Source organism: Pseudomonas sp. Eth.TT006 (assembly GCF_054456575.1).
Map to the genome: position 1 here is coordinate 115,343 of NZ_JBTJEN010000013.1, position 54,392 is coordinate 169,734.

The window sequence follows — 54,392 nt, forward strand, 5'->3', positions numbered from 1 at the left end:
GCTGCCCAAGTCGACCCCCGGCAATTGCTCCGGCGTGCATTCCAAATAGGTCGCCAGCGGGCGGTTGCCGAAGGTCAGGGTCAGGTCCGGGCGATAGCGGCAGATCATCGCGGGCGAGTCTTCCACCAGAATCCGGTAGCGCTCTTCGCTGTTTTTGACCTGTTCGGCGGCGAGAGTCGCTTCAGTGACGTCCAGCCACAGGCCGACCGCCTCGACCGGCAGGCCAAGGTCATTGCGCAGCAGTTTGGCTTCGTCGAGCAGCCAGTGGTAGTCGCCGCGTGCGTCACGCAGGCGGAAACGTGCGCGCGCCGAGCCTTCACGCAACAATTGGCGGGTGCGGGCGAAATACAGCTCGCGGTCTTCGGGATGAATCAATTGCACCCAGTCGGCGGCGCTGCAGGTATCCGCTGTCCAGCCCAGCAGGGGCTGCAGGCTGGCGCTGAAGAACGCCGGAATCAATGCGCCTTCGGCATAGTGCTGGACATAAATCACCGCCGGCGAACTGGCGATCAGATTGTCCAGGCGCGCATGCGCGGCTTCGGCGCGTTGCTGCTGATTGTGAATGTCGCTGATGTCGAGCATGAACCCCACCAGCCGCCGCTGCTCGCCACTGCCGGCGACTTGCCCCTGCAGGCGATACCACAGCGGTGTTTGCCCCGGCCCGTTGCGGTGCAGACGAACGCTGAGGTTCAGTGCTTCACCGTGCAGTTGCAGGGCGTGCAGGCGGCTGCGCAGTTCTTCGCGGTCGGCCGGATGGATCAGCGCCAGCCAGTCCTGCCGGGAGATCCGCGGACCGTCCGCCGGCAGCACCGCTGATAGCGAAGGCGCCAGTAGCACGTCATCCCCGATTATTTCCCACCAACCGGTCCCGAGCAGGGTTTGCAGGGATTCAAGGCGTTCGCTGTAGTGCTGATGTTGCTGCTCCCGCAGACGGCTTAACAACGGGCCGGCGAGGGCGCCGGTCAGGGCCATCCAGTCACGGTCGTTCAGGTGCGGTGCGGCCAGATCCACGCTGTAAAAACCGCAAAGCAGCCATGCCGCCACGCCGCGATCATCGCTGTAGGGCACGGCGAAGCCGTCGGCGTTGCCGAACACGCTTTCCACCCGTGAATGTTCGTACAAGCCATGATGCGCGCCGAGCCGCTGCGGGGCGCTGCCGTTGAGGCTGTCGAGCGGTGTGCCCAGACGTTGGCCGTTTTGCCACAGGTTCGGCGCATCGTGGGCGCGATACTGCGCAAAAATCTGCCAGCCCTGTTCCTGTTCGTCGAGCAGGGCGATGGCCAGACACGGGATACGCCAGCGCTGGGCGATGGCTTGCAATTGCTCACTGAGCACCGTCGGCAGACGCGTCAGACTGCACGTACGCAAGTGGTCGCTGATCTGCCCGGCGAGCGCCTGACAGGATTCGCGCTGGCGCGATTGCTGACGCTCCAGCAGCAGATCGCCAATGTCCATCAGTTGCAGCGCCCAGCCCTCGGCCAACGGCTGCACCCAGCCGCGCAGGTGCAGGGTCTGATCGCTAAGACCCGGGAAATCCAGGTCGAGCATGTGCCCTTGCCAGTCCTGCGGGCGGCCTTCAATCGCCAGGGTGCTGTGCGCCAGTAAATAATCCGACAGCGGCAACGGTGAACCGTGGGGCGGCTGTTGCGCCAGCCGATGACGCAGCGGCCCGGCGATCTGCAACACACAGCCGTCGTGATCCAGATGCAGATGCAAGCCAAGCGGCGGCGTGCCGAGATGATCGGGCAGTTCGCTGGCGGCGGCAGGCGTACGTTTGAGCAGGCGCCCGAACAGGTGGTCACCGGCGGTCAAAATTTCAGGCTCGATGTGGCGGTCAGGTTGGCGGGCAGGCTCGGTACCGTGCCCACCCCCGGCAACACCAGAAACGGGATGACCTGATTGAGCTTGCTGGTGGGGTAATTGACGCTGACCGTCAGTGTGCCGGCGCTGGCGTCATACACCGCCGAGGTGTCGACACCGACCACCAGGTTCAGTGTCGATGGCACCCACTGCAATTGTTGGGTCAACGCGGCGTTGGCGGTGCTCACCAGCACGCTGGCGTAACCGGGTGTGTTGGGATCGACCGCGACGCCACGGCGTACGGCTTCGGCGGTTGCCTGGTTGAAGGTCTGCATCAACACAAACGGCAGGCTGTAACTGACCAGCGCGTAGAACACCGCAAAAAAAATCACGAATACCAGAGCGAATTCAATCGCCACTGCGCCTGCCTGTGATTTTGCAAAGCCGGTTTTCATGACTGCGTCTACCCTGACGTTCACTGCTTGGTATCAGCATAGAATCATTCAGCAAAATCGGACGGGATTTAACCGGATGCAGAGCTTCGTTCTCCTGATCTGGCTGGCGGTGTGCGCCGCCCAGGATGCCCGGCAACGGCGTATCGCCAATGGGCTGACGTTCGGTGCGGGCGCCCTGGCGCTGATCTATCTGCTGGCGACCGGTACGACCTGGATGGGCGCCGATGCGCAGCAGGGACTCTGGGCTGGCGCGCTGGCTTTGGCGTTGACGTTGCCGGGGTATTTCATGGGCCGCATGGGCGCCGGCGATGTGAAACTAATGACAGCCATGGGCCTTGCGACGAACGGTTTATTCCTTCTTTGCGCGTTTATCGGCGCGGCTATCGCCAGTTTGCTCTGGCTGCTGATTGCGCCAAGAGTCTGGCTGCATATGAGTCAAGGACTTAGAGAACATCTTCGCCATCTGCAGCCAGGAGCGTCAAAGAAGCTGCCATTTGCACCGTTCGTGCTGGTCGGCGTCCTAGGGTTTATTCATTGGATCCACTAATTGCCAGTTGCCACCCGTTCTATGTACATAGTCGGAAAGTGCGTCTACTTTCAAATGAAGCCGTTACACCGCCAGAGTGCAGAAACAGCCAGCTTTGGCCCGAGCAATGGAGTGGTTCGTGAACAAGCTTACCTCGGCGGTAAAAGTGCTCGTGGTCGACGATCAACCGTTGATCGTTGAAGAGTTGTGCGAGTTTCTCGAGAGCAGCGGCTACCGCTGTGTACCGTGTGCATCCAGTCAGCAGGCGATCGAGCGTTTCAGCGAAGACACGGAGATCGGTCTGGTGCTGAGCGACCTGCACATGCCGGACATGGATGGCATCCAGCTGGTGCAGGAACTGCAGCGCATCAGCGGCAAACACCGGGCGTTCGAAGCGATCATGCTCACCGGTCGCGCCGACAAGCAGGACGTGATCAAGGCCCTGCGCGCCGGGATTGCCGACTACTATCAGAAGCCGATCGACATGGATGAACTGCTCGAAGGGGTGAGACGTCAGGAGGCGGCGCTGCACGAGCGGCAGAAAAATCTGCAATTGGGGCATCTGAACCAGAAGCTGCAATTTCTTTCCGAATCCATCGACGACCTCTACCACGATCTGGACAAGGTCCGGCGCCATCCGACGGCGGTGGTCAGCGACTCGCTCGGCGGTGAAAGCACTGAGGCAGATCAGGATATTCCGCAGATCTTCAATCAGCTGTCGCCACGGCAACTGGATGTGGCGCGTCTGGTGGGCAAAGGGCAGACCAACTATCAGATCGCCTGCGAGCTGGGCATCACCGAAAACACCGTGAAGTTGTACGTGTCGCAGGTGTTGCGCCTGACCCACATGCATAACCGTACGCAGTTGGCATTGGCGTTATCGCCCAGTGCTTCGGCGGCCCGTCAGCGTCAGACCGCACACTGATTCCCGATAGCCTGCTCCTTGCGCGCAGGCAGTCAATTCTGCCAAAAACCTCGCGCCTGAATCAGCCGGTCTGTGTCTTCGCTTTGGGGAACAGATTGTCCAGAGTTTCCAGCAGGCGCACGTGATAGATCGGCTTGCGAAACAGGTCCAGCACCTGCAGGCGCAGCATGTCGCTGACGTCCTCCATGTCGGCATGTCCGGAGGTGACGATCACCGGCAAATGCTCGCGGGAGGTGTGTTCGCGCAGGCGTTTGATCAGCGACATGCCGGACTCCTCCGGCATGCGCAGATCGGTAATCACCAAGGCGATATCCGGATGGCGGGTGAGGTGGTGCAGGGCGAGTTTCACCGAGGTCGCGGTGTGGCAGACAAAGCCCTCGCCCTCCAGCAGCTCGGCCAGCTCAAGCAGCGCGTCCTCTTCATCGTCAACCAGAAGCAACTGTTGGCGGGGGAGTGAGGAGGCAGTCATGGGCAGTCCCTGAAAAACTGGAGATGAGGTCGAGTGTAGCGCGACATTCGCCGGGCGCGACTCACATCAGGGCGTCTGCACCGGGGCTGTTTGCGCAGTGCCGCCGAGGGACACCAGGACGCTGTTGAAAATGGCCAGTACCTTGGCGCCAACCGGGGTCACGAACACCACGACCACCACCGCCACCATGGCCACCACGATCGCGTACTCAATGGCCGAGGCGCCTTCACTGCTCGCCAGGAATGCCCGTGCACGCATCAGCAGATATTCAAGAACCATAACCGCTCTCCTTTGCCCCGGCCGGTGGCCGGGCGCTGGAAAATCAGGAGCTTTCGTCAATGGCCTGGCGCGCTGTTGCTCTTTCGCGCGCAGGCACTGAACGCAATGGGAACAATCAAGGCACAGGTCGCACTTGTGCTGTTCCGCCGAGGCTGGTCAGTACGGTGTTGAAAATCGCCAGTACCTTGTTGCCGACAGGTGTCACGAACACCACGACAACCACGGCGACCATTGCCACCACGATTGCATACTCGATGGCCGATGCCCCTTCCTCGCTTTTAAAAAAAAGACGGGCTCTGGCCAGCAGATATTCGAGAATCATAAGGTCCACTCCTTTGCGCCTATGGCGCCGATCCAACGCTACAGCGGCATGCCTTCACCGTGCTATCAGAGCATTGTCAACAAACCCCCGGTCAACAACTGTAAGAACGGATTAATCACAAAGGATTAACCGGATCGTTGGTTGCGCCTTCCCTACAGTTAATTGGCCATAACTCATACTTTAGTAAGATATTTTCCTGTCACTAATGGCGTTTTGGCCCGTATCAGCTAGCGTGGAAATAGCGAAATCGTTGCATGTTCATAGCTGCTTGATCGCGAAAAATTCTCTCATCAGGAAGTACAGGCTGTGGGGCAGCAGGAAAGGGAGCGCCGTTATGAACAGTCGCGTCACCATGGGTCTTGCAGCGGTGCTGTTGCTCGGTGCAATCGTCGTCGGCTACTGGGGCCTGGTGCTCAGTCGGCAACCGGCTCCTGTTGACCAGCCGCCCGCCGCTCCGACCGTGGTGGTGGAAAAAACAGTCGCTGCCGCCGAAGACCAGACCCGTCAGCCCGTGGTGGTGCTGTTGCACGATGTCCCGCCCTTTACCCCTCTGACGGCTGCCGATGTTGCGGTGGAAAAACTGCGCAGTGCGCCGGCAGGCAGTCTCGCCAGTATTGACCAAGCCGTCGGGCGCATTCCCTGGCGGCATTTGAGTGCCGGCAGCTGGCTCAATGAGCAAAGCTTCGAAGCTGGCGGCGCGCTGGCGCGGATGATTCACAGTGACGAGCGCGCACTGACCGTGGCGGTGGATGAGGTGATCGGTGCTGCCGGGCAGTTGGTGCCCGGTGATTACGTCGACGTGCTGCTGTTTCTGCGTCAGGACGCCAGCAACCTGCAGCAGTCCGCGCAAATCGTGGTGCCGGCCATGCGCGTGCTCGGCGTGGGTGAGCAGTACGGCCTGACCAACGATGGTCAACCGGCCAATCCGGCGCTGAGCGCCGAGGAAAAACTCAAACAGGATCAACGCCGGATCGCCGCGCGCACCGTGGTACTGGCGGTGCCCGAGCCACTGCTGAGCCGAATGATGCTCGCCACTCAGGTCGGCACGTTACGGCTGGCGGTGCGCAGCAGCGAGGAGCAGCGGCTGGCCAAATACTGGGCCGGTGAAAAACAGGCGCCGGCGCACCTGGACAACGCCAACAGCCAACTCTTTCAGTTCACCCAACTGGCCCTCGGCGCCGCGCCGAAAGCGCCGGCCTCTGGCGGCCATGCACGGACACCGATGGAGGTGATCCGCGGCAATCAGGTTTCCCGACAAGCCCCATGACTGAGCAAGGATCCACGTGCATGCAGAGTCGCTTCCGGCCGCTATTCAAGCCTGTAGTCCGGGCCTTGATACTGATGGGACTGTCGATGGACGCGGCTTTCGCGGCCACCGGCAATTGCTCGGCACTCGCCCGTATGCCGGCGGTGATCGAGATCGGCGAAGGTTTCCAGCAGGACATCCAGTCGCCCGTGGCAATCACCCGCGTAGCCATCGGCGACCCGAAAATTGCCGATGTGCATGACACCGGCAGCACCTCGTTTCTCCTCACCGGCGTGGCCCCCGGCGCCACCAGCCTGATGGTCTGGACCGCGTGCTCCAGCGAGCCGCGGCAGAGCATGGTGTTCGTGCAGGGCAGTGCCACCGCGGCATTGACCAGCGCCAGCCGCTTGCCTTCCGATGATCCGACGCTGCCCTCACAGGTGCAGACCGACATTCGTTTCGTTGAAGTCAGCCGGACCAAACTCAAGGAGGCCACCGCTTCGCTGATCGGCACCCGGGGCAATTTCCTGTTCGGCTCCCCCGGTACATTGCCGCCGATCGATGGCGTGCCCACACCGAGATTGCCGGTGGACAACGGCTTGTTCAATTTCTCGTGGATCGGCGGCAAGACCATGGCGATCATCAATGCGCTGGAAACCAGTGGTTTTGCGTACACCCTGGCGCGACCAAGTCTGGTGGCATTGAGCGGGCAGAGCGCAAGCTTTCTCGCCGGTGGTGAAATCCCGATTCCGGTGCCCAGTTCCGGCAGCGACACCGTGACCATCGAGTACAAGGAGTTCGGCATCCGCCTGACCCTGACCCCGACCGTGATCGACCGCAACCGCGTGGCGCTGAAAGTGGCGCCGGAAGTCAGCGAACTGGATTACGCCAATGCCATCAGTATCGGCGGTACCCCGGTGCCGGCCCTGACCGTGCGCCGCACCGATACCAGTGTGTCGCTGGCCGATGGCGAAAGCTTCGTCATCAGCGGCTTGATCAGCACCACCAACAGTTCACAGGTGAACAAGTTTCCGGGGCTGGGCGATATTCCGGTGCTCGGTGCCTTTTTCAAAGGTTCGCAGATCAAGCGTGAAGAGCGCGAGCTGCTGATGATCGTCACCCCGCACCTGGTGCAGCCACTGGCGGCGGATGCGCAACTGCCGTCGCTGCCGGGGGAGAAACTGCGCAAGTACGACCCGAATTTCTATCGCATGTTCTTCCTCGAAAACGGCAACTTCGACAAGCGCAGCGGGTTGTCCCAATGAACCAGAACCTGAGCCAGACCTTTCTTGCGATCACCCGCAACAGCACCGATCTGGAATGGCTGCAGGGCGCGCTCGCGCCGCTGGGCCAGGTGGTCAGCGCCGGCGCCGGCAGCCTTGATGAGCTGCTGGCGCTGGTCGACGTGACCTTCGCCAGCCTGGTGTTCGTCGGCCTCGACCGTGACCATGTGGTGGCGCAGAGCGCGTTGATCGAAGGCGCGCTGGAGGCCAAGCCGATGCTCGCCATCGTCGCCCTCGGCGATGGCATGGACAATCAATTGGTGCTCAATGCGATGCGCGCCGGCGCGCGGGATTTTGTCGCCTACGGTTCGCGCGCCAGTGAAGTCGCCGGACTGGTGCGGCGCCTGAACAAACGCCTGCCTCCGGTGACCGCCAGCACGCAACTGGGTGGCTTGACCGTGCTGTACGGCACCCAGAGCTATTGCGATGGGGCGTTGTTGGCCAATCACATGGCGCTGGTGGTGCAAAAGAGCGGGCAGCAAACCCTGTTGCTGGATCTGGGTCTGCCCCGGGGTGACAGTCTGGCGCTGCTCGGACTCGAAAGTTCGTTTCACTTTGGCGATGCCTTGCGCCATTTGCGCCGGCTCGATGCCACGCTGATCGACAGTGCCTTCACCAGCACCGAGACCGGGTTGCGGATTCTGGCTTATGCCAGCCACGACGAACCACTGGAAAGCACCAGTGCCGCCGAGCTGTACATGCTGCTCAGTGCGTTGCGCCAACACTTCCAGCACATCGTCGTGAACCTCACCGGGCAGTCCGACAGCGAGGCCTTGCGCACCTTTGTCAGTCATTGCGACAAGCTGATCTGGTACACCGACCAGAACGTGCTGAACTGCCGGCGCAACCTCGCCGTGCTCAACGTCTGGCGTGAAAAGGGCATGAAACTCGACCACGCGCGTTTGCTGGTGGACGGCTATCTGGGCAGCGTGGCGCCGGATTCGGAAACCCTCGGCAAAACCTTCAACCTCGAAGTGATTGCGGTGCTGGCGGCCAACGCCGAGGTGCGCCTGAACGCGAAGAATCAGGGCGTCAGCCTGTTCGAACTGGCTCCGCGAGAGAAACTCACCCAGGGTCTGCGTACTCTTGGTGAGCGCCTGGCCAAGCGTTCCGAAGGCCTGGTCAAACCCAAAGTGGTCACTTGGTTCGACCGCCTGCGAGGCAGCTCATGAGCGCGGAAAAACTGTTTGGCGCGGCGCAGCATGGCGCGGTCGGCAACACCGATTACGAAGGCCTGAAGCTGGTGCTGCACCGCTACATCATCGACGCCATCGAAGAGTCGGGGAAAAACCTGTTGGAAGGCTCGCGCCCGTTGCTGGCGCAGTTCGTCACCGACAAGGCTGCCGAATACATCGCCCGTCTGCACCTGGCGATCTCCCGTTACGAGATGGAACGGCTGGCCGAGGAAATCGTCGATGAACTCACCGGTTTCGGCCCGCTGGAAGTGCTGCTGCGCGACCCGGCGGTGACCGAGATCCTGGTCAACGGCCCGCACCGGGTGTTCATCGAGCGCGATGGCGTGCTGCATCAAAGTGACCTGCGTTTTATCGATGCGCATCACGTCGAGCGGGTCATGCAACGCATTCTCGCACCGCTCGGGCGGCGCCTCGACGAGTCTTCGCCGATGGTCGATGCGCGCCTGCCGGACGGCAGCCGGGTCAACGCGATCATTCCGCCGATTGCCCTCGACGGCCCGTGCCTGTCGATTCGCAAATTCCGCAAGGACATGCTCAAGAGCAGCGATCTGATGGCGATGCAGACCATCGATCTGGCGATTTTCGAGTTTCTCCAGGAGGCAGTGGGCAAGCGCTGCAACGTGCTGATCAGTGGCGGTACCGGCACCGGCAAGACCACGCTGCTGAACATCCTCAGTCAATTGATCAACCCGCATGAGCGGCTGGTGACCATCGAGGACGTGGCCGAATTGCAGCTCGGCCATCCGCACGTGGTACGCCTGGAAACCCGCCCGCCGAATGCCGAAGGCCACGGTGAAGTGAAGGCCAGCGACCTGATCCGCAACGCCCTGCGCATGCGCCCCGACCGGATCATTCTCGGCGAGATTCGCGGCGTTGAAGTGGTCGATGTGTTGACGGCGATGAACACCGGCCACGACGGCTCGATGAGCACCGTGCACGCCAACAATGCGCAGGATGCCTTGCTGCGCCTGGAAACGCTGGTGGGCCTGACCGGGCGCTCGATTGCCGAGCGCACCTTGCGCCAGATGATCTGCGCCGCCCTCGACGTGATCATCCAGCTGACCCGCATGCCGGATGGCCGCCGCTGTGTCAGCGAGGTGGTGGAAGTGGTCGGCATTCGTGAGGATGTCTACGTCACCAACACCCTGTTCCGCCTTGATCGGCGCAGCGGTTTCGGCTTCCTGCGCGAAGCGGTCAATCCGGCCGGCGACAAGTTGCGGCAAGAGACGAGCCTGGGCTGACAACATGGGGCGCACATGATGATCGGACCGGCCATTCTCATCCTGCTTTGTCTGATGCTGCTCGGGCTGTCGATCTGGCTGTTCCTGCACGGTATCCACAAGAACCACAACGAGCGCGTGCTGAGTCGCCTCGCGGCCGGACAGCCGCAACTGGCGGCGGAGAAACCCGTCTGGGTCGGGCTTGAGCGGATGTTTCTGCGCGCCGGACTCGGGCGCCCCTCCGGACGTTTGGGCCCTTGGCTGACGCTGTGGGGCATGACGGTCGTCTTCGGTTATCTGGTGGCGAGCTGGGTCGGTCTGCTGACAATGCTGCTGGCACCGCCGCTGGTGGTGCGGCTGTACGTTGCCTGGCTGTATCACCGACGGATCAGACGCATGATCGAACAATTGCCGCCGTTGCTCGACCACACCGTGCGCAGCCTCAAGTCCGGACGCACCCTGAGCGATGCGGTAATGGGCGGCATCGAGGCGAGCGACGATCCACTGAAACAAGCCATGGGCCGGGTGCAGCGCAACGTGCAGTTGGGGGTCAATCTGCCGGACGCGGTCAGCGACTTTGCCGAGCTGTATGAACAGGACGAGTTGCGCATGTTCGCCCTCGGCCTGAAGGTCAACCATCGCTACGGCGGCAATGCCAGCGAGTTGCTGGAGAACCTGATCAAACTGATCCGCGAGCGTGACCAGGGCGCCCGGCAACTGCGCGCGCTCACCGGCGAAACGCGCATGACCGCATGGGTGCTGGGGTCACTGCCGGTGATTCTGGTGAGCTACTTCATGCTGACCAATCCCGGCTACATGCTCGGCATGTGGAACGACTCCGGCGGGCGCACCATGCTGATCATCGCCGTGGTGTTGCAGGTCACCGGCTGCCTGGCGCTGTGGCGCATGTTGCGGAGCATCTGACATGGTCTATCTCGCTGCTCTGATGTTGCTGCTGGGCGCGCTGCTGCTGGTGGTCAATCACCTGCTGACCGAGCGGCGTCGGGTGCGTCAGGTCAATCAGCGCCTGCACGGCCACCTGGTGCGGGAAAACCGTTTCGGCAACTGGCTGCGCGTCTTGGGCAACAGCCGTTTTGGTCAGCGCTCGGTGAGCATCGACAGCGAAACCCAGACCCTGCTCAGCCGCCTCGGTTGGCGCCGCGCCAGCGAACGGGCGCTGTACGCCGCCTGCCAGATCGGTACGCCGCTGCTGGCGCTGGGGCTGGCGATCTTTCTGCAGCAAGTGTTTTTTCCCCATGCCAACAACCACTGGATCGTGCCGATGCTCGCCACCGGCGCCGGCTACTTGCTGCCCAAGCGCTTGCTCGCGTACGCCGCCGGACGTCGGCAGAAAACCATCGCCGTGGAAGTCTCCACGTTTATCCCGTTGCTGCGCATCCTCTTCGAGTCGGGCATGGCGGTCGAGCAAGCGTTGCGCGTGCTCAGCAGCGAAGGGCAGAAACTGCTGCCGGACCTGACCCACGAACTGCGGCTGATTCTGGCTCGGGTCGACTCCGGGCTCGAGCTGGGCCAGGAACTGCACAAGGCTTCGGTGCTGCTCGCGGTCGATGAATTCACCGACACCTGCGTGATCCTGCAGCAACTGATTCAACAGGGTGGCGGGGCGATGAAATCGTTGCTGGCGCTCAAGCAATTGCTCGACGACCGCCGCCTGACCCGCCTGCAGGAATACATCTCGAAGATGTCGGCGAAGATGTCGGTGGTGATGATGCTGTTTCTGTTTCCGGCGTTGCTGATCGTACTGGCCGGCCCGGGGTTCACCGCGATTACCCGGGCGTTCGCAAATTGATGTGGGCTCATGGAGAGCGATTGATGAAAGCACTGATAGTGATCGCAAGTCTGTTGATGCTCGGTGGTTGTGCCACTGACGGTCAGGCGCCGTGGTCGGCGCTGCTCGCACCGGCCAGTTGCAGCAAGCTCGATTCCGAGCAGGAACTGGCCCTGAATCTGGCCGACGATCTGGCCAACGATGGCAAGCTGCACGCCAGTCTGGCCAACCTGCAAAGCCTGCCCGACAACCTCGCTGAAGTGCGCTTGCGCAAGGCCAAGGTCTATCGCCTGCTCGGGCGCAATGAGGCCGAGCCGCTGTATCGCGGCCTGCTCGGCACCTGCCTGACGGCGGATGCCGAACATGGTCTGGGCCAGCTCTACGCGGCTCGCGGTGATAACGGCCAGGCCCAGGCACACCTGCAGCGCGCGGTACGTCTGGCGCCGACCAATGACAAGATCCGCAACGATCTGGGGGTGGTCTACCTCAACCAGTTACGCCTTGAAGACGCACGTTTCGAATTCCTCACCGCCATCGAACTCAAGCAGAACGATCAACTGGCATCGCTGAATCTGGTGACCTTGCTGCTGTATCAGAACAACTGGCAGCAAGCCGCGGAAATCGTCAGTCGCGCGCACCTGACCCCGGCGCAATTCTCCGAAGCGCAGAGCCGTGCGGAAAAGCTCAAGGTACCGGCCAAGGCTCCGGCGGCAGCCGGCAATCAAGTTGCGGTGGTAGCTGAGCCTCAACCATTGACGCTCAAATGACATTCAGGGAGATCACCATGAAGACCTTGCACCGTGTGTGCTGCCTGACCCTGCTCAGCCTGCCGCTCGCCGCCCAGGCAATCGACGCCGGCCCGGCCTCGGCGCAGCAACAGGAAACCGAAGGCTGGCTGGTGCTGCAGAGTCGCAACAAGGCGGCTTCACCGACACCGCAAGCCGCCACGGCGGCAGAGCGCGAGCTGGCCATGCAGCGCTGGCTGAAAAAGTACAAATACGAGATTCCGGATTTCTACGACCCGGATGCCGGCGGCAAGATCGAAAGCAAAAACTAGGTCGATTGATTACGCTTGATTGCCGCCATCTGCTGACCAAACTGGCGCGCGTCGATGAAGGGTGGCTTTAAAATTGACGCCATTCTGTTGACTTTTTGATGGTGTCAAAGTGATGGCTCGTGTACATTCCCCGCGCCCGAATCAGAAGAACTGACGGGACGGTAGGGATGCCTGAATCACGCAATGAACCCTGCTGAAATTGCTTATTAATTTTTGAAGGGAATCTCGCGTGACCATCGTTCGCCTGCGCCGCTCTGTCCTGGCGCTCTCCATTGCCGCCGCTACGCTGCACACCCCCCTTGCTGTCGCCGCCGGCGCCAGCTTGAATCACGACCTGAGTGGCGGACCGCTGACCAGCAATCTGCAAAACTGGGGACTGATCACTCTTAGCGGTAACGGCACTATCGCTCCCGTCTCGCAGGTAAGTTCGACCTATGGCGCACAACTCACGGGCGTGACCGCGGATCAACTGCGCAACACCGGGAATATCCGGATTGACGGCGCGAAATTCGGCGTCGGTATCAATCTGGGGATGGCCGGTGCGGTGCCGACCACCATCACCGGCGCGCTGCTCAACGAGGGCTCTGTTTCGGTTCACGGCCTGAGCAATGAAGGGACCTCCAGCGGTATTTCCGATATCGGCAGCACTCTGGGCAGCTCGTTTTCCAACACCGGCAGCATTGACGTCAGCGGCCAGACGGCCAGCGGCGTCATGCTGGTGCACACTCAAATGAACGGGCTCAGTAACCAGGGCAGCATCACGGCAAGCGGCACCGATGCAGTGGGCGTGTTGCTCGACGGCGCCACACTGAGCCTGTCGGTCAACAACATGGGCACCATCCGGGCGACTGGCAGCAACGCCCAGGCATTGGTATACGAAGGGGTCAAGTTCAACCGTCCGAGTGGCCTCAACTCCTATGGGCTGTGGAACGGCGGCACTATCTCCGGTGAAGACATTGGTGTGCACGTCAGCGGTCAGGCCAGTGGTGCGCTGCCTTTCGGCATCTATCAAATGGCCGGGTTGATCGAAGGTGGCAAGGCTGCGATCCAGGTCGATGACGGGGCGAGCTATTTCTATTTCTATGGCGGCGCCGTGAAGGGCGATCTGCTCGGTCTGTCCGGGGTTCTGGTCGATGGCGATGCGGTCTTCGACGGCTCGACCATCCGCTCCGGCTACGTCACCATCGAGGAGGGCACACTGACCTTGATGAAGCCGCACACCACGTTCATCGGCGACTTCGATATGGAAGAATCCAGTTCGGTGCTGGAGATGTACCTCGGTAACGACACCAATCCAGCGCTGCCGGTGTTGAAAGTCACGGGCACCACCGATATTGCCCCGGGTGCGCAGCTGCGCCTGCTGGCGCGTTCCAGTGATTTCCGTGTGAGCCCCGGTGGCACGCGTTACACCCTGATCAGCTCGGGCAATCTGATTGGCGGCAACAACCTGAGCGTGACCTCGAGTTCGGCGCTGCTGGATGTGAAGAGCTTCGGCGTAGTCGGCAACGACATCACCAGCGTGGTCACCACCAAATCGAGCGAGGTCCTGGCGGAAAACACCCTGGCCGTTGGAGGCAGCACCAACGCGGCAGTGGCGGTGGGTCGGGTCGCGGGTCTGATGTCACGACTGGATGAGCAGGACCCGGTGTTCCAGGCATTTGCCAACGCCGGCAGCGATGCACAACTGGCGCGGCTTTCCGAAAGTCTGAGCCCGGATGTCAGCCGTGGCGTGCTGCATGCCACGACCAACAGTCAGACGCTGGTGTCGGAGGTGCTCAACGAGCGCTCCAGCCGCGCACGCAGCAGCGCTTCGACAACCGACAAAAGGGTCTGGCTGCAATCGCTGAGCAGTGACGCCAATCAGGACGAGCGCCGTGGTGTGGCCGGTTATGACGCTGACAGCCACGGGGTCGCGGTGGGTGCCGATGGCCAGTTGAATGCCGATACGACTCTGGGTCTGGCCTACAGCTATCTCGACAGCGACGTGAAGTCCGATCTTGGTCACAAGACCCAGGTCACCGGGCATGCGCTGACGCTGTACAGCAACTGGGTGCATGACAACTGGTTCGTCGATTCCTCGCTGATGTACGGCTGGAACGACAACGAATCCAAACGTTACATCGCCGGCACTCAGGCCAAGGCAAACTACGACAGCCATGTGTTCGGGGTCAGTGCACTGGCCGGTTACAGCGTACATCTGATGCCGGATGCAGTACTCGAGCCGCAGGTTGGCGCGCGTTATGCCAACGTGGGCATGGATGCCTATCGCGAAAAAGGCAGTTCGGCTTCGTTGAACGTCGGCAGTCAGCGTTACGAGGTCGGCGAGATGGGCGTTGGTGCGCGTCTGGCTGCGGCGTTCGCGGTCGGTAGCGGCAGCTTGGAGCCTGAAGCGAAGGTCATGGCCTGGCATGATGTCATTGGCGATAAGGTCGTGACCCAATCGTCGTTTGTGCTGGGCGGTAATGCGTTTACCAGCCGTGGCACCACGCCGGTCCGTGACAGCTATGAACTGGGTATGGGCGCCAACTATCGTATGGGCGCATGGAGCGTCGGTGGCTCCTACAACTACGTGACGGCCAGCGGTTTCGATTCCGACGGTTTCACCGCCAAGGTGCGTTACGCGTTCTGATTCAGGAAACCTGAAACCTGTAGGAGCTGTCGAGTGAAACGAGGCTGCGATCTTTTGGCTCTGGTTATTCAGATCAAGATCAAAAGATCGCAGCGTGCCACAGCTCCTGCATGTTTTAGTCAGGCTGAAACTACCATCCCGTCCTCTACAGCTGATAGCTGAAACTGATGCTGTAACGCGCCCGCCGATTGAACGTATCCAGCGCTTCGTCCGACATCGGCTTGGCCGCCTCCAACGCAATGTTGTAGTACTTGGCATCGCCGAAACGCAGGCCCACCGCCGCCGAAGACAGATCGCTGCTCTGCACCTGTAGTTTGTTGAACCAGGTTTTCGAACGGTCCAGCACCACGTACGGCTGCAGGATGCGCACCCAGTTACCGTCGCGATTGAAGCTGTAGTTGACCTCGTAAGCCGCCCCCCAGCCCTTGTCGCCCGACGCCTGATCGTCCGGGTAGCCACGGCCGAAATTCTGCCCGCCAAACACCGCGCGTTCGCTGTCGGGCAGGGTGTCGTCACTCCAGTACAGCGCTGCCGAGAGCACGCCTTGCCAGTTGTCGAAGAACTTGTCGCTCTGCACCCCGGAAAGGCGCAGGCGCAGGAAGTTCAGGTCCAGCGCCGGGTTGTTGGAGTGCGCGCCCATGCTGTCCAGCCCTTGATACAGCCCGCCGCTGAGAATTCGCAGTTGCCGGGCATCGGCCTTGCGCCAGTCGCCTTCGAACGCCAGCGCGCGTACGTCGGTGCGCTCTTCGATGCTGATGGGATAACCGACCACGTCATAGCGGCTGGTGCTATCCACCGCGTACAGTCGCGCGCCGCCATTGAGCAACTCGTTCGAGGCCGCGATGAATGGGTGGCTGACGCCGATGGAGTAGCGGTCATCCTCCTTGTGCGGCTTGAGTTCGAAGCCATCGCTGGTGAATACGCTGTTGCCCGGATCGGAGCGGTAGCGTGAGGCGAACAGGCTCACTTGCGTGCCTTCGCTGTTGAGGAACTGGTTGTAGTCCAGACGGTAGTAATGCTCGTGATCGTCGCCCGGTGGAAACAGCCCGCTGAGGGTCAGCTGTTCGCCCATGGCGGTCTGCGAGTTGCTGCTTACGCCGAGCAACGCCTGGGTGCCGTTGCGGTTGTCTTCGGTGGTGCTCATGGTGCTGGTGAACGCTTTGCGGCTGGCTTGAGCGATCAGCGTGGTGGCGCCATCGGTGGTGCCGGGCGGCGGCACCTGCGCCTGCAGGGTCACGCCGGGGATACGGGTCATCAGCGTGGTGTAGCGCTCGAACGTCTTGCGGGTCAGCGGCCGTTCGGCCTGGATTTTCGCCGTCAGTTTGTCGAGCAGTCCTTTGACCCGGCCAACATCGCCTTGCAACTGCACATCGCGAACATACCCCTCGACCAGCACCACCCGCGCCACGCCCTCATCGAAGCGTTGTTGCGGCAGAAAGGCATAGGACAGCAGATAGCCGTCCTGCTGGTAGCGACGGGTGATGTTGCGCGTGGCTTCAATCAGATCGGCGAGGCTGGTCTGGTGGCCGATCAGCGGTTTGTAGACATCGGCCAGTTCGTTGAGCGGGTAGATCGTGCCGCCTTCGATCTGCACGGTTTTCAGATTGACTTTGGTACCCATCAGCAGCGGTTGTGCGGCAGCGGCGCCTGGCTCGGGCACTTGCAAAGGCGTGGCGGCCGGACGATAGGCATCCGCTGGCAAATTCGGCACAGGCAGGTTGCGCGTGGTTTCGTTGCTGTTGAGGAAGCTGGGCAGGGTGTCGGCGAGGGCGGCGGAACTGAGACTGAGGAACAGCAGGGATGCCATTACGCGCATAGGACACTCCATGGTCAAATCACAGCGCTGGGTTGAATGCTTCCTAAGAAAAAAGCGGAAGACTCTGTAGGAATCTTCCGCTTCAACCAAGCGTAGGCGCTGTAGGGGAGGCCGTCGAATCGGCCAGGTGCAATTTAGTGTGCGGCGCCTCCCAGCGTGCCGGTCAGGCCGCCGAGTACACCACCGAGGCCACCGGTTGTGGTGCCGCCGGTGCTGGTACCACCGTTGACCAGACCGCCGACGGCGGCGACGGTGTTGCCGACGTTACTGACCACGCCACCGACTGCTGTGGTGACCGGGTTGTCAGTGGACGCGATGGTCGCGCCAATCGTGCCGACTGCGCCGCCCACCTGACCGGTAAGACCGGCGACCGGTGCGCCCAGGCCGGTTGCGGCGCCGACTTGTTGGGTCACGCCGGTGACTGCGCTGGTGACTGGATTAAGCCCTGTGCCGACAGTGGCACCCAAGCCTGCCAGCGGCGAGGTGGTGGCCGTGATCGGCGTGCCCGAACCGCCCAGCACGGTGTTGAGCGACGCGACGGTATTGCCCAGGCTTGCAGTGGTGACGCCACCTGCGCTGACCGCGCCGTTGGTATTGCCGGCGTTCAAGCCTGCGCTTACGTTGACCACCGCGCCGCCGACTGTTTGCAGCAGGCCGGTGCCACCAAGGCCACCGCCCACGCCGCCAGTACCTGAACCACTGCCGTTGGACACCAGCCCACCGGCCTTGCCGACTGCGGTACCGGTATTGCTCAGCGCGCCGCCGAGGGTATTGCTCAAGGCATTGCCGTTACCCGCATCGGTGACTTGGTCGCCCAAGGTGTTCACCGCGCCGCCGACTTGCGAGATCGCGCCTTTGAGTGGATCACCAAGCCCCGTGGCAGTACCGGCTTTGTTGGTGGTGCTTTCGACCATCGCGATCACCGGTACCAGACTGCCGCCAAGTGTGTTGGTCAGTTGGCTGGTCGGGCCGCTGCTCAGCGTGGTGTCGAGAGTATTGCCGAGCATGGTGACTTTCTCGCCAACCCCATCAAGTACCGGCGCGACTCTGGTCACCACACCGCCCACCACTGGAACGCTGCGAGTCGCAGTGCTCAGCTTGGCGCTGAGGTCGGAAACGCCGTTGCCTGCGTCGGTCACGACACCGCCGACCGAGGCGACGGTGGTGGTCAGGCCATTTGGATCGGTGGCCAGTTTGCCGACGCCATCGGCAACGCCGTCACCCAAAGTGGTGACCACATTGCCGGCGGTTCTGGCCGCGCTTTGCACAACGCCACCAACCACAGGAACAGTACTCAGCGAGTCGCCGACCTGCCCGACGCCATCGCCGACACCCGCAACGGTATTGCCGACATCCTGCACCAGCGTGGTGGTCACCAGCGGGCTTGGGCTGGTCGGGGTGGTGGGGCCCGTTGGATCGGTCGGGTTGGTAGGATTGCTCGGATCAGTGCCACCGGTCCCGCCAGTGCCACTCGTGCTACCGGTTCCACCTGTGCCACCGGTCCCGGCGGTATCACCGCTGCCACCGGTACCCGATGTGCCGCCAGTGCCTGCGGTACCGTCTGCCGCAGAACTGCCGGAGCTGCTGTGATGGCCGCCACCGCCGCTGCTGCAGCCAGCCAGACCAAGGGAAAGGATCAATGCCAGAGCTGTTGCCGATTTGCACCACGCTTGAGTTTTCATGTTTGAGATTCCTTGCACCTGTAACAACCTTCGTCGTTTTCGATGGCTTGCCGATCTGTCGTCGGCAATGCCTCGTCCGTGATTTCAATCTCGATCGGGTCGCGGTTTCCCGCCATTCTCAAGTTGGTATTAACCCCTTTATATAGGGGACGTGGTGCAGCCCTAAGGACTAATACCAGGGTTATAAAAAGGCAAAAAAAAGCCTTGAAAATCAAGGCTGGGTGTTTTTCGAAACGCGGCGTGAAACGCGGAAAAACTTAAGTGATATATACACAATTTACAGGCTTGCCCGGCTTCCAGCGGACAGCAAAACCTTGATCCGGGATCAGGCGATCGGCTGCCAGCGGCCGACCATGTGCTGCAGATCCCCGGCGCCGATCAGGCGCAGCTCGCCGCTCGAACCCGGCGCACTTGCCAATAGCGAAATCTCGCTGGGCAAGCGCACCGGTTTGCGAAAGTCCACGATCACTTCAAGGTTGGCGCTGGGCAGGTGATCGGCCAGCGCGGCGAGGGTTCTTGCCTTGTTCCACAAGCCGTGGGCTATGGCGCTGGGGAAACCGAACAACTTGGCGCTGGCGGCGCTGAGGTGAATCGGGTTGTAGTCGCCCGAGACTTTGGCGTATTGCCGGCCGATGTCGGCTGGCGCTGGCCACTGTGCCACTTGCGTGAGCACCTGCGACGGCTCCCAATTGTGCTCGAGCGGTTCGCCATCGAGTTTCACCCCGCGGCAAAGCATCTGGCTTTCGGCTTCCCACAGTGGCCCGAGTTGATCGTCCAGCGTGATCAACACTTCGAAGGTCGCGCCTTTGGCATGCGGCTGCAGGTTCTGCACCCGCACACTGACCTGCGCACGACTGATCCCGCCCATCGGCCGCAAGACGCGGATACGATTGCTCAGGTGAATCAGCCCGAGCAGCGGGAACGGGAAGTCCTTCGCCGTGAGTACTTGCATCTGCAGGGCAAACGCCAGGATGTGTGGATAAGTCGGCGGCAGCAGGCCGTCATCGGCAAAACCGCACACCTTGCGATAGGCCGCGAGTTTTTGCCCATCGACATCGACCCAGCAGCGCAAACCGCTGTCGGGCAGTCGGGTGCCGGTGATCTTGCGTCGGGTCGCGGCCCGTGCATACAGGCCGGGCAGGCTCGGTTCGCGGTCGAGGGTGTGCCATTCAATGCTCATGTCTACGCCCCCAGCACACTTTGTCCACAGACTCGCAACGCTTGGCCGGTGAACGCGCCAGTGCCCGGTTGCGCCAGCCACGCGACGGCTTCGGCGACGTCCTGCGGCAAGCCGCCCTGGCCCAGCGAACTCATGCGCCGCCCGGCTTCACGCAGACCGAACGGAATGTGTGCGGTCATCTGGGTTTCGATGAAGCCCGGGGCCACGGCGTTGATGCTGATGCCGCGTTCGAGCAGGGTCGGCGCCCACGCCTGGGCGAGACCGATCAGACCGGCCTTGCTGGCTGCGTAATTGGTTTGCCCGCGGTTGCCGGCGATGCCGCTGATCGACGCCAGCAGAATCACCCGCGCGTTGTCACGCAGGGTGCCGTTGTCGAGCAGGGCTTTGGTCAGCACTTGCGGAGCATTGAGGTTGACCGCCAGCACCGCGTCCCAGAATTCGGGGGGCATGTTGGCCAGGGTCTTGTCGCGGGTGATGCCGGCGTTGTGCACCAGAATGTCGAGACCGTCGGGCAGGTGTTCGATCAGTTGCGCGGCGGCGTCTTCGGCGCAGATATCGAGGGTGATCGCCCGGCCGCCGAGGCGTGCGGCGAGAGCTTCCAGGTCGGTCTTGGCCGGCGGCACGTCGAGCAGAATCACTTCGGCGCCATCGCGGGCCAGGGTTTCGGCGATCGATGCGCCGATCCCGCGTGCCGCGCCGGTCACCAGCGCCTTGCGCCCGGCCAGTGGGCGGGTCCAGTCGCTGACCTGGGTGGCGCAGGCGGTCAGGCGAATCACCTGGCCGGAGACGAACGCGCTTTTCGGCGAGAGGAAAAACCGCAGCGGGCCTTCCAGTTGCTCTTCGGCGCCGTCACCGACATAGATCAGTTGCAGTGTGCCGCCAGCGCGCAGCTCCTTGGCCAGCGAACGCGAAAAACCTTCCAGCGCCCGTTGTGCGCTGGAGGCAAACGGATCGCGCAGGGTTTCCGGGGCGCGGCCGAGAATCACCAGGTGCGCGCTGTGTTCGAGATTTTTCATCAGCGGCTGGAAGAATTCGCGCAGCTGTTTGAGCTGGTCGGTGTGCTGCAGGTCGCTGGCGTCGAACACCACGGCTTTGAGCTTCGGCCCGTGCCCGGGAATCCAGGCGGTGGCCCGCGACGGTTCGCTGCCGTAGCTGTAAATCGCATCGGTCAGGCGGTTGGCGAACGCATTGACCCGCTCGGCGAGCGGTCCGCCACCGATCAGCAGTGCACCGTCCACGGGGCGCAGGCGTCCGGCCTGCCAGCGTTCCAGCCGTACCGGCGACGGCAGGCCCAGAGCCCCGACCAGACGGTGGCCGATGGACGAGTTGGCGAAGTCGATATAGCGGTCAGACATGGAACGCTCTCCAGAAATTGGGGTTCAAAGTGTGGACTACCAACGGCAATCAATCGTTCGATCCAGGCAATAAGGCCTACGCTAGAACAGCAGAGTAGACCACTGTCCCTGTGGGAGCTGGCTTGCCAGCGATGGCGCAGTGTCAGCCAACGGAGATGCTGGATGTGCCGGCCCTATCGCTGGCAAGCCAGCTCCCACAGGGGCCTTAATGAACCCGGATCAATAAGGAGCTTTTCATGAGTCAGCTGCGCCGCGTCGCCATCATCGGTGGTAACCGTATCCCTTTCGCCCGCTCCAACGGGCCGTACGCCACTGCCAGCAATCAGGTGATGCTCACCGCCGCTCTTGAAGGCCTGATCGAACGTTACAACCTGCACGGCCAGCGTATTGGCGAAGTGGTGGCGGGGGCGGTGCTGAAATTGTCACGGGATATGAACCTGACCCGCGAATGCGTACTCGGCTCACGGCTGTCGCCCGCCACCCCGGCCTACGATATCCAGCAAGCCTGTGGCACTGGACTGGAAGCAGCGCTGCTGGTGGCCAATAAAATCGCTCTCGGCCAGATCGATTGCGGCATCGCCGGCGGCGTTGATACCACTTCGGACGCGCCGATCAGCGTCAGCGAAGGCCTGCGCAAGATTCTCTTGCAGGCCAACCGCGCCAAGAGCACCGGCGACAAACTGAAAACCTTTCTGCAACTGCGCCCGCAGCACCTGATCCCGGAATTCCCGCGCAACGGCGAGCCGCGCACCGGCCTGTCGATGGGCCAGCACTGTGAGCTGATGGCGCAGACCTGGAACATCCCTCGCGAAGAACAGGATCAACTGGCCCTCGAAAGCCATCACAAACTCGCCGCCTCCTACAGCGAAGGCTGGCACAACGATCTGATGACGCCGTTCCTCGGTCTGACCCGCGACAACAATCTGCGTCCGGACCTGACCCTGGAAAAACTCGCCACGCTCAAACCGGCCTTCGAAAAAAGCGCCAAGGGCACGCTGACGGCGGGCAACTCGACGCCGCTCACCGACGGCGCGTCGGTGGTACTGCTGGCCAGCGAAGCATGGGCGCAGGAACGTGGCTTGCCGATCCTCGCCTACTTACGTGATGGCGAAGCGGCGGCGGTGGATTTCGTCAGTGGTGCCGAAGGTCTGTTGATGGCGCCGGTGTATGCGGTGCCGCGCCTGCTGGTGCGCAACGGTTTGACCTTGCAGGATTTCGATTACTACGAAATTCATGAGGCGTTCGCCGCGCAGGTACTGTGTACGCTCAAGGCCTGGGAAGATCCGGAATACTGCAAGACCCGTCTTGGACTTGATGCGCCGCTGGGCTCGATCGACCGCAGCCGGTTGAATGTCAAAGGCAGTTCGCTGGCGGCCGGGCATCCGTTTGCCGCGACCGGTGGGCGGATCGTCGCCAATCTGGCGAAATTGCTGGATGCGGCGGGCAAGGGCAGGGGCTTGATCTCGATCTGCGCGGCTGGCGGCCAAGGCGTCACCGCGATCATCGAACGCTGACGGTATCCCTTGTAGGAGTGAGCCTGCTCGCGATAGCGGTGTGTCAGCGACGAATTTTCTGACTGATGCACCGCTATCGCGAGCAGGCTCACTCCTACAGGGAGCAGCCGTGTGTCAGATTCTGTCGCAAATGCCGTCATTGGCCGATAACTACAAGCAAGGCAGGCTCGGCTATGATCGGCAGCGGTCGATTATTTCGGCACAGTGTGTGCATCCGCAGGGTTCACAGGTCGGCAACCCCTCCCCGTAACGCGAGGATTGCCGTATAACGAGTGACATTCGCGTGTTTGGTAATAAAGGACCCACAATAAAAGCTGATGAAGACTCCAAAACGCATTGAACCCCTGATCGAGGACGGTCTGGTCGACGAAGTGCTGCGCCCACTCATGAGTGGTAAAGAAGCAGCTGTTTATGTGGTGCGCTGCGGTAACCAGTTACGTTGCGCGAAGGTCTACAAGGAGGCGAACAAACGCAGTTTCCGCCAGGCAGCCGAGTATCAGGAAGGCCGCAAGGTGCGCAACAGCCGGCAGGCCCGGGCGATGGCCAAGGGCTCGAAATTCGGTCGCAAAGAGACCGAGGACGCCTGGCAGAACGCCGAGGTCGCGGCGCTGTTCCGTCTGGCCAGTGCCGGCGTGCGAGTGCCCAAACCGTACGATTTTCTCGATGGCGTGCTGCTGATGGAGCTGGTGGCCGACGAGTACGGCGATGCCGCGCCGCGCCTGAACGACGTGGTGCTGGAGCCGGATCAGGCCCGTGAATATCACGCGTTCCTGATCTCGCAGATCGTGCTGATGTTGTGTACCGGTCTGGTGCACGGTGACCTCTCGGAGTTCAACGTGCTGCTGACGCCGACCGGTCCGGTGATCATCGACCTGCCGCAGGCGGTGGATGCGGCGGGCAACAACCACGCGTTCAGCATGCTGGAGCGCGATGTGGGCAACATGGCGGCGTACTTCGGGCGCTTTGCCCCGGAGCTGAAAAAGACCCGCTATGCCAAAGAAATGTGGGCGTTGTACGAAGCCGGCACCCTGCACCCGAACAGCGTGCTGACCGGCGAGTTCGACGATCCGGAGGAGCTGGCCGACGTCGGCGGCGTGTTGCGCGAGATCGAAGCCGCGCGTCTGGACGAAGAGCGCAAACAGGCGATCCGCGCGGCGGACGACGAGCCGAAAGGCAAGTCCGACGAACCACCGCCACCGCCGTGGATGCAATGACCGCTTGACCAGAAACCCGGCTTCGGCCGGGTTTTTTGTGCCCGTAGCTTCAGACACCACAAATCCCTGTGGGAGCTGGCTTGCCAGCGATAGCGGTGGTTCAGCCAGTAAATTTTCATTGGCTGTACCGGCCTCATCGCTGGCAAGCCAGCTCCCACAGGGACCGATGGTGTGTATGGGGTTTATGTGGGAGTCTTGTCAGCCCCTCGCACACTCAAGGATTGAATGTGAACGCCCGCCTGATCTTCACCGCCCGACTGATCTCCGACTTCGGCGCCTTCCTCAACATGGTCGCGCTGGCCACCTACGTGTACCTGCTGAGCGACAGCGCCATGAGCGTCGGGGTTTTCCTCGCGAGCCGCGTCGGCGGGGGGATTTTTGCCAGTCTGATCGGTACACGGTTCTATCGGCGCTGGAATGGCCGGGTGCCGTTGATGGCCTTCGATCTGCTACGTGCGGCCTTGCTCGGCGGGCTGCTGATTCTGCCGGTCAGCCAGCAGGCGCTGCTGTTGCCGGTGATCGCCTTCGGCCTGGGCTTTGGCAACTCGATGTTCGCCATCGGCCTCAACAGTCAGTTGCCACGGCTGATCGAACCGGCGCAGCTGCTGAAAACCAATGCCTGGATCACCTCAGCGTCCTCGGCGGCGATGGTCGGTGGCAGCCTGGTCTCCGGTTTGCTGGTGGCGGCCTTCGGCTTTGAAACCGTATTCGCGCTCAACGCGCTGACCTATTTGTTGGCGGCCTTGTTGATTACGCCATTGCGCTTCGCGGCGCCGGAGGCCAGTGAGAAAGCGACGGGCGAACGTGGCGAATGGTCAGCGCTCAAGCAAGGCCTGCGCAGCGTCCCGGTGATCGCGGCGATGCTCGCCGTGGCTATGGCCGACACCTTGGGCAGCGCCGCGCACAACGTTGGCTTTCCGATCATTTCCCGATTGCTCACGCCCGATTCGGCCAGTACCACGCTGGGCCTGATGCTGGCGGTGTGGGCCAGCGGCAAATTGCTCGGCGCGCGCATTGCCAGTCGTCTCAAGGGCTCGGACAACCTCAACCTTGAGCGGCGATTTTTCTTCGGCGTGGCGTTGATGTCCTGCGGGTTTATCCTGATGTTCCAGCAGCACAGTCTCTACGGTCTGCTGCTGTTTTCATTGCCAGCGGGGCTGGGTGACGGGTTTTCCGAGGTCGGCCTGATGTCGCGCCTGCAGCGTGAACCGGAACAGCTGCGCCTGCCGATCTTCAGTTTCCTGACCCTGCTGCAAATGACCGGGTTCGGCGTCGGCATGCTGATCGCCGCGCCGTTTTATGCGTGGTGGACGCCAGGTGCCGTGGTCCTGCTGTTCCACGGCATCCCGCTCGGCACCTTGTTGACGGTGAAGGCGCTGGCGCTCAGGCGCGAGCGGGTTGCGCGCAGCAGCCCGATGCCAGTTCCTTGAGGATCGGGCAATCGGGGCGATGGTCGCCGTTGCAGTGTTCGACCAGGTCCTGCAGGGTGTCGCGCAACTCGCCGAGTTCGCGGATCTTCTGGTTCAACTCGTCGATGTGCTGGCGCGCCAGAGCCTTTACATCGGCGCTGGCACGCTGGCGATCCTGCCACAGGGTCAGCAGCTTGCCGACTTCCTCCAGGGAAAAACCCAGATCCCGCGAACGCTTGATGAACGCCAAGGTGTGCAGGTCATCGTCGCCGTAAATCCGGTAGCCGCTATCGGTGCGATGGGCGGCCTTGAGCAGGCCGATCGACTCGTAATAACGGATCATCTTCGCGCTCAGGCCGCTGTGCCGGGCCGCTTGGCCGATGTTCATCGCTGCTCCTCCAGATCCTTCGGTTTCCAGGTTTTCAACAGTAGCGCATTGCTCACCACGCTGACGCTCGACAGCGCCATCGCCGCGCCGGCCAGCACCGGGTTGAGAAAACCGAACGCTGCCAGCGGAATGCCGATCAGGTTGTAGACGAAGGCCCAGAACAGGTTCTGGCGGATCTTCGCGTAGGTCTTGCGGCTGATTTCCAGCGCTGCTGGCACCAGTCGCGGATCCCCGCGCATCAGGGTGATGCCGGCCGCATGCATCGCCACGTCGGTGCCGCCGCCCATGGCGATACCGATGTCGGCCGCCGCCAGGGCCGGGGCGTCGTTGATGCCATCGCCGACCATCGCCACCACACCTGTTTGCTTCAATTCGGCGACGGTGGCGGCTTTGTCGGCGGGCAGCACTTCAGCGTGCACGCTGTCGATACCCAACGCCTCGGCGACCACTTTTGCACTGCCCCGATTGTCGCCGGTGAGCAGATGGCTGTGGATGCCTCGGGCGGCCAGTTGTTGCACCGTTTGCAGTGCGCCGGGCTTGAGGGTGTCGCCGAAGGCGAACAAGCCGAGCACGCGCGGCTCGGGGCTTTGCTCAATCAGCCACGACAAGGTCCGGCCCTGGCTTTCCCAGGCCTGGGCCGACTCGGCGAGGTGGCCAGCGCTCAGGCTGCTTTCTTCCAGCAAGCGCCGGTTGCCCAGCGCCAGGCGTCGACCGTCAAGATTGCCGGCGATGCCACGCCCGGTCAGGGCCTGGCTGGCGCTGACATCGGGCACGCGCAGGTCGCGTTCGGCAGCGGCGTCCAGCACCGCTTTGGCCAGCGGATGTTCGCTGCCGCGTTGCAGGGCCGCGGCGAGTGTCAGCAGGGTATTTTCATCGCCATCCACCGCACTGAAATGGGCGATGCGCGGAGTGCCGGATGTCAGGGTGCCGGTCTTGTCGAAGACCACGTTGTCGACTTCATGGGCACGTTCCAGCGCTTCGGCATCCTTGATCAGAATCCCGTGACGCGCCGCCACTCCGGTGCCGGCCATGATCGCCGTCGGGGTGGCGAGGCCAAGGGCACATGGGCAAGCGATCACCAGCACGGCGACCGCATTGATCAGCGCGGTTTCCAGCGGCGCGCCGTACAGCCACCAGCCGATCAGCGTGGCCAAGGCAATCAGCAACACAGTCGGCACGAACACCTGACTGACTTTATCCACCAGTTTCTGGATCGGCGCCTTTGCCGCCTGAGCGTCTTCCACCAGGCGGATGATCCGTGCCAGCACACTTTCCGCGCCGAGGGCGGTGGTGCGCACCAGCAGGCGACCTTCGCCGTTGATCGCGCCGCCGGTGACCTTGTCGCCCGGCTGTTTCGGCACCGGCAGGCTTTCGCCGCTAATCAGCGCTTCGTCAGCGTGGCTCTGGCCTTCGAGCACTTCGCCGTCCACCGGAAAGCGTTCGCCGGGTTTGACCAAGACCAGATCGTTCAGGCGCAGGGCGCTGATCGCCACGTCCTGCTCGCGGCCGTCGATCACTTGAATCGCCCGTTCCGGACGCAGGGCTTCGAGGGCGCGAATCGCGCTGGCGGTCTGGCGTTTGGCGCGGCTTTCCAGGTATTTGCCGAGCAGCACCAAAGCGATGACGACCGCCGACGCTTCGAAATACAGATGCGGCATGCGCCCGGCGGCGGTGGCCCATTCATACAGGCTCAGGCCATAACCGGCGCTGGTGCCGAGGGCGACCAGCAAGTCCATGTTGCCGGCCCCGGCGCGCACGGCTTTCCACGCGGCCACATAAAACCGGGCACCGAAAATGAATTGCACCGGCGTGGCGAGAGCAAATTGCGCCCAGGCCGGGAGCATCCAGTGAATGCCGAACGGTTGCAGCAGCATCGGCAACACCAGCGGCAGCGCGAGGGCGATCGCACAGATCAGCGCCCAGCGTTCACGTTGCAGGCGTTGCTGCTGGTTATCGGTGGCAGGGTGTTCGGCTTGCCAGACGCTGGCCGAATACCCGGCCTTGCTTACGGCAGCGAGCAGCGCCTGCGTATCGACCTGACCGAGCACTTCGAGGTGCGCGCGTTCGTTGGCGAGGTTGACGCTGACGCTTTTCACCCCGGGGACTTTGTGCAGCGCACGTTCGACGCGGCCGACGCAGGAGGCGCAGGTCATGCCTTCGATATTCAATTCCACGCTTTGCTGCGGCACGCTGTAGCCGGCGCGTTCCACCGCTTCCATCAACGCCGGCAAACGGTCACCCGGCGCCTGCACACGGGCCTGTTCGGTGGCGAGATTGACGCTGACGCCACTGGCGCCGCTGACTTTGCTCAACGCCCGCTCGACACGCCCGGCGCAACTGGCGCAGGTCATGCCGGCAATCGGCAGATCGAAAGTGATGGAATCGGACATCGGTCGTACTCCCTGTAGTAGATGCCTACAAGGATCAACCTTGCCATGCTGGCAAGGTCAAGAGCAAAAGATCGCAGCCTGCGGCAGCTCCTACATTGGAATGCATTCCAAACTGTAGGAGCTGCCGCAGGCTGCGATCTTTTTGGCTGGCGACTCAGTATTCGAGAGCGGCAGGTCGCAGGTACAGACCTTTGTCATTCGCCGCAATCCGGTACTTGAGCACATCCCCGGCCTTGAGCGAGAGCTCCTGCGCGGGCGGTGCCAGCATCCCCGCCTGGCAACCCGGCACCTGGCCAGGCAGTTGTTTCAGACGAATGGAAATCGTGCCGTGGGGCAGATTGAACGAAGTGGTCTGTTCCTGGAGCAGGCGCGCCGAGAGTTGATCATTGATGTACACGCCAATCTCGCAGGGCGTCGGCACTTCCAGACGTTCACGCGAGATGATCAGCACCGCATAGTCTTCGCCGGTCGCGTTGGCCTGGGGCAGGGCGGCAAAGAGGCTGAGCAAGCCAAACAGGCTGAGAGCTGACCAGCGCATGGCTGAATCTCCTGAATCTGAGTCATTGATGCACGCAGCTTGGCTGAGCGCGACGCCGATTGCCAGCCCGGCAGTTTTTCGCAGAACTTGACCTTGCCACGATGGCAAGCTCGACACTGTCGGCAACTTCACTCAAAGGAGTCCTTCCATGCAAGTGTTCAACGTTCAAGGCATGTCCTGCGGTCACTGTGTCAAAGCCATCACCGAAGCGGTGCAGGCCAGGGATCCGGCGGCCAGTGTGCGGGTTGATCTGGCGGCCAAAGAAGTCGGCGTCGAGAGTTCGCTCAGTCCCGAGCAGGTGATCGCGGTGATCAGCGAAGAGGGCTACCCGGTAAAATTGGCCGGGTGATCAAAAGCAAAAAGATCGCAGCCTGCGGCAGCTCCTGCATGGGAATGCATTCCCACTGTAGGAGCTGCCGGAGGCTGCGATCTTTTGATCTTTGCAGGCAAGCTTCACCGGTACAGTTCGTCTGACATTTTAATAGTTAGCGAGCTATCGGAATGTTCAAGGCGTCCATGCGCGGCTAGACTGTCGGGCTGCTGACTTCAATCCCACCTGGATGCCTGATGAACTTCCGTACCATTCTGATTCTCGGTGCCCTGAGCGCCTTCGGTCCGCTGGCGATCGACTTTTACCTGCCGGCGTTTCCGTCGATGGCACTGGCGTTCGGGACCGATGACAAACATGTCCAGCTGACACTGGCGGCGTATTTCGCCGGCCTGTCGATCGGCCAGTTGCTCTATGGCCCGGTGGCCGACCGCTTTGGTCGACGCCTGCCGCTGCTCACCGGCGTCGGCTTGTTCACCCTGGCCTCGCTGGCCTGCGCTTATGCACCGAATCTCGAATGGCTGATCGGCGCACGCTTCGTCCAGGCCTTGGGCGGCTGTGCGGGGATGGTGATTTCCCGGGCGGTGGTCAGTGACAAGTGCGATGCCGTCGGTTCGGCGAAAGTCTTCTCGCAATTGATGCTGGTGATGGGCCTGGCGCCAATCCTCGCCCCGCTGCTCGGCGGTTTGCTGGTCAACACCACGGGCTGGCAGTCGATCTTCCTCGCACTGACCGGCTTCAGTGCCCTGGCCGGCCTCGCCGTGGCGCTGGGGCTGCCGGAAAGTCTGCCGGATTACGTGCCGCGCCAACCGTTGTCCGGGGCGCTGCGCCAATATGGTCGGTTGTTCGGTGACGGGGTGTTCCTCGGTCACGCCCTGACCGGCGGCATCGCCATTGCCGGGATGTTCTCCTACATCGCCGGCTCGCCCTTCGTCTTCATCAAGCTCTACGGCGTGCCGGCCGAGCACTTTGGCTGGTTGTTCGGCGTCAACGCCGCGGGTTTCATTCTGGTGGCGCAAGTCAACGCACGGTTGTTGGCCAAACGTGGTCCGGCATTTCTGCTGGCGCGCGCGGTGTGGGTCTATCTGTTGGCGGGATTGACGCTGCTGGCAGTCAGCGCGCTGCACACCGCGGCATTGTGGCCGGTGCTGATTCCGCTGTTCGTGTGCATCGCCAGCCTCGGCTGCATCCTGCCCAATGCCTCGGCCTGTGCGATGAACGGCCAGGGCGCGCGTGCCGGCAGTGCCTCGGCGCTGATGGGTTGTCTGCAGTTCAGCGTGGCGTCGGGCGCGGCCTCACTGGTAGGGATTCTGCACGACGGCAGCGCCATGCCGATGGCCATGGTCATCAGCCTGTGTGGATTGCTGGTGGTGAGCGTCGCCCTGTACACCCGGCGTTTACAGAATGCCCGTGCCTTGACGCAGGCACAGGCTCAAGCCTGAGTCTCAGCCGACAGCGCGTTGCTGTCCGGGTTGCGGGATCTGATGGGGCGCGTGCAGGCGCGCTTCGAGTGTGCGGGTGAAGGCGAGCGCCTCGGCTTCACTGCGAAAGGTCACGGCGTGCTGGTCCAGGCGAACCTGCCATTGAGACTTTGCCACTTCTTTTATCAGGATCTTCATTGCTGACCTCCCGTGGGTAAAAGATGCATCGCAGAGGTTTCGAGTGTAGTCCTGAATACGATCGGATTTGTGACAACGATCAAGCATCTGACTGACGGCAAAAAACAGCGCCAGCCCTGATCAGGACTGGCGCTGTTGCTGACCTTCGGTTCTTCAGAAACTTTCTAAAACAATTTTGCCCTTGGCCTTGCCGCTTTCCAGCAGCGCATGCGCGCGCCGCAGATTCGCCGCGTTGATCGTGCCGAAGTGCTCGCCGACGGTGGTCTTCAAAGTCCCGGCGTCAATCAGCTCGGCCACGCGGTTGAGCAGATTGTGCTGCTCGATCATGTCCGGGGTTTCGAACAGTGAGCGGGTGTACATGAACTCCCAGTGCAGCGACAGGCTCTTGCGCTTGAGCTTGGTCACGTCCAGCGACTTCGGATCGTCGATCAACGCCAGCTTGCCTTGCGGCGCCAGCGCCTCGACCAGTTGATCGAGGTGATGCTCGGTCTGGGTCAGGCTGGCGACGTGGGTCACCTGGTCGATCCCGGCGCGCTTGAGTTCTTCGCTCAGAGGCTGGCTGTGATCGATCACCAGATCGGCGCCCAATTCGGTAACCCAGTCACGGGTCTGGGAGCGGGACGCAGTGCCGATCACTTGCAGCCCGGTCAGCTGTTTTGCCAGTTGCGTGAGGATCGAACCGACTCCGCCGGCAGCGCCGACGATCAACAGGCTCTGGCCTTCATCGGTCTTGCCTTCGCTGACCTGCAGGCGCTCGAACAGCAACTCCCACGCGGTGATGGCGGTCAGCGGCAGGGCCGCGGCTTCGGCGAAACCAAGGGATTTGGGCATGTGCCCGACAATCCGCTCATCGACCACGTGCAGTTCACTGTTGCCGCCGGCGCGGGCGATGGAGCCGGCGTAGAACACCTTGTCACCGGCCTTGAACAGGGTCACGTCGCTGCCGACGGCCTTGACCACCCCGGCCACGTCCCAGCCCAGCACTTTCGCCGCGCCGTTTTCCGGCGCCATGTTCTGCCGCACTTTGGTGTCAACCGGGTTGACCGAGATGGCTTTGACTTCCACCAGCAGGTCGCGCGGGCCGGCGACCGGTTCTGGCAGTTCGATGTCCTGCAGGGATTTTTCGTCGCTGATTGGCAGAGAGGCGTAATAGGCAATGGCTTTCATGACTGGCTCCGTAATGGTGATAGAAGAAGTACTCAGGCGATGACGCCCAGGCGTTTCAACTGGAAGTGTTCGATGCAGTCCGCAGCGCTGGCCTGAAACTGCTGGAAATGCGCGCTGGCATTGTGCGCCGAGAGGATTTCCTCGCTGGCCCACTGTTCGATCACATAAAAGGTCAGCGGATCGGCGAGGTCGCGATGCAGGTCGTACTGGCCGCAACCTGCTTCGGCGCGGCTGGGTTCAACCAGCGCGCGCAAGGCTTTTTCGAGGGTGTCCTGCTGGCCGGGTTTGGCGGTCAGGGTGGCGATGGCGGTGAATGCTTGGGACATGTTCAGCTCCAGAGGCGCGGGATGAATTCGATTGAACAGATGATTGGCTATTTCTGCGCGAGATAAAACCGGCTAAAAGAGCAGTCTCTTTCAATATTTTTTTGATAATCGAGGCTGAGGATGCTGCGTTTCGATGATTTGCAGTTGTTCGTGCGCGCGGCGGATCTGGGCAGCCTGTCGGCGGCGGCACGGGTCATGGACATGTCCGCAGCGGTGGCCAGTGCCGCACTCAAGCGCATCGAACAGCAACTGGGCGCGCGTCTACTGGCGCGCTCGACCCGCAGTCTGCGCCTGACTGCCGAGGGCGAAGGCTTTCTCGAATATGCCCGCGCGGCCTTGGGTCAGCTGGATGAAGGGCGGCGCTTTCTGTCCAGTGCGCAGGATCAGGTCAGCGGGATCCTGCAGTTGTCGGCGCCGTCGGACTTCGGCCGCAACCTGTTGCTGCCGTGGCTCGACGAGTTCCAGCGCGAGCACCCGAAACTGACTGTGCGCCTGCTGCTCGGTGATCGCATCGCCGATCTGTTTCGCCAGCCGGTGGATATCGCTTTGCGGTACGGCGAGCCGGAAGACTCCAGCCTGGTCGCCTTGCCGATCGCCCCGGGCAACCGCCGGGTACTGTGCGCATCCCCGGCGTATCTCGCTCGGCACGGTGAGCCGCGTCAGCTTGAGCAACTGGCACAGCATAACTGTCTGCTCTACATGCTCGGCAGCCGGGTCCACGACCATTGGAGTTTTCACGATGGCAAACGCGAAGTTGGCCTGACGGTCAGCGGTGACCGCTTCAGTGATGACGCCGACGTGGTGCGTTTGTGGGCGCTGGCCGGCGCGGGGATCGCTTACAAGTCGTGGCTCGATGTCGGCACAGATGTCCTCGCCGGACGCCTGAAAGTGCTGCTGCCCGAGTTGCTCTGTGAGCGCGCTCCGCTGAATCTGTTGTGCGCGCATCGCGCACAATTGAGTAAGCCGGTGAACCTTTTACGAGAAATGCTCGCCAGCCGATGCGCTGAACTGAGTAGTCAATTTCCGCATTTTCAGCGGGTTGATCATTAGTCGCAGGCAATTAGCGAAATTTCACTCAGGAACTATCACCATTCGTAACGGCCGCGACGCAGGATGCAGCGAGCATCCCGCTTATACTAGCGGCCGCCTCAAACCTGTACCGACCACCGGCCAGGACTGACTCAGGCCGGTTTTTCCTGGGCCGGGTCAGCGCTGCGCAAGCGGCGCGACCCTGCCACCGATGGGTGCGGCACCACCGGCCGGCTTTGCTCCGGTTGATGGCGTTTTACGCGTCTTGGCCGACGCCACATTACTGGTCAAGATGCCTTCGTAGCAGTAGACGACACGATTCAACAGGGAGTGAATACATGGAACATGCACCTTGCATCAGCCAGATCGCCACGCTGCTGGCCGACCCCAAGCGCAGTGCGATGATGTGGGCGTTGATGGATGGCTCGGCGCGGCAGACCGAGGAGCTGGCGCTGCTGGCCGGCTTGTCGCCATCGTCGGCCAGTGCGCACCTGGGGCGTTTGTCCGCCGGTGGCCTGTTGAAAGTCGAGGCGCGCGGGCGCAAGCGTTTTTTCCGTCTGGCCGCGCCGGAAATCGCCACGGCTATCGAAGCGCTGGCCAGTGCCACGATCGCCAGTGCACCGCGGGAGATTTCTAACGTATTCAAGCGCGCGACACCACTCACCAGCTCCCGGACCGCACCCTCATCGCTGCTGCGCGCACGTTTTTGCGATGACCACCTGGGTGGCACGCTGGCCGCCGATCTGTATCAGCGTTTGCTGGATGCCGGCTGGATCGAGCAGATCGAGCAGCGCGTCGCGGTGACGCTCAAGGGCTCGACACAGCTGGCCAACCGCGGCGTGTTCATTCAGGCCCTGGCCCATCGCAAGGCTCAGGTCGCCTGTGCCTGTCCGGACTGGAGCGAACGCCGTCCGCACCTGGGCGGTGCGCTGGGCGCGGCGTTGCTGCAACTGTTCATGCAATCTGGCTGGTTGACGTTACCCAACGATTCGCGGGCCTTGCAGGTGACCCCGGCCGGACAACAGGAAATCTACCGTTTCGCCAAAGAGACCGAGCTGGAAATGGCGTAACAGAGCCGTCGCCTGGCGCAAGCGTCGTCGGTGACTGCGAGCAGGTCGTATCCAGAAAAAGCACTCGGCGGTTATCCCGCACACTCGTTCGGCAGACATTGCAGAACGGGGAGACGGGCCATGGATACACGACATTTCAGCGCGGCGGAACGACTGGAGCGCTTGCCGCTCAGCGGCTACCACCGGGTGATTTTCATCATCATCGCCCTGGCGTTCTTTTTCGACTCCATGGACCTGGCGATGATGACGTTCCTGCTTGGCTCGATCAAAAGCGAGTTTGGTCTGAGCAGTGCCCAGGCGGGCTTGCTCGCCAGTTCGAGCTTTTTTGGCATGGTCCTCGGGGCATCGCTGTCGGGCATGCTCGCTGATCGCTTCGGGCGCAAACCGGTGTTCCAGTGGAGCATCGTCCTGTGGGGACTGGCCAGTTACCTGTGTTCGACCGCGCAAACAGTCGAGAGCCTGACGCTGTTCCGTATCCTGCTGGGGATCGGCATGGGCATGGAGTTCCCGATTGCGCAGTCGATGCTCTCGGAGTTGATACCGGCGCAGCGGCGCGGACGCTATATCGCGTTGATGGACGGTTTCTGGCCGCTGGGTTTTGTCGCGGCCGGGGTGTTGTCCTATTTCCTGTTGCCGCTCATTGGCTGGCGCGACATTTTCCTGGTGTTGGCGGTGCCGGCGGTGTTCGTGCTGGCGATCCGCTTTTTCATCCCCGAGTCGCCGCGCTGGCTGGAGCAGGCCGGGCGGCATGAGGCGGCGGACAAGGTCCTGAGTGCGATCGAACAGCGTGTGCGTACCTCGCTCGGGGTCGCAACGTTGCCCGAACCTGTGCGCCTGCCGCGAATCGTGACGCCACCGGGCAACTTCTTCTCGGCGCTCAAGCAGATCTGGTCGGCACAATACCGCCAGCGCACGACGATGATCTGGAGCCTGTGGTTCTTCGCCTTGCTTGGTTTCTACGGCCTGACCTCATGGCTCAGTGCATTGCTGCAACAATCGGGGTTCGCCGTGACGCAGTCGGTGTATTACACCGTGCTGATTTCGCTGGGCGGGATTCCCGGGTTTTTGATGGCGGCGTGGCTGGTGGAACGCTGGGGGCGCAAACCGGTGTGCATCGTGACGTTGCTCGGCGGCGGGGTGATGGCGTTTCTGTATGGTCAGAGTGCGGTGTTCGGCGGCAACGTCGCGCTGTTGATCGGCACCGGCCTGCTGATGCAGTTTTTCCTGTTCGGCATGTGGGCGGTGCTCTACACCTACACCCCGGAGCTGTACCCGACCTCGGCGCGCGCCACCGGCTCGGGCTTCGCTTCGGCAATTGGCCGCGTGGGTTCGTTGCTCGGGCCACTGGTGACCGGGCTGGTGTTTCCGATTACCGGACAGGGTGGTGTGTTCGCCTTGGGGGCGCTGTGTTTTGCGATCGCGGCGGGGGTGGTGTGGCTGTTCGGGATGGAGACGCGGGGCAAGACGCTGGAAGAGCTGACGGAGTCCGAGATTTCTGGCTAAACACAGCACCCTGTGGGAGCGGGCTTGCCCGCGATGGCGTACTGTCAGTCAACAGAGTTGTTGGAGCTGATGACCTCATCGCGGGCAAGCCCGCTCCCACAGGTTTTGGTGTGACCTTTACGGTTTTACCAAGCGCGCATCCAGGCTGTTCTGCGCCAGGCGTTTGGCCTGATCCTGAGTCATGCCCAGGTGTTCGTGCAGCGCGTGGAAGTTCTCGGTGACGTAACCGCCGAAGTACGCCGGGTCATCGGAGTTCACCGTGACTTTCACGCCACGCTCGAGCATGTCGAGGATGTTGTGCTGCGACATGTGATCGAACACGCAGAGCTTGGTGTTCGACAGCGGGCATACGGTCAGCGGGATCTGCTCGTCGATGATCCGCTGCATCAGGCGCTCGTCTTCGATGGCGCGCACGCCATGGTCGATGCGCTGGATTTTCAGCAAGTCGATGGCTTCCCAGATGTACTCCGGCGGGCCTTCTTCGCCAGCGTGGGCGACAGTCAGGAAACCCTCATGGCGGGCACGGTCGAACACGCGCTGAAACTTGCTCGGCGGGTGACCCATCTCGGAGCTGTCGAGGCCGACGGCAACAAACGCGTCACGGAACGGCAGCGCCTGGTCGAGGGTTTTCTGCGCTTCGTCTTCGCTCAGGTGGCGCAGGAAGCTGAGGATCAGGCCGCTGCTGATGCCCAGTTGCTGCTCGCCATCCTTCAATGCGGCGGCGATGCCGTTGAGCACCACTTCGAACGGAATACCGCGATCAGTGTGGGTCTGCGGGTCGAAGAACGGTTCGGTGTGAATCACGTTCTGCGCCTTGCAGCGCAACAGGTAGGCCCAAGTCAGGTCGTAGAAATCCTGCGAGGTGCGCAGTACGTCGGCGCCCTGGTAGTACAGGTCGAGGAATTCCTGCAGGTTGTTGAAGGCGTAAGCCTTGCGCAGGGTTTCCACATCGCTCCACGGCAGGGCGATCTTGTTGCGTTCGGCCAGGGCGAACAGCAGCTCGGGCTCCAGCGAGCCTTCCAGATGCAGGTGCAGTTCAGCCTTGGGCAAGGCGTTGAGCCAGTCGTACATATTCTTTTCTCATCAGGTGCAATGACGGCATTCTACAGATGCTCGCCGAAACAATTGGCAAAACCTGACCAAGCGATCCATCAGACGGCTTCCTGCTCGCGACGATAGGCATAAGTATCGGCGAAGCGCGAGAGCAGGAATTCGGCGCAGGTGGTGGTCGGATATTTCGCCGGGTGCTGTGCGTCCTGGCAACCGGGCAGGCATTCGATACGCGTGTCCGGGTGTGGCTCGGCGAAGAACGGCATCGAATAGCGATCCACGCCCAGCGGGCTGATCACCCGATGCGGGGTCGAGCGATAACGGTCGTTGCTCCAGCGCGCCATCATGTCGCCGAGGTTGACCACGAACGTGCCGTCGATCGGCGGCGCGTCGATCCATTCGCCATTGATGTTCTTCACTTGCAGGCCGCCGGCGCTGTCCTGGTAGAGCAGGGTGATGCAGCCGTAATCGGTATGCGCCCCGGCGCCTTGCTGCTCGGCGCTGCTGGCGGTGTGACGTGGCGGGTAGTGAATCAGGCGCAGCACGCTGACCGGATCAACGAAGCGCGAATCGAAGAAGTCCCGCTCGATGTCCAGGGCAATCGTCATCGCCCGCAGCAGGGTTTGTGCGAGCGCCTGCATGTCGAGGTAATGCTGCTCCATCAACGCTTCCCAACCCGGTTGTGATGGATGGCGGTTAGGGCCGCGCAGCGGTTTTTCCGCGAGCACATCGGGATGATCCGCTGGCAGATGCAGACCCATGTCGAAGGTTTCCTTGAGGTCGCTGGGTTTGCTCGGGTCAAGCTGCTCGGTGGCGATGGCGCCGTAGCCGCGGTGGTGACGGGTCTGGGTGATGTCGATCCGGAGTTTTTCCTCCGCCGGTTGCGCGAAGAAACGCTGGGCGTGGTCGAGCAGGGCAGCGATGCGTTGCGCGGAAATCGGATGACCCTTGATGTAGAAAAAGCCCCATTCGCGACAGGCCTGGTCGATCTGCCCGGCCACCGCAGGCCAGGCGTTTTCGTCGTGGGTGTAGAGCGGGGAGATGTCGATGACTGGAAGCTCATCCATACACAATCCTTGAATACGCTGAAGATCCTTGTAGGAGTGAGCCTGCTCGCGATCGCGGTGTGTCAGATTTAGATATTTCGACTGACACACCGCGATCGCGAGCAGGCTCACTCCTACAGGGGGCGGTGGTATGGCCGAGTTACTTCGGCATCTCGGCCTTCATCCCTTCCACGTAATAGTTCATCGACGCCAGTTCGGCATTGGTCGCGCTCATCCCCGCCGGGATTTTCACGACATCGGCCTGATCCTTGATCGGCCCGGTGAACGGTTGCAGCGCGCCGCTCTTGATGTCGGTGATGATCTGCTCGGCCTCGGCTTTCACCGGCGCCGGCACCAGGTCGCTGATCGGCAGTTCAACCGTGCCTTCCTTCAACCCGCCCCAGTAATCCTGGGATTTCCAGGTGTGGTCAATCACGCTTTGCGTGGCCTGTATGTAGTGCGGCGCCCAGTCGTTGACGATCGAAGTCAGCACCGCTTTCGGACCGAAGTGCGCCATGTCCGAGGCGTAACCCACGGCGTACACGCCGCGACGTTCGGCGGCCTGGATCGGTGCCGGGCTGTCGGTGTGCTGGAACACCACGTCCACGCCCTGGTCGATCAGCGCGTTGGCGGCATCGGCTTCCTTGCCCGGATCGAACCACGAGTTGACCCACACCACTTTGATTTCGGTGCCGGGGTTGTATTTGTTCAGGGCCAGCTGGATGGCGTTGATGTCGCGGATCACTTCCGGAATCGGGAACGAAGCGACGTAGCCGATCTTCTTGGTCTTGGTCATCTTCGCCGCGAGGAAACCACCGACGTAGCGACCTTCATAGGTGCGCGCCAGGTAGGTGCCGAGGTTCTTGTCCTGCTTGTAGCCGGTGGCGTGTTCGAAGGTCACCTTGGGAAATTGTTTGGCGACTTTCAGCGTCGGGTTCATGTAGCCGAAGGAGGTGGTGAAGATCAGGTCGTAGTTGTCCTTGGCCATGTTACGGATCACCCGCTCGGCGTCCGCGCCCTCGGCAACGTTCTCGACGTAGTTGGTGGTGATCTGCGGGCCGAATTTCTCCGCCAGCGCCTTGCGCCCCTGTTCATGCTGATACGTCCAGCCGTGGTCACCGATCGGGCCGATGTAGACGAAACCGACCTTCAGCGGATCGGCAGCGCCGGCGCTCAGGCTGATCCCCAGACCGAGGGCGGCGCACAGCAGTAGGTACAGCGGACGTATTTGCATGAAGGGGAGCTCCGTTTTGTTGTGTGTGCTCAGAGCCAATGCAAATTGCTGACCAACAGGACAACAAACCCTGCCGAAACCGAGGTGAAGCCTTCGCGAGCAAGCCCGCTCCCACAGGAGATCGCATTCCAGTGTGGGAGCGGGCTTGCTCGCGAAGGGGCCGGCTCGGACGATAAAAGTGCATGGTTGAAATCAACTGCTATCGGCTGGTGCGCTAAGGTGTAACGAAACGTTAGCGCCGCGCCGCAGTCAGTAGCTCATTCGAACCTCTCGGCAAAAAGGCCCGCCATGTTCACGATTCTCAAGCAAGAAAGCTTTCTGTTGCTGGCGGTGATTGCCGCGTGCATCGCCTATCCGCTGGAGCACTGGATGCTGCACAGCGGGCAGATCGTCGCGTTGATCAGCGGTCTGGTGCTGATCGCTTTCATCGTCGCCGCGTCGATGCGCGTCGCCCATCACGCCGAGCTGCTCGCGGAAAAAGTCGGCGACCCCTACGGCACAATGATCCTGACCCTCGCTGCCGTGCTGGTGGAAGTGGTGATCCTGGCGATCATGATGAGCAACGAAGCGTCGCCCACGCTGGTGCGTGACACCATCTATTCGGCGGTGATGCTCGACATCAACGGCATCCTCGGCCTCGCTGCGCTGATGGGCGGGCTCAAGCATGGCGAGCAGTCGTACAACGACGATTCGGCGCGCAGCTACAGCGTGATGATCCTCACCGCCATGGGCGTATCGATGGTGGTGCCGGAATTTATTCCGGCGGCCAACTGGAAGATTTATTCGGCGTTCACCATCGGCGCGATGGTGGTGCTTTATGCGTTGTTCCTGCGCATGCAGGTCGGGCCGCACAGCTACTTTTTCAGCTACAGCTACCCGGACAAGCGCCGCAAGAAAGAGCCGGTGGAAAACCAACCGAAACCGCTGAGCCTGGCGTGGTCGATCGGCATTCTGGTGTTCGGCGTGGTGGTGATTGGCGCACTGGCCGAAGTGATGTCCAAGACCCTCGATCTGGGCCTGGAAGGCACGGGCGCACCGCCGGTGATCACGGCGATTCTGGTGGCGGCGATTTCGGCGGCGCCGGAAATTCTCACCGCATTGCGTGCAGCCTTGGCCAACCGTATGCAGTCGGTGGTGAACATTGCGATGGGCGCGTCGTTGTCGACGGTGATCCTGACCGTGCCGGTGATGGAAGCGATGGCGCTTTATACCGGTCAGCCGTTCCAGATGGCGATGACCCCGGTGCAGACGGTGATGATCTTTATCACGCTGATCATCAGTGCGATCAACCTGAATGACGGCGAGACCAATGCCATCGAGGGCATGACCCACTTTGTGTTGTTCGCGACGTTTATCATGTTGTCGCTGTTGGGTCTGTAGGAGCTGCCGCAGGCTGCGATCTTTTGATCTTGTTTTTAAAAATCAAAATCAAAAGATCGCAGCCTGCGGCAGCTCCTACAGGGTTTCATCGGCGGTTGATCAGGTGCCCGCAATCAACTGCCGGGCCGCCTGGCTGTGATCGGCGATCAGGCCTTTCAGATCCAGCCCCTCAACCTGGCCATCGACCACGCGCCACTTGCCGCCAATCATCACCCGGTCCGCACGATCCGCGCCACACAGCAGCAGCGCCGAAATCGGATCATGGCTGCCCGAGAAACGCAGCTCATCAAGCTTGAACAACGCCAGATCCGCCTGCTTGCCGACTGCCAGTTCACCAATATCGGTACGCCCCAACAGGCTCGCCGAGCCCTTGGTCGCCCAGCCCAGCACGCGCTCCGGAGTGATCTTTTCCGCACCGTAACGCAGACGCTGGATGTACAGCGCCTGCCGCGCTTCGAGGATCATGTTCGACGCATCGTTGGAGGCCGAACCGTCCACACCCAAACCGAACAATGCGCCGGCATCGGTCAACTCGATGCTCGGGCAGATGCCGGATGCCAGACGCATGTTCGAACTCGGGCAATGGCAGATGCCGGTGCCGGCCTGGCCGAGGCGGGCGATTTCGTCCGGGTTGAAGTGGATGCCGTGGGCCAGCCAGGTGCGCGGGCCGAGCCAGCCGACGCTGTCCAGATAGTCGACGGTGCGCAGGCCAAAGCGCTGCAGGCAGAAGTCTTCTTCATCGAGGGTTTCGGCTAGATGCGTGTGCAGGCGCACGTCGAGCTGGTTCGCCAGTTCGGCACTGGCTGACATGATTTCCGGGGTTACCGAGAACGGTGAGCATGGCGCCAACGCGATCTGGATTTGCGCACCGTCGCCGCGCTCATGGTACTCGTGGATCAGGCGCTGACTGTCGTCGAGAATCACCTGACCTTCCTGCACGGTCTGCTGCGGCGGCAGACCACCGTCCTTCTCGCCGAGGCTCATCGAGCCGCGGGTGAGCATGGCGCGCATGCCCAGTTCACGGACAGTTTCGACTTGCACGTCGATGGCGTTCTCCAGACCATCCGGGAACAGGTAGTGATGGTCGGCAGCGGTGGTGCAGCCGGAGAGCAACAGCTCGGCCAAGGCCACCTTGGTGGCAAGGGCGAGTTTTTCCGGAGTCAGTCGCGCCCACACCGGGTACAGGGTTTTCAGCCACGGGAATAGCGGCTGATTGACCACCGGGGCCCAGGCGCGAGTTAGGGTTTGATAGAAGTGATGGTGGGTGTTGATCAGACCCGGCAGGATCACATGCTCGCGGGCATCGAACACGTCATTGCACGGCGCGGACGGTTGCTGACCGGCTGCCAGCACTTCGACGATCTCGCCGTCTTGCAGCACCAGGCCGCCACGGGCATCGAGCGCGTTGGCCGTGAAAATGGCGAGGGGATTTTTTAACCAGGTACGGGTCGCGGGCATTTTGCCGGCTCCTCTGAAAGTGGGGTTCAGGGTTGCCAGCTCAGTGTTGCCCTGTCTGCTGATCCAGGGTCGCCGCGAAGGACGAGGCGCGCAGTTTCAAACAAATTGTTGCGTCGGGCAAGCCCCGAGCCGACCAGACACCACCATCACCCTGTAGGAGCTGCGGCACGCTGCGATCTTTTGATTTTGCTTTCAAGATCAAAAGATCGCAGCGTGCCGCAGCTCCTACAGGGGGATATCAAGATGTCGCGGGTTTACCAGGGAATGGTCTCACCCTTGTAGTTGATGAAGTGATGCCCGCCCTTGCCGGTATAGGCATTCACCTGATCAATCAGCCCGCGAGTGCTGGTGTCGACGTCGAGGTCGGCGCCTTCACCGCCCATGTCGGTCTTGACCCAGCCCGGATGCAGCGACAGCACGGTGAGTTTCTGCTCGCCCAGTTGCGTGACGAAACTGTTGGTCATCGAGTTCAGCGCGGCCTTGCTCGCCTTGTACAGCGCCAGCTCCGGCGCGTCCGCGACGGTGACGCTGCCCAGTCCGGAGCTCATGAACGCCAGCACGCCGCTGCCGTCGCGAATCTGCCCGACAAAGCGCTGCGCCAGATTGATCGGCGCCACGGCGTTGGTGAAAAACAACTGGCCGACTTCGGCGAGCGTCGCGCCACCCGGCGTCTGCACTTCCGGACCTTTGACCCCGGCATTGACGAACAGCAGATCGAAGGTCTCACCCTTGAGCTGTTGGCTCAGGGCGATCACCGCTTGCTGATCGTCCATGTCGAGCTTCTCGATGCGCACCTTGCCCAACGCTTGCAGCGCCTCGGCTTTCTGCGGATGACGCACTGTGGCGGTCACCTGCCAGCCATCGGCCAGCAGGGTTTTCACCAGACCGAGGCCGAGGCCGCGGGAGGCGCCGATGATCAGTGCGTGTTTTGCCTGGGACATGACGGGATTCCTTGAAAGTGACGGTTCACGGACTTAATGGACCTGCCTGAGCGAGCCTCGGTTGCAACGTTTGTCGCAAAAAATTGGCCTCCCTCACGCGGGTCGCGAAAGACGCGCAGCCCCCGGAGCTTACTCCAGCTTTCACCCAGGTTGCTCCTCGTTCAGTGCTGATCACCCGTTTTGTACCTGACACAACCACTGTGGAGCGAAATCACCGCCCTAATGTCCCGCCTGCCACGGCTGCCCCAACGACACCGGCGCATACAGCCGATTCCTGACGGCATCCCGCGACAACAGCACCAGCACCACAATCGTCGCCACATACGGCAGCATCGCCAGCAGGCTCGACGGAATCGCCAGTCCCAGGCCCTGCGCCACCAGATGCAGGATGCTGGCGAGGCCGAACAGATAGGCCCCGAGCAACAGACGCCACACCCGCCAACTGGCAAACACCACCAGCGCCAAGGCGATCCAGCCGCGCCCGGCGGTCATGTTCTCGGCCCACATCGGCGTGTACGCCAACGACAGATACGCCCCGGCCAACCCGGCCATGGCGCCGCCGAACAGCACCGCCAGAGTGCGCACGGTCAGCACCGGCAAACCCATCGCACTGGCGGCATCCGGGTTCTCGCCGACGGCCTGAATGATCAGCCCGATACGGCTTTTGATGATCACCCAGGCCACCAGTGCAAACAGGGCAAACGACAGGTACACCAGCAGGTCCTGGGCAAACAGCATGCGTCCGATCAGCGGAATCTCGCTCAGATACGGAATCGCCAGCGGCTCGAATCCGGCCAGCGGTTTGCCGACCCACGCGGCCCCGACAAAGGTCGACAGCCCCACGCCAAAAATCGTCAGCGCCAGACCAGTCGCGACCTGGTTGGCGTTGAACACCAACGCCACCAGGGCAAACAGCGACGACAACAGCATCCCGGCGAGCATCGCCAGCAGCACGCCGAGCCACAGGTTGCCGCTGTTGAGGGCGACGATAAAACCGATCACCGCACCGAACAGCATCATCCCTTCCTGGCCGAGGTTGAGCACGCCGCTCTTTTCGCAGATCAGTTCCCCCAGCGCCACCAGCAACAGCGGTGTGCCGCAACGCACCATGGCGTAGAAAATATTGCTCAACAGATCGATATCCATCACAGCGCTCCGGCGGTTACGGCGGTGGTCGAAGTGCGCCGTGCCCAGCGCAGTTTCAGGCGGGGCCGATAGAGAATCAGCACGTCACAGGCCAGCAGGAAAAACAGCATCATTCCCTGAAACAACTGGGTGATGGCTTGCGGCAGGTTGAGGCTCATCTGCGCACTTTCGCCACCGATGTACAGCAGCGCCATCAGCAGACTGGAAAACAGAATGCCGATCGGGTTCAACCGCCCGAGAAACGCCACGGTGATCGCTGCGTAGCCGTACCCCGGCGAGACTTGCGGCACCAGTTGCCCGATCGGCCCGGTCACTTCGCAGACCCCGGCCAGCCCGGCCAGGCCACCGCTGATCAACAAGGCCAGCCAGATCAGGCGCTTCTCGCGAAAACCGACGAACCCCGCCGCACGCTTGTCCAGCCCCAGCACTTTGATCTGAAAACCGACAAAGCTCTTCTGCAGCAACACCCACACCGCAACCAGCGCGAGCAGGGCGAAATACACCCCGGCGTGCACCCGGCCATCCTCCATCAGCAACGGCAAGCGGCTGGCATCGCCAAACATCGCTGACTCTGGAAAGTTGTAGCCGGCCGGATCCTTCAGCGGCCCGTGCACGCAGAACAGCAACAGGTTCAACGCGATGTAATTGAGCATGATGCTGGTGAGGATTTCGTTGGCATTGAAGCGCGTGCGCAACCACGCCGTCAGCCCGGCCCAAGCGGCGCCGGCAACAGTACCGGTGAGCAGAATCAGCACCAGTGCCCAACGGCTTTGCATATCGATGATGTTCACCGCCAGCGCACTGCCGGCGAGTGCACCAAGCAGCAACTGACCTTCGGCGCCGATGTTCCAGATTCGTGCTTGATACGCCACGGCCAGACCGAGCGCGCAGAGCAGGATCGGCAGCGCCTTGACCAGCAATTCGGAGACGCCGTACAAGTCGCTGATCGGCGCAATCAACAGGGTGTGCAGGGTTTGCAGCGGATCATGGCCGAGGGCGATGAACAGCAGCGAGCCGCAGCCCAGGGTCAGCAACGCCGCCAGCAGCGGCGAGCACCACAGCATCAGGCGCGATTGCTGGCCACGGGGTTCGAGGGAAAGCAGCATGTGGAAAAACTCCGTCAGAGCGTGGCCGATGAAGGCGCGTCAGTGAATTGCCCGGCCATCCAGCCGCCGACATCGCTCAGCAGGGTGTCGGTGGTGTTTTGCAGCGGTGACAGGCGCCCGGCGCACAGGGCGCCGAGGCGGTCGCTGATCTGGAACAGTTCGTCGAGGTCTTCGGAAATCACCAGGATCGCCGCACCGGCATCGCGCAAGGCAATCAGCGCGCGGTGGATGGTTGCTGCGGCGCCAACGTCCACGCCCCAGGTCGGGTGGGCAGCGATCAGCAGTTTTGGTTGCTGGAGGATTTCCCGGCCGAGGATGAATTTCTGCAGGTTGCCGCCGGACAGGCTGCGCGCGGCAGTCTGGCTGTCCGGGGTTTTCACCGCGAAGCGCTGGATAATCTGCTGCGCAAGGGCTTCGACCTTGCCGCGCTCGATCAAGCCGTTGCTCACCAGGCCTTGTTGAAAAGCCGTGAGCAGGGCGTTGTCAGCCAGGCTCAATTCCGGCACCGCGCCATGGCCCAGACGCTCGGCGGGGACGAACGCCAGGCCGAGTTTGCGTCGCGCATCCGGGCGTAAATCCGCCACCGCCTGATCAGCAAAAGTAATCGTTGCCACGTTGTCGCGAGGCAGCGGTTGTTCGCCGCTGAGCAGGGCGAGCAATTCGTCCTGGCCATTGCCCGCGACCCCGGCGATGCCGACGATTTCCCCGCTGCGCACCTGCAGGTTGATCTCGGCCAGCGAACAGCCGAATGGATCGGGGTTATGCCAACTCAAGCCGTTGACCTGCAAAAACGCCGCGCCACCGCTGACCTTCGGATATTCGCCGATCAGCGCCGCCGCTTCGCCAACCATCAATTGCGCCAATTGCTGGTCCGAGCATTCGCCGGGGATGCAGTGCCCGGCCACCCGTCCGCCACGCAGCACCGTGGCGCTGTGGCACAGCGCCCGGACTTCGCCGAGTTTGTGGCTGATGAACAGAATGCTGCAGCCTTCGGCGGCCAGACGCCGCAGGGTGATAAACAACTCGTCCGCCTCTTGCGGAGTCAGCACCGATGTCGGCTCGTCGAGAATCAGCAGGCGGATGTCCTGCATCAGGCAGCGAATGATCTCGACTCGTTGCCGCTCGCCAATCGACAGGCTGTGGACAAGTCGCTCCGGCTCCAGCGCCATGCCGTAGCGGCGCGACACTTCACGGATCTTCGGCTCCAGTTGTTTCGGCGTGCCGGCCTTGGCGCCCATTGCCAGCGCAATGTTCTGCGCGACGCTGAGGGTTTCGAACAGCGAGAAGTGCTGGAACACCATGCCGATCCCCAACTGTCGCGCCTGCGCCGGGTTGCGGATATTCACCCGCTGGCCCTGCCAGAGGATTTCCCCGGCGTCGGCCTGAGTGACGCCATAGATGATCTTCATCAGGGTGCTTTTCCCCGCACCGTTCTCGCCGAGCAGCGCGTGGATTTCTCCGGGGGCGATGCTCAGGTCGATGGCGTCATTGGCCAGACATCCGGGGTAGCGTTTGCTGATGTGGCGCAGTTGTAGGCGCGGGACGGGAGCGGTGTTGGTGGACAGGGTAGGCATGACAGGCTCGTCTGGCTTGGCGTTGTGCCTGTGGATAAAGCAATTTCCTGGCCATTGAGTCAGGAACGTCCGCAATGGCCCTGACGGTGCGCCTGGCGCAGAGCTTTGCATGGAATAAAACCGGTTCTGCAGGCACCAATTCAGCGCAAAGCCTTTGATCAGGCTCCACTTTTGCGCTGTCACCGCTGGTTAAAAAATGAGCAGTCGGCTCAAGCCTATGCAGTACATGCGACTGCGCCAGCCATGAACGGCTTATCCACAAGTTGTTCCACAGTATTTGTGCGCAAGCCCGAACGCCGGGCATAAGCATGGAACGCTTATCTTCTAATGGTGATAAACGCCGTTAACTGGTTGTTTTTAATTGGGATTTATCTGTTTATCGAAGGATTGGACGAAAAGTGAGCAAATCGCGCAAAGCCACGTGACAGAAGGGTTACAGCGGGATGTGCTCAGGTTATCCACAGTCGGGTGCACAGCCGATGTGGGCAAGTGTGTGGAATAAGCAATTTCGGGATTGCCCCAAAAGATCGCAGCCATCCAACAGGCAACGCAACGTCCTGTGTAGGAGCTGCCGCAGGCTGCGATCTTTTTAACGTTGCAACACAATCCGCCCCCGACTCAAATCCGCCAACTGCGTTTGCAGCAACGCAATCTGCGCCTCACCCAGTGCCAACTGCAACTCGACGCCATTGGCAGTGAACGTTTCTTCCACCACCAGCCCACCCAGATCCGCCACCCGCAGTTTCACCAGCGGCAACTCGGCAAACCCGCAGGCGCAGCGCAGCGGCACGCGGCTGATCAATTCGATTTTTTCCGCATTTTGCAGGCACTTGTTGGCGCCACCGCCATAGGCCCGGGCCAGACCACCGGTGCCCAGTTGAATGCCGCCATACCAGCGGATCACCAGTACCGCGACCTGATCGCAATCTTGCGCCTCGATCGCCGCCAGTATCGGTCTCCCGGCAGTGCCGCCGGGTTCGCCGTCGTCGTTGCTGCGGTATTGATCGCCGAGCTTCCACGCCCAGCAATTGTGCGAGGCATTCAAGTCGCTGTGGTGCTCGAAAAACGCCTGGGCGTCGGCAGGGCTGCCGATCGGCGCGGCGAAGGTGATAAAGCGGCTTTTGCGAATCTCTTCGCGGTAGTCGGAAAAACCGCTGAGGGTGAAAGGCATAAAACGTCTTATACGGAAGGGGTGAGGCCGCAGCCTTTGAGGATGATGCGGATCAGGTTGTTGCCAGCATCTTCCATGTCTTGCTTGGTCAATTTGCTGCGCCCGCTGACCCGGCAGATCTGCGTGGCGAAGTCGGCGTAGTGCTGGGTGCTGCCCCACAGCAGGAAGATCAGGTGCACCGGATCCACCGGGTCCATTTTGCCGGCGTCGATCCAGGCCTGGAACACGGCCGCGCGGCCCTGGAACCAGGCGCGGTAATCCTGGTTGAAATATTCGCTCAGGCATTCGCCGCCACTGATCACTTCCATGGCGAAAATCCGCGAGGCCTGGGGCTGGCGCCGGGAGAATTCCATCTTGGCGCGGATGTAGCGGGCCAGCGCTTCTGCCGGATCGTCCTCGGCGGTCAGGGTGTTGAAGGTGCTGTCCCACAGCTCGATGATGTTGCTCAGCACCGCCACGTACAACCCAAGCTTGTTGGTGAAGTAGTAATGCAGGTTCGCCTTGGGCAACCCGGCATTCTGGGCGATGGTGTTCATGCTGGTGCCTTTGTACCCGTGACGGGCAAACTCGTCTTCGGCGGCTTTGAGAATGGTCTCTTCGTTCTTCTGACGAATGCGGCTGGCGGGTTTGCCGCCGTGGGCTGGGACTTCAAAGGTCATAGGCACTTCCGGTTTGTCTGTGGGTGCAACCAGCTGCGTTGATAGCGCACCCACAGGCATCCGACAAGTCCTGATGCAATAAAACCGTTATGCCTGTTCGATCTTGTTCAGCGGTGCGGTGGATTCGACCACTGAAGATTTCGTCTCCGGCAGCAACAGGCAGAGGAAAATCGCGGTCAGCCCGCCGCTGGTGATCGCCGAGTCGAACAGATTCTGCACCAGTTTCGGCAGCAGGTGCAGCAGATTCGGTTGCGCGGCGATGCCCAGGCCGACGCCGAGCGAGGTGGCGATGATCAGCATGCTGCGCCGGTCCAGCGGCGACTGCGCAAGGATCCGCACCCCGGCCGCCGCGACGCTGCCAAACATCACCAGCGTGGCGCCGCCGAGTACCGGTTTCGGAATTTGCTGCAGCACCGCGCCGATCATGGGAAACAGGCCGAGACAGAACAGGATCGCGCCGATGTACAGCCCGACGTAGCGGCTGGCGACCCCGGTCAGCTGGATCACGCCGTTGTTCTGCGCGAACGTGGTGTTGGGGAAGGCGCTGAAGGTGGCGGCGATCATGCAGCTCACGCCGTCACCCAGGACGCCGCCGCGCAGACGGCTTATGTAGGAAGCGCCGCTGATCGGCTGGCGGGCGAGCATGCAATTGGCCGTGAGGTCGCCGACGGTTTCGATGGTGCTGATCAGATAAATCAACGCGACGGGCAGGAACGCTGTCCAGTCGAAGCTGAAACCGAACTTGAATGGCGCAGGCAGACTGACCAGCGGAAGGTCAGGCAATGCCTGTGGCACCAGTTTGCCGCTGAACCACGCGGCCAGGCTGCCCAGCAGCAATCCGATAATGATCGCCGACAGCCGCACCCAGGGCGTGTTCGAGCGGTTGAGCAGGATGATCGTCAGCAACACGAACACGCCCAGCGCCAGATTGCCCGGCGCCCCGAAGTCCGGCGCATTGAAGCCACCGCCCAGATCGGTGATGCCGACCTTGATCAGGCTGATGCCGATCAGGGTAATGACGATCCCGGTCACCAGCGGTGTAACGACCCGGCGCAATTGGCCTATGAAACGGCTGAGAACAATCTGCACCAAGGCGCCGAAAAAGCACACGCCGAAGATCATCGCCAGAATGTCCTCCGGACTGCCGCCACGTTGCTTGACCAGAAACCCGGCGGACAGCACGGCTCCGAGAAAGGCAAAACTGGTGCCCTGCAAACAGATCATCCCGGCGCCGATCCCGAACGGGCGCCGCGCCTGAATAAACGTGCCGACGCCGGAAACCATCAACGCCATGCTGATCAGATACGGCAAGTGCGCGGTCAGTCCCAGGGCCGAGCCGATCACCAGCGGCGGGGTGATGATGCCGACGAAACTGGCCAGCACATGTTGCAGGGCGGCGAGGATCGCGGCGGGCGGTTTGGGGCGGTCGTCGAGGCCGTAGATCAGTTCGCTGGACGATTCGGAATCTGCTTGCATGGGTTCGGCTTCTTGTTCAGGGATCGAGTGATCCCTTCACTGCAAAAACCTGTCCACTTGCTCAGCTTTCCGGGATTGCACCCGTCAAATGTAGGAGCTGCCGCAGGCTGCGATCTTTTGATCCTGCTTTCAACGCGTCGCCGCCAGGCTCTCCAGAAAACTTTCCAGCACCAAATGAGGGCGCCGCCCCTTGCGCGTGACCGATGCGAGGCTCAGGTCATAGAACCGCGTCTGGGCTTTCAGCGCCCGCAGCCGCCCTTGCTGCACCCACAGGCTGGCGTAATGATCCGGCAGATACCCGATATAACGCCCGGTCAAAATCAGAAACGCCATGCCCTCACGGTCAGACGCACTGGCGGTGCAATTGAGCGCCTGGTAATGCGCCTGAATCTCCGCGGGCAAGCGAAACGTCGGGGCAATCGCGTCCTGACTGTTCAGGCGCTCGTCATCCAGTTGCTTGTCATCGACATAAAACAGCGGATGCCCCACCGCGCAATACAGCAACGAACGCTCGCTGTACAACGGCTGATATTCCAGCCCCGACAGCGCGCTGGCCTGCGGCACCACGCCGACATGCAAACGTCCGTCGAGCACGCCTTGTTCGACTTCGTTGGGGGCAATCATGCGGATCTGGATCTGCACGTCCGGCCCGCGTTCCTTCAATTGGGCGAGGGCGTGGGTGATGCGCATATGCGGCAGGGTCACGAGGTTGTCGGTCAGGCCGATGATCAACTCGCCACGCAAATGCTGGTGCAGGCCGTTGACCTCGGTGCGGAAACTTTCCAGCGCACTTAATAGTTGCAATGCCGACTGATACACCTCGCGACCTTCCTCGGTCAGCGAAAAACCGGCGCGGCCTCGTTGGCACAAGCGCAGGCCGAGGCGCTGTTCGAGATCGCTCATCTGCTGGCTGATCGCCGAGCGCCCGATGCCGAGCACGGTTTCCGCCGCCGAAAAGCCGCCGCACTCCACCACGCTGCGGAAGATGCGCAACAGGCGAATATCAAAGTCACTGACCTGGGCCAGCGGATCGGGACGGCGGCTGCTCATGTCGTTCTCATTGTTTAGCAGAGATCTAACTGAAGGTTAGAAGAGTTGAATTTCACCGACTTTATCCGCGTGGCAATTTAGCTGCAACAACGCTTTCTATCTCCCTGACGCTTATGCCCTGCGAGGTTTTGCCCGATGAACATGCCTGAAAACGCGCCGTCGCCACTGGCCAGCCAACTGAAGCTGGACGCGCACTGGATGCCGTACACCGCCAACCGCAACTTCCAGCGCGACCCGCGTCTGATTGTCGGTGCCGAAGGCAGCTGGCTGTTCGATGACAAGGGGCGCAAGATCTACGATTCGCTGTCCGGTCTGTGGACCTGCGGCGCCGGGCACACCCGCAAGGAAATTCAGGAAGCAGTCGCCAAGCAACTGGGCACCCTCGACTACTCGCCGGGCTTCCAATATGGCCATCCGTTGTCGTTCCAGTTGGCCGAGAAAATCACTGAACTGACCCCGGGCAATCTGAACCACGTGTTCTTCACCGACTCCGGCTCCGAGTGCGCCGACACCGCGGTGAAAATGGTCCGCGCCTACTGGCGCCTGAAAGGCCAGTCGACCAAAACCAAAATGATCGGCCGTGCCCGTGGCTACCACGGCGTCAACATCGCCGGCACCAGTCTCGGCGGCGTCAACGGCAACCGCAAGCTGTTTGGTCAGGCGATGATGGATGTCGATCACCTGCCACACACTTTGCTGGCCAGCAACGCATTCTCCCGGGGCATGCCGGAGCAGGGCGGTATCGCCCTGGCCGATGAACTGCTGAAGCTGATCGAGTTGCACGATGCGTCGAACATCGCGGCGGTGTTCGTTGAGCCAATGGCCGGCTCCGCTGGCGTACTGGTGCCGCCGCAGGGTTATCTGAAGCGTCTGCGCGAGATCTGCGATCAGCACAACATTCTGCTGGTGTTCGACGAAGTGATCACCGGTTTCGGCCGCACCGGTTCGATGTTCGGCGCCGACAGCTTTGGCGTGACCCCGGACCTGATGTGCATCGCCAAGCAAGTCACCAACGGCGCGATTCCGATGGGCGCGGTGATTGCCAGCTCCGAGATCTACCAGACCTTCATGAATCAGCCGACGCCGGAATACGCTGTGGAATTCCCGCACGGCTACACCTACTCGGCCCACCCGGTGGCGTGCGCCGCAGGCCTGGCAGCACTCGACCTGCTGCAAAAGGAAAACCTGGTGCAGAGCGTGGCGGAAGTCGCACCGCATTTCGAAAATGCCCTGCACGGTCTGAAAGGTTCGAAGAACGTCATCGATATCCGTAACTACGGCCTGGCCGGTGCGATCCAGATCGCAGCCCGTGACGGCGACGCCATCGTGCGTCCATTCGAAGCCGGCATGGCCCTGTGGAAAGCCGGGTTCTACGTGCGCTTCGGCGGCGACACCCTGCAGTTCGGCCCAACCTTCAACAGCAAGCCGCAAGACCTCGATCGTTTGTTTGACGCGGTAGGCGAAGTACTGAACAAGCTCGACTGATTTTCCTTCTATATATAGCTGCCAATAACAGGTGTCCTTGTGGACACCTGTTGACAAGAATTCAGGAGTTACCCGATGAGCGTTATCCCGCATTTGATCAATGGCGAACTGGTGACCGAGAACGGTCGCGCGGTAGATGTGTTCAATCCGTCCACCGGTCAAGCGATCCACAAGCTGCCATTGGCCACCCGCGAAACCATTCAACACGCGATCGACGCCGCCAAGGCTGCCTTCCCGGCCTGGCGCAACACGCCTCCGGCCAAACGCGCTCAAGTGATGTTCCGCTTCAAGCAACTGCTGGAGCAGAACGAAGCGCGCATTTCGCAATTGATCAGCGAAGAGCATGGCAAGACCCTGGAAGACGCTGCCGGTGAACTGAAGCGCGGTATCGAGAACGTCGAATTCGCCTGCGCCGCCCCGGAAATTCTCAAGGGCGAGTACAGCCGCAACGTCGGTCCGAACATCGACGCCTGGTCGGACTTCCAGCCGTTGGGCGTGGTCGCGGGTATCACGCCGTTCAACTTCCCGGCGATGGTGCCGCTGTGGATGTACCCGCTGGCGATCGTTTGCGGCAACTGCTTCATCCTCAAGCCGTCAGAGCGTGATCCGAGTTCGACGCTGTTAATCGCTCAGTTGCTGCTGGAAGCCGGCCTGCCGAAAGGCGTGCTGAGTGTGGTGCATGGCGACAAGACCGCGGTGGACGCATTGATCGAAGCGCCGGAAGTCAAAGCGCTGAGCTTTGTCGGCTCGACACCGATTGCCGAATACATCTACGCCGAAGGCACCAAACGCGGCAAACGCGTTCAGGCACTGGGCGGGGCGAAGAATCACGCGGTACTGATGCCGGATGCAGATCTGGACAACGCGGTCAGCGCACTGATGGGCGCGGCCTACGGTTCTTGCGGCGAGCGCTGCATGGCAATTTCGGTCGCGGTGTGCGTGGGCGATCAAGTGGCCGATGCGTTGGTGGCGAAACTGGTTCCGCAGATCAAGGCGCTGAAAATCGGTGCCGGTACTTCGTGCGGCCTGGACATGGGCCCGCTGGTCACTGGGCAGGCGCGGGACAAAGTCAGCGGTTATGTCGATGACGGCGTGGCGGCGGGCGCGACGCTGGTGGTCGACGGTCGTGGCTTGAGCATTCCGGGTCATGAAGATGGCTTCTTCCTCGGTGGCTGCCTGTTCGACAACGTTACTCCAGAGATGCGCATCTATAAGGAAGAGATCTTCGGGCCGGTGCTGTGCGTGGTGCGGGTCAACAGCCTGGAAGAGGCGATGAAGCTGATCAACGATCACGAATACGGCAACGGCACCTGCATTTTCACCCGTGACGGTGAAGCGGCGCGGCTGTTCTGCGATGAGATCGAAGTCGGCATGGTCGGCGTCAACGTACCGCTGCCGGTACCGGTGGCTTACCACAGCTTCGGTGGCTGGAAGCGCTCGCTGTTCGGCGATCTGCATGCCTATGGCCCGGATGGTGTGCGTTTCTATACCCGTCGCAAGGCCATCACCCAGCGCTGGCCGCAGCGTGCGAGCCATGAAGCTTCGCAATTCGCTTTCCCTAGCTTGTAAGTAGCAGGAAGTGACGAAGGCCGACCTCTAGAGGTCGGCCTTCGTGTTTTCGGGCTTTTTTGATCGATATGACAGAAATATGAAAATAGCGGTTGACGGCAGATTCCAGAGGTCTATAATTCGCCCCACTTCCGGCGCAGTCGAAACGGAAAACTCCTTGAGATTCAACGAGTTACGCAGTTTTCGGCAGCGGCTTGCTTCAGTTCGTCGAAGCCTGGAAGAAGTTGAAAGGGCAGTGTTGTTTGGCTCTTTTAACGGTTCGATCTTCTCGGTCGAAGCGGAGAAAAAGAGGTGTTGACAGCAGCGTGTAACGCTGTAGAATC

49 protein-coding genes and 1 pseudogene (1 of these 50 cut by a window edge) are annotated in these 54,392 nt (G+C 61.7%); 22 read left to right on the forward strand and 28 right to left on the reverse strand.

The genetic code is table 11. The features are described from left to right. Both ACXR0M_RS20465 and ACXR0M_RS20470 read right to left on the reverse strand, forming a co-directional pair. Positions 1–1,812, reverse strand: the 5' portion of a protein-coding gene (locus tag ACXR0M_RS20465; protein WP_458833583.1) for a PAS domain-containing sensor histidine kinase. The gene continues 936 nt to the left of window position 1, outside the view; only the first 1,812 of its 2,748 coding nucleotides appear in the window; it begins with the start codon at positions 1,810–1,812; its stop codon lies off the left edge, out of view. After that, a complete protein-coding gene (locus tag ACXR0M_RS20470) occupies positions 1,809–2,255 on the reverse strand; it encodes a TadE/TadG family type IV pilus assembly protein (protein ID WP_458833584.1) in 447 nt (148 codons plus the stop codon). The genes ACXR0M_RS20465 and ACXR0M_RS20470 overlap by 4 nt, the downstream gene beginning before the upstream one ends. Positions 2,256–2,331: 76 nt before the next feature. Here ACXR0M_RS20470 and ACXR0M_RS20475 point away from each other — a divergent pair, with 76 nt between their 5' ends. Beyond that, positions 2,332–2,802: a prepilin peptidase gene (locus tag ACXR0M_RS20475; RefSeq protein WP_458833627.1), complete on the forward strand. Its 471-nt coding sequence runs from the start codon at positions 2,332–2,334 to the stop codon at positions 2,800–2,802. 118 nt (positions 2,803–2,920) lie between these two features. Next, positions 2,921–3,706: a response regulator transcription factor gene (locus tag ACXR0M_RS20480; protein WP_458833585.1), complete on the forward strand. Its 786-nt coding sequence runs from the start codon at positions 2,921–2,923 to the stop codon at positions 3,704–3,706. 61 nt (positions 3,707–3,767) lie between these two features. Here the strand turns inward: ACXR0M_RS20480 and ACXR0M_RS20485 are convergent, their stop codons facing one another. From ACXR0M_RS20485 to ACXR0M_RS20495, 3 genes are all read right to left on the reverse strand, one after another. Beyond that, positions 3,768–4,175 (reverse strand): response regulator, encoded by a 408-nt coding sequence (locus ACXR0M_RS20485; RefSeq protein WP_458833586.1) that lies wholly within the window; start codon positions 4,173–4,175, stop codon positions 3,768–3,770. A 66-nt stretch (positions 4,176–4,241) separates the two neighbouring features. Continuing rightward, entirely contained in the window at positions 4,242–4,454 is a 213-nt protein-coding gene (locus tag ACXR0M_RS20490; protein ID WP_458833587.1) for a Flp family type IVb pilin, read from the reverse strand. 115 nt (positions 4,455–4,569) lie between these two features. Continuing rightward, positions 4,570–4,776, reverse strand: coding sequence for a Flp family type IVb pilin (locus ACXR0M_RS20495; protein ID WP_458833588.1), 207 nt, complete (start codon positions 4,774–4,776; stop codon positions 4,570–4,572). 334 nt (positions 4,777–5,110) lie between these two features. Here ACXR0M_RS20495 and cpaB point away from each other — a divergent pair, with 334 nt between their 5' ends. The 9 genes from cpaB to ACXR0M_RS20540 all read left to right on the forward strand — a co-directional run bounded on the left by cpaB (position 5,111) and on the right by ACXR0M_RS20540 (position 15,196). Continuing rightward, positions 5,111–6,043, forward strand: coding sequence for a Flp pilus assembly protein CpaB (gene cpaB / locus ACXR0M_RS20500; protein WP_458833589.1), 933 nt, complete (start codon positions 5,111–5,113; stop codon positions 6,041–6,043). Between the two features lie 20 nt (positions 6,044–6,063). Further along, on the forward strand, positions 6,064–7,287 hold the full coding sequence (locus ACXR0M_RS20505; protein ID WP_458833590.1) for a type II and III secretion system protein family protein: 1,224 nt from the start codon (positions 6,064–6,066) through the stop codon (positions 7,285–7,287). Continuing rightward, positions 7,284–8,477: a pilus assembly protein gene (locus ACXR0M_RS20510; RefSeq protein ID WP_458833591.1), complete on the forward strand. Its 1,194-nt coding sequence runs from the start codon at positions 7,284–7,286 to the stop codon at positions 8,475–8,477. Before ACXR0M_RS20505 ends, ACXR0M_RS20510 begins: the two co-directional genes overlap by 4 nt. Continuing rightward, entirely contained in the window at positions 8,474–9,742 is a 1,269-nt protein-coding gene (locus ACXR0M_RS20515) for a CpaF family protein (RefSeq protein WP_458833592.1), read from the forward strand. The genes ACXR0M_RS20510 and ACXR0M_RS20515 overlap by 4 nt, the downstream gene beginning before the upstream one ends. 18 nt (positions 9,743–9,760) lie before the next feature. Further along, positions 9,761–10,645: a type II secretion system F family protein gene (locus ACXR0M_RS20520; RefSeq protein WP_458833628.1), complete on the forward strand. Its 885-nt coding sequence runs from the start codon at positions 9,761–9,763 to the stop codon at positions 10,643–10,645. 1 nt (position 10,646) lies between these two features. Then, the gene (locus ACXR0M_RS20525) at positions 10,647–11,531 is read left to right on the forward strand and encodes a type II secretion system F family protein (protein ID WP_458833593.1); all 885 of its coding nucleotides are present in this window, start codon (positions 10,647–10,649) and stop codon (positions 11,529–11,531) included. Positions 11,532–11,554: 23 nt separating this feature from the next. Further along, positions 11,555–12,277, forward strand: a complete 723-nt coding sequence (locus ACXR0M_RS20530) for a tetratricopeptide repeat protein (RefSeq protein ID WP_458833594.1) — start codon at positions 11,555–11,557, stop codon at positions 12,275–12,277. A 17-nt stretch (positions 12,278–12,294) separates the two neighbouring features. Next, on the forward strand, positions 12,295–12,567 hold the full coding sequence (locus ACXR0M_RS20535) for a DUF3613 domain-containing protein (protein WP_458833595.1): 273 nt from the start codon (positions 12,295–12,297) through the stop codon (positions 12,565–12,567). A gap of 229 nt (positions 12,568–12,796) precedes the next feature. Then, complete coding sequence (locus tag ACXR0M_RS20540) at positions 12,797–15,196, forward strand: autotransporter family protein (RefSeq protein ID WP_458833596.1); 2,400 nt, start codon at positions 12,797–12,799, stop codon at positions 15,194–15,196. 145 nt (positions 15,197–15,341) lie between these two features. On the opposite strand, the gene ACXR0M_RS20545 is transcribed toward ACXR0M_RS20540, so the two are convergent. The 4 genes from ACXR0M_RS20545 to ACXR0M_RS20560 form a co-directional block, all read right to left on the reverse strand. Next, complete coding sequence (locus tag ACXR0M_RS20545) at positions 15,342–17,012, reverse strand: ShlB/FhaC/HecB family hemolysin secretion/activation protein (RefSeq protein WP_458833597.1); 1,671 nt, start codon at positions 17,010–17,012, stop codon at positions 15,342–15,344. Positions 17,013–17,146: 134 nt separating this feature from the next. Beyond that, entirely contained in the window at positions 17,147–18,694 is a 1,548-nt protein-coding gene (locus ACXR0M_RS20550; protein WP_458833598.1) for a collagen-like triple helix repeat-containing protein, read from the reverse strand. Positions 18,695–19,019: 325 nt separating this feature from the next. Continuing rightward, positions 19,020–19,874 carry a MaoC family dehydratase gene (locus ACXR0M_RS20555; protein ID WP_458833599.1) on the reverse strand — a complete coding sequence of 285 codons (855 nt, stop codon included), beginning with the start codon at positions 19,872–19,874 and terminating at the stop codon, positions 19,020–19,022. Between the two features lie 2 nt (positions 19,875–19,876). After that, entirely contained in the window at positions 19,877–21,229 is a 1,353-nt protein-coding gene (locus tag ACXR0M_RS20560; protein ID WP_458833600.1) for a 3-oxoacyl-ACP reductase, read from the reverse strand. Positions 21,230–21,465: 236 nt separating this feature from the next. Here ACXR0M_RS20560 and ACXR0M_RS20565 point away from each other — a divergent pair, with 236 nt between their 5' ends. From ACXR0M_RS20565 to ACXR0M_RS20575, 3 genes are all read left to right on the forward strand, one after another. Next, positions 21,466–22,743 carry an acetyl-CoA C-acetyltransferase gene (locus tag ACXR0M_RS20565; protein WP_458833601.1) on the forward strand — a complete coding sequence of 426 codons (1,278 nt, stop codon included), beginning with the start codon at positions 21,466–21,468 and terminating at the stop codon, positions 22,741–22,743. A 317-nt stretch (positions 22,744–23,060) separates the two neighbouring features. Then, positions 23,061–23,957: a PA4780 family RIO1-like protein kinase gene (locus ACXR0M_RS20570; RefSeq protein WP_458833602.1), complete on the forward strand. Its 897-nt coding sequence runs from the start codon at positions 23,061–23,063 to the stop codon at positions 23,955–23,957. Positions 23,958–24,184: 227 nt separating this feature from the next. After that, positions 24,185–25,387 (forward strand): MFS transporter, encoded by a 1,203-nt coding sequence (locus ACXR0M_RS20575; protein ID WP_458833603.1) that lies wholly within the window; start codon positions 24,185–24,187, stop codon positions 25,385–25,387. On the opposite strand, the gene cueR is transcribed toward ACXR0M_RS20575, so the two are convergent. The 3 genes from cueR to ACXR0M_RS20590 form a co-directional block, all read right to left on the reverse strand. Beyond that, positions 25,341–25,754, reverse strand: a complete 414-nt coding sequence (gene cueR, locus ACXR0M_RS20580; protein WP_065261264.1) for a Cu(I)-responsive transcriptional regulator — start codon at positions 25,752–25,754, stop codon at positions 25,341–25,343. The two genes, ACXR0M_RS20575 and cueR, sit on opposite strands and share 47 nt — an antisense overlap. Continuing rightward, positions 25,751–28,144 carry a heavy metal translocating P-type ATPase gene (locus ACXR0M_RS20585; protein ID WP_458833604.1) on the reverse strand — a complete coding sequence of 798 codons (2,394 nt, stop codon included), beginning with the start codon at positions 28,142–28,144 and terminating at the stop codon, positions 25,751–25,753. Before ACXR0M_RS20585 ends, cueR begins: the two co-directional genes overlap by 4 nt. 154 nt (positions 28,145–28,298) lie before the next feature. After that, entirely contained in the window at positions 28,299–28,682 is a 384-nt protein-coding gene (locus tag ACXR0M_RS20590; protein WP_458833605.1) for a hypothetical protein, read from the reverse strand. A 148-nt stretch (positions 28,683–28,830) separates the two neighbouring features. Here ACXR0M_RS20590 and ACXR0M_RS20595 point away from each other — a divergent pair, with 148 nt between their 5' ends. Continuing rightward, positions 28,831–29,031 carry a heavy-metal-associated domain-containing protein gene (locus ACXR0M_RS20595; protein ID WP_458833606.1) on the forward strand — a complete coding sequence of 67 codons (201 nt, stop codon included), beginning with the start codon at positions 28,831–28,833 and terminating at the stop codon, positions 29,029–29,031. 218 nt (positions 29,032–29,249) lie between these two features. Beyond that, the gene (locus ACXR0M_RS20600) at positions 29,250–30,452 is read left to right on the forward strand and encodes a multidrug effflux MFS transporter (protein ID WP_458833607.1); all 1,203 of its coding nucleotides are present in this window, start codon (positions 29,250–29,252) and stop codon (positions 30,450–30,452) included. 3 nt (positions 30,453–30,455) lie between these two features. On the opposite strand, the gene ACXR0M_RS20605 is transcribed toward ACXR0M_RS20600, so the two are convergent. From ACXR0M_RS20605 to ACXR0M_RS20615, 3 genes are all read right to left on the reverse strand, one after another. After that, positions 30,456–30,629 (reverse strand): hypothetical protein, encoded by a 174-nt coding sequence (locus tag ACXR0M_RS20605; protein WP_169842458.1) that lies wholly within the window; start codon positions 30,627–30,629, stop codon positions 30,456–30,458. Between the two features lie 153 nt (positions 30,630–30,782). After that, on the reverse strand, positions 30,783–31,796 hold the full coding sequence (locus ACXR0M_RS20610) for a zinc-binding alcohol dehydrogenase family protein (protein ID WP_458833608.1): 1,014 nt from the start codon (positions 31,794–31,796) through the stop codon (positions 30,783–30,785). A gap of 32 nt (positions 31,797–31,828) precedes the next feature. Beyond that, positions 31,829–32,122 carry a putative quinol monooxygenase gene (locus tag ACXR0M_RS20615; RefSeq protein WP_458833609.1) on the reverse strand — a complete coding sequence of 98 codons (294 nt, stop codon included), beginning with the start codon at positions 32,120–32,122 and terminating at the stop codon, positions 31,829–31,831. A gap of 120 nt (positions 32,123–32,242) precedes the next feature. Between ACXR0M_RS20615 and ACXR0M_RS20620 the strand changes: the two genes are divergently transcribed. The 3 genes from ACXR0M_RS20620 to ACXR0M_RS20630 all read left to right on the forward strand — a co-directional run bounded on the left by ACXR0M_RS20620 (position 32,243) and on the right by ACXR0M_RS20630 (position 35,724). Then, positions 32,243–33,172, forward strand: a complete 930-nt coding sequence (locus ACXR0M_RS20620) for a LysR family transcriptional regulator (RefSeq protein WP_458833610.1) — start codon at positions 32,243–32,245, stop codon at positions 33,170–33,172. 317 nt (positions 33,173–33,489) lie between these two features. Then, the gene (locus tag ACXR0M_RS20625; RefSeq protein ID WP_458833611.1) at positions 33,490–34,221 is read left to right on the forward strand and encodes an ArsR/SmtB family transcription factor; all 732 of its coding nucleotides are present in this window, start codon (positions 33,490–33,492) and stop codon (positions 34,219–34,221) included. Positions 34,222–34,341: 120 nt separating this feature from the next. Then, the gene (locus ACXR0M_RS20630; RefSeq protein ID WP_458833612.1) at positions 34,342–35,724 is read left to right on the forward strand and encodes an MFS transporter; all 1,383 of its coding nucleotides are present in this window, start codon (positions 34,342–34,344) and stop codon (positions 35,722–35,724) included. Between the two features lie 117 nt (positions 35,725–35,841). Here the strand turns inward: ACXR0M_RS20630 and ACXR0M_RS20635 are convergent, their stop codons facing one another. The 3 genes from ACXR0M_RS20635 to ACXR0M_RS20645 form a co-directional block, all read right to left on the reverse strand. Next, positions 35,842–36,795 (reverse strand): adenosine deaminase, encoded by a 954-nt coding sequence (locus ACXR0M_RS20635; RefSeq protein WP_458833613.1) that lies wholly within the window; start codon positions 36,793–36,795, stop codon positions 35,842–35,844. 80 nt (positions 36,796–36,875) lie between these two features. Further along, positions 36,876–37,841, reverse strand: coding sequence for a 2-oxoglutarate and iron-dependent oxygenase domain-containing protein (locus tag ACXR0M_RS20640; protein WP_458833614.1), 966 nt, complete (start codon positions 37,839–37,841; stop codon positions 36,876–36,878). Positions 37,842–37,980: 139 nt separating this feature from the next. Next, entirely contained in the window at positions 37,981–39,054 is a 1,074-nt protein-coding gene (locus ACXR0M_RS20645; RefSeq protein ID WP_458833615.1) for a BMP family ABC transporter substrate-binding protein, read from the reverse strand. A gap of 288 nt (positions 39,055–39,342) precedes the next feature. Between ACXR0M_RS20645 and ACXR0M_RS20650 the strand changes: the two genes are divergently transcribed. Beyond that, the gene (locus ACXR0M_RS20650) at positions 39,343–40,434 is read left to right on the forward strand and encodes a calcium:cation antiporter (protein ID WP_458833616.1); all 1,092 of its coding nucleotides are present in this window, start codon (positions 39,343–39,345) and stop codon (positions 40,432–40,434) included. A 99-nt stretch (positions 40,435–40,533) separates the two neighbouring features. Here ACXR0M_RS20650 and ACXR0M_RS20655 read toward each other — a convergent pair whose 3' ends face one another. The 9 genes from ACXR0M_RS20655 to ACXR0M_RS20695 form a co-directional block, all read right to left on the reverse strand. After that, positions 40,534–41,892 (reverse strand): 8-oxoguanine deaminase, encoded by a 1,359-nt coding sequence (locus ACXR0M_RS20655; protein ID WP_458833617.1) that lies wholly within the window; start codon positions 41,890–41,892, stop codon positions 40,534–40,536. A gap of 254 nt (positions 41,893–42,146) precedes the next feature. Beyond that, a complete protein-coding gene (locus ACXR0M_RS20660; protein ID WP_458833618.1) occupies positions 42,147–42,833 on the reverse strand; it encodes an SDR family oxidoreductase in 687 nt (228 codons plus the stop codon). Between the two features lie 219 nt (positions 42,834–43,052). Next, positions 43,053–43,979, reverse strand: a complete 927-nt coding sequence (locus tag ACXR0M_RS20665; protein WP_458833619.1) for an ABC transporter permease — start codon at positions 43,977–43,979, stop codon at positions 43,053–43,055. Further along, positions 43,979–45,085 carry an ABC transporter permease gene (locus tag ACXR0M_RS20670; protein WP_458833620.1) on the reverse strand — a complete coding sequence of 369 codons (1,107 nt, stop codon included), beginning with the start codon at positions 45,083–45,085 and terminating at the stop codon, positions 43,979–43,981. The genes ACXR0M_RS20665 and ACXR0M_RS20670 overlap by 1 nt, the downstream gene beginning before the upstream one ends. A gap of 14 nt (positions 45,086–45,099) precedes the next feature. Continuing rightward, positions 45,100–46,659 carry an ABC transporter ATP-binding protein gene (locus ACXR0M_RS20675; RefSeq protein ID WP_458833621.1) on the reverse strand — a complete coding sequence of 520 codons (1,560 nt, stop codon included), beginning with the start codon at positions 46,657–46,659 and terminating at the stop codon, positions 45,100–45,102. Positions 46,660–47,248: 589 nt separating this feature from the next. After that, positions 47,249–47,830 carry an IMPACT family protein gene (locus ACXR0M_RS20680; RefSeq protein ID WP_458833622.1) on the reverse strand — a complete coding sequence of 194 codons (582 nt, stop codon included), beginning with the start codon at positions 47,828–47,830 and terminating at the stop codon, positions 47,249–47,251. An 8-nt stretch (positions 47,831–47,838) separates the two neighbouring features. Beyond that, the gene (locus ACXR0M_RS20685) at positions 47,839–48,489 is read right to left on the reverse strand and encodes a TetR/AcrR family transcriptional regulator (RefSeq protein WP_458833623.1); all 651 of its coding nucleotides are present in this window, start codon (positions 48,487–48,489) and stop codon (positions 47,839–47,841) included. Positions 48,490–48,576: 87 nt separating this feature from the next. Beyond that, positions 48,577–49,965, reverse strand: a complete 1,389-nt coding sequence (locus ACXR0M_RS20690; protein ID WP_458833624.1) for a uracil-xanthine permease family protein — start codon at positions 49,963–49,965, stop codon at positions 48,577–48,579. A 129-nt stretch (positions 49,966–50,094) separates the two neighbouring features. Next, complete coding sequence (locus tag ACXR0M_RS20695; protein ID WP_305441260.1) at positions 50,095–51,015, reverse strand: LysR family transcriptional regulator; 921 nt, start codon at positions 51,013–51,015, stop codon at positions 50,095–50,097. 135 nt (positions 51,016–51,150) lie between these two features. On the opposite strand from ACXR0M_RS20695, the gene aptA reads away from it, so the two are divergent. Both aptA and ACXR0M_RS20705 read left to right on the forward strand, forming a co-directional pair. Continuing rightward, the gene (gene aptA / locus ACXR0M_RS20700) at positions 51,151–52,500 is read left to right on the forward strand and encodes an omega-aminotransferase AptA (RefSeq protein ID WP_458833625.1); all 1,350 of its coding nucleotides are present in this window, start codon (positions 51,151–51,153) and stop codon (positions 52,498–52,500) included. 75 nt (positions 52,501–52,575) lie between these two features. After that, positions 52,576–54,069, forward strand: coding sequence for a CoA-acylating methylmalonate-semialdehyde dehydrogenase (locus tag ACXR0M_RS20705; protein WP_102357029.1), 1,494 nt, complete (start codon positions 52,576–52,578; stop codon positions 54,067–54,069). Positions 54,070–54,096: 27 nt separating this feature from the next. Here the strand turns inward: ACXR0M_RS20705 and ACXR0M_RS20710 are convergent. Beyond that, positions 54,097–54,392 (reverse strand): annotated as a pseudogene (locus ACXR0M_RS20710) (hypothetical protein); the annotation flags it as partial.

Coding starts and splice junctions, on each gene's coding strand:
- ACXR0M_RS20550 (WP_458833598.1), bottom strand. CDS start 18,694: ATGAAAACTCAAGCGTGGTGCAAATCGGCAACAGCTCTGGCATTGATC.
- ACXR0M_RS20620 (WP_458833610.1), top strand. CDS start 32,243: ATGCTGCGTTTCGATGATTTGCAGTTGTTCGTGCGCGCGGCGGATCTG.
- ACXR0M_RS20595 (WP_458833606.1), top strand. CDS start 28,831: ATGCAAGTGTTCAACGTTCAAGGCATGTCCTGCGGTCACTGTGTCAAA.
- ACXR0M_RS20615 (WP_458833609.1), bottom strand. CDS start 32,122: ATGTCCCAAGCATTCACCGCCATCGCCACCCTGACCGCCAAACCCGGC.
- ACXR0M_RS20590 (WP_458833605.1), bottom strand. CDS start 28,682: ATGCGCTGGTCAGCTCTCAGCCTGTTTGGCTTGCTCAGCCTCTTTGCC.
- cueR (WP_065261264.1), bottom strand. CDS start 25,754: ATGAACATCGGCCAAGCGGCCCGGCACAGCGGCCTGAGCGCGAAGATG.
- ACXR0M_RS20605 (WP_169842458.1), bottom strand. CDS start 30,629: ATGAAGATCCTGATAAAAGAAGTGGCAAAGTCTCAATGGCAGGTTCGC.
- ACXR0M_RS20650 (WP_458833616.1), top strand. CDS start 39,343: ATGTTCACGATTCTCAAGCAAGAAAGCTTTCTGTTGCTGGCGGTGATT.
- ACXR0M_RS20625 (WP_458833611.1), top strand. CDS start 33,490: ATGGAACATGCACCTTGCATCAGCCAGATCGCCACGCTGCTGGCCGAC.
- ACXR0M_RS20485 (WP_458833586.1), bottom strand. CDS start 4,175: ATGACTGCCTCCTCACTCCCCCGCCAACAGTTGCTTCTGGTTGACGAT.
- ACXR0M_RS20585 (WP_458833604.1), bottom strand. CDS start 28,144: ATGTCCGATTCCATCACTTTCGATCTGCCGATTGCCGGCATGACCTGC.
- ACXR0M_RS20630 (WP_458833612.1), top strand. CDS start 34,342: ATGGATACACGACATTTCAGCGCGGCGGAACGACTGGAGCGCTTGCCG.
- ACXR0M_RS20545 (WP_458833597.1), bottom strand. CDS start 17,012: ATGCGCGTAATGGCATCCCTGCTGTTCCTCAGTCTCAGTTCCGCCGCC.
- ACXR0M_RS20690 (WP_458833624.1), bottom strand. CDS start 49,965: ATGCAAGCAGATTCCGAATCGTCCAGCGAACTGATCTACGGCCTCGAC.
- ACXR0M_RS20565 (WP_458833601.1), top strand. CDS start 21,466: ATGAGTCAGCTGCGCCGCGTCGCCATCATCGGTGGTAACCGTATCCCT.
- ACXR0M_RS20610 (WP_458833608.1), bottom strand. CDS start 31,796: ATGAAAGCCATTGCCTATTACGCCTCTCTGCCAATCAGCGACGAAAAA.
- ACXR0M_RS20495 (WP_458833588.1), bottom strand. CDS start 4,776: ATGATTCTCGAATATCTGCTGGCCAGAGCCCGTCTTTTTTTTAAAAGC.
- ACXR0M_RS20510 (WP_458833591.1), top strand. CDS start 7,284: ATGAACCAGAACCTGAGCCAGACCTTTCTTGCGATCACCCGCAACAGC.
- ACXR0M_RS20470 (WP_458833584.1), bottom strand. CDS start 2,255: ATGAAAACCGGCTTTGCAAAATCACAGGCAGGCGCAGTGGCGATTGAA.
- ACXR0M_RS20705 (WP_102357029.1), top strand. CDS start 52,576: ATGAGCGTTATCCCGCATTTGATCAATGGCGAACTGGTGACCGAGAAC.
- ACXR0M_RS20525 (WP_458833593.1), top strand. CDS start 10,647: ATGGTCTATCTCGCTGCTCTGATGTTGCTGCTGGGCGCGCTGCTGCTG.
- ACXR0M_RS20680 (WP_458833622.1), bottom strand. CDS start 47,830: ATGCCTTTCACCCTCAGCGGTTTTTCCGACTACCGCGAAGAGATTCGC.
- aptA (WP_458833625.1), top strand. CDS start 51,151: ATGAACATGCCTGAAAACGCGCCGTCGCCACTGGCCAGCCAACTGAAG.
- ACXR0M_RS20675 (WP_458833621.1), bottom strand. CDS start 46,659: ATGCCTACCCTGTCCACCAACACCGCTCCCGTCCCGCGCCTACAACTG.
- ACXR0M_RS20555 (WP_458833599.1), bottom strand. CDS start 19,874: ATGAGCATTGAATGGCACACCCTCGACCGCGAACCGAGCCTGCCCGGC.
- ACXR0M_RS20570 (WP_458833602.1), top strand. CDS start 23,061: ATGAAGACTCCAAAACGCATTGAACCCCTGATCGAGGACGGTCTGGTC.
- cpaB (WP_458833589.1), top strand. CDS start 5,111: ATGAACAGTCGCGTCACCATGGGTCTTGCAGCGGTGCTGTTGCTCGGT.
- ACXR0M_RS20560 (WP_458833600.1), bottom strand. CDS start 21,229: ATGTCTGACCGCTATATCGACTTCGCCAACTCGTCCATCGGCCACCGT.
- ACXR0M_RS20645 (WP_458833615.1), bottom strand. CDS start 39,054: ATGCAAATACGTCCGCTGTACCTACTGCTGTGCGCCGCCCTCGGTCTG.
- ACXR0M_RS20655 (WP_458833617.1), bottom strand. CDS start 41,892: ATGCCCGCGACCCGTACCTGGTTAAAAAATCCCCTCGCCATTTTCACG.
- ACXR0M_RS20520 (WP_458833628.1), top strand. CDS start 9,761: ATGATCGGACCGGCCATTCTCATCCTGCTTTGTCTGATGCTGCTCGGG.
- ACXR0M_RS20695 (WP_305441260.1), bottom strand. CDS start 51,015: ATGAGCAGCCGCCGTCCCGATCCGCTGGCCCAGGTCAGTGACTTTGAT.
- ACXR0M_RS20515 (WP_458833592.1), top strand. CDS start 8,474: ATGAGCGCGGAAAAACTGTTTGGCGCGGCGCAGCATGGCGCGGTCGGC.
- ACXR0M_RS20600 (WP_458833607.1), top strand. CDS start 29,250: ATGAACTTCCGTACCATTCTGATTCTCGGTGCCCTGAGCGCCTTCGGT.
- ACXR0M_RS20635 (WP_458833613.1), bottom strand. CDS start 36,795: ATGTACGACTGGCTCAACGCCTTGCCCAAGGCTGAACTGCACCTGCAT.
- ACXR0M_RS20535 (WP_458833595.1), top strand. CDS start 12,295: ATGAAGACCTTGCACCGTGTGTGCTGCCTGACCCTGCTCAGCCTGCCG.
- ACXR0M_RS20490 (WP_458833587.1), bottom strand. CDS start 4,454: ATGGTTCTTGAATATCTGCTGATGCGTGCACGGGCATTCCTGGCGAGC.
- ACXR0M_RS20685 (WP_458833623.1), bottom strand. CDS start 48,489: ATGACCTTTGAAGTCCCAGCCCACGGCGGCAAACCCGCCAGCCGCATT.
- ACXR0M_RS20660 (WP_458833618.1), bottom strand. CDS start 42,833: ATGTCCCAGGCAAAACACGCACTGATCATCGGCGCCTCCCGCGGCCTC.
- ACXR0M_RS20505 (WP_458833590.1), top strand. CDS start 6,064: ATGCAGAGTCGCTTCCGGCCGCTATTCAAGCCTGTAGTCCGGGCCTTG.
- ACXR0M_RS20670 (WP_458833620.1), bottom strand. CDS start 45,085: ATGCTGCTTTCCCTCGAACCCCGTGGCCAGCAATCGCGCCTGATGCTG.
- ACXR0M_RS20665 (WP_458833619.1), bottom strand. CDS start 43,979: ATGGATATCGATCTGTTGAGCAATATTTTCTACGCCATGGTGCGTTGC.
- ACXR0M_RS20475 (WP_458833627.1), top strand. CDS start 2,332: ATGCAGAGCTTCGTTCTCCTGATCTGGCTGGCGGTGTGCGCCGCCCAG.
- ACXR0M_RS20530 (WP_458833594.1), top strand. CDS start 11,555: ATGAAAGCACTGATAGTGATCGCAAGTCTGTTGATGCTCGGTGGTTGT.
- ACXR0M_RS20640 (WP_458833614.1), bottom strand. CDS start 37,841: ATGGATGAGCTTCCAGTCATCGACATCTCCCCGCTCTACACCCACGAC.